The 57671-nt window shown below is 62.8% G+C and carries 48 protein-coding genes (2 of these 48 running past the window's edge); 24 read left to right on the top strand and 24 right to left on the bottom strand.

The genetic code is table 11. The features are described from left to right. Window positions 1-395: the 5' portion of a universal stress protein gene (locus AD664_RS06785; protein WP_053145369.1), read on the bottom strand. 469 nt of this gene lie to the left of the window's left edge; the window shows 395 of its 864 coding nt (coding positions 1-395); it begins with the start codon at window positions 393-395; the stop codon falls past the left edge of the window. 159 nt (window positions 396-554) lie between these two features. On the opposite strand from AD664_RS06785, the gene AD664_RS06780 reads away from it, so the two are divergent. Continuing rightward, window positions 555-1160: a tRNA-(ms[2]io[6]A)-hydroxylase gene (locus AD664_RS06780; RefSeq protein WP_047738826.1), complete on the top strand. Its 606-nt coding sequence runs from the start codon at window positions 555-557 to the stop codon at window positions 1158-1160. 117 nt (window positions 1161-1277) lie between these two features. Here AD664_RS06780 and AD664_RS06775 read toward each other — a convergent pair whose 3' ends face one another. The 3 genes from AD664_RS06775 to AD664_RS06765 form a co-directional block, all read right to left on the bottom strand. Beyond that, on the bottom strand, window positions 1278-1766 hold the full coding sequence (locus tag AD664_RS06775; RefSeq protein WP_047738824.1) for a GFA family protein: 489 nt from the start codon (window positions 1764-1766) through the stop codon (window positions 1278-1280). Between the two features lie 195 nt (window positions 1767-1961). Next, window positions 1962-2576 (bottom strand): DNA-3-methyladenine glycosylase, encoded by a 615-nt coding sequence (locus AD664_RS06770; protein ID WP_053145366.1) that lies wholly within the window; start codon window positions 2574-2576, stop codon window positions 1962-1964. A 163-nt stretch (window positions 2577-2739) separates the two neighbouring features. Further along, window positions 2740-3822 (bottom strand): bifunctional transcriptional activator/DNA repair enzyme AdaA, encoded by a 1083-nt coding sequence (locus tag AD664_RS06765; RefSeq protein WP_053145364.1) that lies wholly within the window; start codon window positions 3820-3822, stop codon window positions 2740-2742. Between the two features lie 149 nt (window positions 3823-3971). Here AD664_RS06765 and AD664_RS06760 point away from each other — a divergent pair, with 149 nt between their 5' ends. After that, window positions 3972-4559 carry a LysE family translocator gene (locus AD664_RS06760; protein ID WP_053145362.1) on the top strand — a complete coding sequence of 196 codons (588 nt, stop codon included), beginning with the start codon at window positions 3972-3974 and terminating at the stop codon, window positions 4557-4559. Between the two features lie 168 nt (window positions 4560-4727). On the opposite strand, the gene AD664_RS06755 is transcribed toward AD664_RS06760, so the two are convergent. After that, on the bottom strand, window positions 4728-5552 hold the full coding sequence (locus tag AD664_RS06755; RefSeq protein WP_053145360.1) for an AraC family transcriptional regulator: 825 nt from the start codon (window positions 5550-5552) through the stop codon (window positions 4728-4730). A 147-nt stretch (window positions 5553-5699) separates the two neighbouring features. Between AD664_RS06755 and AD664_RS06750 the strand changes: the two genes are divergently transcribed. Continuing rightward, a complete protein-coding gene (locus AD664_RS06750; RefSeq protein ID WP_053145557.1) occupies window positions 5700-6662 on the top strand; it encodes a diguanylate cyclase in 963 nt (320 codons plus the stop codon). A 106-nt stretch (window positions 6663-6768) separates the two neighbouring features. Here the strand turns inward: AD664_RS06750 and fabI are convergent, their stop codons facing one another. The 8 genes from fabI to gloB form a co-directional block, all read right to left on the bottom strand. Further along, window positions 6769-7563 (bottom strand): enoyl-ACP reductase FabI, encoded by a 795-nt coding sequence (gene fabI, locus AD664_RS06745; RefSeq protein WP_042729172.1) that lies wholly within the window; start codon window positions 7561-7563, stop codon window positions 6769-6771. A 19-nt stretch (window positions 7564-7582) separates the two neighbouring features. Then, window positions 7583-9193: an ABC transporter ATP-binding protein gene (locus AD664_RS06740; protein WP_053145359.1), complete on the bottom strand. Its 1611-nt coding sequence runs from the start codon at window positions 9191-9193 to the stop codon at window positions 7583-7585. Window position 9194: 1 nt separating this feature from the next. Further along, a complete protein-coding gene (locus AD664_RS06735) occupies window positions 9195-10214 on the bottom strand; it encodes an ABC transporter permease (protein ID WP_053145357.1) in 1020 nt (339 codons plus the stop codon). Window position 10215: 1 nt separating this feature from the next. Then, on the bottom strand, window positions 10216-11289 hold the full coding sequence (locus tag AD664_RS06730) for a microcin C ABC transporter permease YejB (RefSeq protein ID WP_042729169.1): 1074 nt from the start codon (window positions 11287-11289) through the stop codon (window positions 10216-10218). A 4-nt stretch (window positions 11290-11293) separates the two neighbouring features. Then, a complete protein-coding gene (locus AD664_RS06725; protein WP_053145355.1) occupies window positions 11294-13150 on the bottom strand; it encodes an extracellular solute-binding protein in 1857 nt (618 codons plus the stop codon). Further along, on the bottom strand, window positions 13147-14976 hold the full coding sequence (locus tag AD664_RS06720) for an extracellular solute-binding protein (protein ID WP_172679702.1): 1830 nt from the start codon (window positions 14974-14976) through the stop codon (window positions 13147-13149). The genes AD664_RS06725 and AD664_RS06720 overlap by 4 nt, the downstream gene beginning before the upstream one ends. Window positions 14977-15236: 260 nt before the next feature. Then, window positions 15237-16685 (bottom strand): transglycosylase SLT domain-containing protein, encoded by a 1449-nt coding sequence (locus tag AD664_RS06715; protein WP_053145351.1) that lies wholly within the window; start codon window positions 16683-16685, stop codon window positions 15237-15239. A 99-nt stretch (window positions 16686-16784) separates the two neighbouring features. Beyond that, window positions 16785-17552, bottom strand: a complete 768-nt coding sequence (gene gloB, locus AD664_RS06710) for a hydroxyacylglutathione hydrolase (RefSeq protein WP_053145349.1) — start codon at window positions 17550-17552, stop codon at window positions 16785-16787. Between the two features lie 65 nt (window positions 17553-17617). On the opposite strand from gloB, the gene AD664_RS06705 reads away from it, so the two are divergent. Continuing rightward, window positions 17618-18376: a class I SAM-dependent methyltransferase gene (locus AD664_RS06705; protein ID WP_053145347.1), complete on the top strand. Its 759-nt coding sequence runs from the start codon at window positions 17618-17620 to the stop codon at window positions 18374-18376. A 91-nt stretch (window positions 18377-18467) separates the two neighbouring features. Then, window positions 18468-18920 carry a ribonuclease HI gene (gene rnhA / locus AD664_RS06700; RefSeq protein ID WP_042729981.1) on the top strand — a complete coding sequence of 151 codons (453 nt, stop codon included), beginning with the start codon at window positions 18468-18470 and terminating at the stop codon, window positions 18918-18920. Window positions 18921-18974: 54 nt separating this feature from the next. Here the strand turns inward: rnhA and AD664_RS06695 are convergent, their stop codons facing one another. Beyond that, window positions 18975-21020, bottom strand: coding sequence for a patatin-like phospholipase family protein (locus tag AD664_RS06695; RefSeq protein ID WP_053145345.1), 2046 nt, complete (start codon window positions 21018-21020; stop codon window positions 18975-18977). 183 nt (window positions 21021-21203) lie between these two features. On the opposite strand from AD664_RS06695, the gene dnaQ reads away from it, so the two are divergent. Continuing rightward, window positions 21204-21950 carry a DNA polymerase III subunit epsilon gene (dnaQ, locus tag AD664_RS06690; RefSeq protein WP_042729983.1) on the top strand — a complete coding sequence of 249 codons (747 nt, stop codon included), beginning with the start codon at window positions 21204-21206 and terminating at the stop codon, window positions 21948-21950. Between the two features lie 205 nt (window positions 21951-22155). Next, window positions 22156-22770 (top strand): GNAT family N-acetyltransferase, encoded by a 615-nt coding sequence (locus tag AD664_RS06685; protein ID WP_042729984.1) that lies wholly within the window; start codon window positions 22156-22158, stop codon window positions 22768-22770. Here the strand turns inward: AD664_RS06685 and AD664_RS06680 are convergent. Continuing rightward, entirely contained in the window at window positions 22736-23629 is an 894-nt protein-coding gene (locus tag AD664_RS06680; RefSeq protein ID WP_053145343.1) for a LysR substrate-binding domain-containing protein, read from the bottom strand. The genes AD664_RS06685 and AD664_RS06680 overlap by 35 nt on opposite strands. An 85-nt stretch (window positions 23630-23714) precedes the next feature. Further along, window positions 23715-23948, bottom strand: a complete 234-nt coding sequence (locus AD664_RS06675) for a hypothetical protein (RefSeq protein WP_053145339.1) — start codon at window positions 23946-23948, stop codon at window positions 23715-23717. 184 nt (window positions 23949-24132) lie between these two features. On the opposite strand from AD664_RS06675, the gene AD664_RS06670 reads away from it, so the two are divergent. Next, window positions 24133-24693, top strand: a complete 561-nt coding sequence (locus AD664_RS06670; protein ID WP_053145337.1) for an NADPH-dependent FMN reductase — start codon at window positions 24133-24135, stop codon at window positions 24691-24693. A 214-nt stretch (window positions 24694-24907) separates the two neighbouring features. After that, complete coding sequence (locus AD664_RS06665; protein ID WP_053145334.1) at window positions 24908-26191, top strand: arsenic transporter; 1284 nt, start codon at window positions 24908-24910, stop codon at window positions 26189-26191. Between the two features lie 130 nt (window positions 26192-26321). Here the strand turns inward: AD664_RS06665 and AD664_RS06660 are convergent, their stop codons facing one another. After that, complete coding sequence (locus AD664_RS06660) at window positions 26322-27287, bottom strand: DUF1853 family protein (protein ID WP_053145332.1); 966 nt, start codon at window positions 27285-27287, stop codon at window positions 26322-26324. A 105-nt stretch (window positions 27288-27392) separates the two neighbouring features. On the opposite strand from AD664_RS06660, the gene AD664_RS06655 reads away from it, so the two are divergent. The 6 genes from AD664_RS06655 (at window position 27393) to pepN (ending at window position 33968) form a co-directional block, all read left to right on the top strand. After that, complete coding sequence (locus AD664_RS06655) at window positions 27393-28283, top strand: NAD(+) kinase (protein ID WP_003180647.1); 891 nt, start codon at window positions 27393-27395, stop codon at window positions 28281-28283. Further along, the gene (locus AD664_RS06650; protein WP_172679701.1) at window positions 28280-29254 is read left to right on the top strand and encodes a metallophosphoesterase; all 975 of its coding nucleotides are present in this window, start codon (window positions 28280-28282) and stop codon (window positions 29252-29254) included. The genes AD664_RS06655 and AD664_RS06650 overlap by 4 nt, the downstream gene beginning before the upstream one ends. Beyond that, complete coding sequence (locus AD664_RS06645; protein WP_053145327.1) at window positions 29251-30126, top strand: rhomboid family intramembrane serine protease; 876 nt, start codon at window positions 29251-29253, stop codon at window positions 30124-30126. Before AD664_RS06650 ends, AD664_RS06645 begins: the two co-directional genes overlap by 4 nt. 83 nt (window positions 30127-30209) lie before the next feature. After that, window positions 30210-30470 carry a YeaC family protein gene (locus tag AD664_RS06640; RefSeq protein ID WP_042729992.1) on the top strand — a complete coding sequence of 87 codons (261 nt, stop codon included), beginning with the start codon at window positions 30210-30212 and terminating at the stop codon, window positions 30468-30470. Beyond that, the gene (locus AD664_RS06635) at window positions 30467-31297 is read left to right on the top strand and encodes a DUF2797 domain-containing protein (protein WP_053145325.1); all 831 of its coding nucleotides are present in this window, start codon (window positions 30467-30469) and stop codon (window positions 31295-31297) included. The genes AD664_RS06640 and AD664_RS06635 overlap by 4 nt, the downstream gene beginning before the upstream one ends. Before the next feature lie 13 nt (window positions 31298-31310). After that, window positions 31311-33968, top strand: coding sequence for an aminopeptidase N (gene pepN / locus AD664_RS06630; RefSeq protein WP_053145323.1), 2658 nt, complete (start codon window positions 31311-31313; stop codon window positions 33966-33968). 269 nt (window positions 33969-34237) lie between these two features. Here the strand turns inward: pepN and AD664_RS27490 are convergent, their stop codons facing one another. After that, window positions 34238-34669, bottom strand: a complete 432-nt coding sequence (locus AD664_RS27490) for a hypothetical protein (RefSeq protein WP_157061546.1) — start codon at window positions 34667-34669, stop codon at window positions 34238-34240. Between the two features lie 365 nt (window positions 34670-35034). Between AD664_RS27490 and AD664_RS06625 the strand changes: the two genes are divergently transcribed. Further along, window positions 35035-36087: a YCF48-related protein gene (locus AD664_RS06625; RefSeq protein ID WP_053145321.1), complete on the top strand. Its 1053-nt coding sequence runs from the start codon at window positions 35035-35037 to the stop codon at window positions 36085-36087. Window positions 36088-36130: 43 nt separating this feature from the next. Continuing rightward, window positions 36131-38506, top strand: a complete 2376-nt coding sequence (locus AD664_RS06620) for an RND family transporter (protein WP_053145319.1) — start codon at window positions 36131-36133, stop codon at window positions 38504-38506. A gap of 177 nt (window positions 38507-38683) precedes the next feature. Here AD664_RS06620 and AD664_RS06615 read toward each other — a convergent pair whose 3' ends face one another. From AD664_RS06615 to AD664_RS06605, 3 genes are all read right to left on the bottom strand, one after another. Beyond that, entirely contained in the window at window positions 38684-43390 is a 4707-nt protein-coding gene (locus AD664_RS06615; RefSeq protein ID WP_053145317.1) for a dermonecrotic toxin domain-containing protein, read from the bottom strand. Between the two features lie 139 nt (window positions 43391-43529). Then, complete coding sequence (locus AD664_RS06610) at window positions 43530-44249, bottom strand: FadR/GntR family transcriptional regulator (RefSeq protein ID WP_053145315.1); 720 nt, start codon at window positions 44247-44249, stop codon at window positions 43530-43532. 258 nt (window positions 44250-44507) lie between these two features. After that, complete coding sequence (locus AD664_RS06605) at window positions 44508-46244, bottom strand: IlvD/Edd family dehydratase (protein WP_053145313.1); 1737 nt, start codon at window positions 46242-46244, stop codon at window positions 44508-44510. Between the two features lie 192 nt (window positions 46245-46436). On the opposite strand from AD664_RS06605, the gene AD664_RS06600 reads away from it, so the two are divergent. The 7 genes from AD664_RS06600 to AD664_RS27825 all read left to right on the top strand — a co-directional run bounded on the left by AD664_RS06600 (window position 46437) and on the right by AD664_RS27825 (window position 52820). Further along, complete coding sequence (locus AD664_RS06600) at window positions 46437-47759, top strand: MFS transporter (protein ID WP_053145311.1); 1323 nt, start codon at window positions 46437-46439, stop codon at window positions 47757-47759. 148 nt (window positions 47760-47907) lie between these two features. Next, complete coding sequence (gene araD1, locus AD664_RS06595) at window positions 47908-48900, top strand: AraD1 family protein (RefSeq protein ID WP_053145309.1); 993 nt, start codon at window positions 47908-47910, stop codon at window positions 48898-48900. A 12-nt stretch (window positions 48901-48912) separates the two neighbouring features. Further along, the gene (locus tag AD664_RS06590; RefSeq protein WP_042732540.1) at window positions 48913-50493 is read left to right on the top strand and encodes an aldehyde dehydrogenase (NADP(+)); all 1581 of its coding nucleotides are present in this window, start codon (window positions 48913-48915) and stop codon (window positions 50491-50493) included. 236 nt (window positions 50494-50729) lie between these two features. Beyond that, a complete protein-coding gene (locus AD664_RS06585) occupies window positions 50730-51026 on the top strand; it encodes a DUF5629 family protein (RefSeq protein ID WP_042732542.1) in 297 nt (98 codons plus the stop codon). After that, a complete protein-coding gene (locus AD664_RS06580; RefSeq protein ID WP_053145307.1) occupies window positions 51013-52188 on the top strand; it encodes a lactonase family protein in 1176 nt (391 codons plus the stop codon). Before AD664_RS06585 ends, AD664_RS06580 begins: the two co-directional genes overlap by 14 nt. A 156-nt stretch (window positions 52189-52344) precedes the next feature. After that, window positions 52345-52524, top strand: coding sequence for a hypothetical protein (locus AD664_RS06575; RefSeq protein WP_042732538.1), 180 nt, complete (start codon window positions 52345-52347; stop codon window positions 52522-52524). A gap of 170 nt (window positions 52525-52694) precedes the next feature. Next, window positions 52695-52820 (top strand): hypothetical protein, encoded by a 126-nt coding sequence (locus tag AD664_RS27825; RefSeq protein WP_256207078.1) that lies wholly within the window; start codon window positions 52695-52697, stop codon window positions 52818-52820. 134 nt (window positions 52821-52954) lie between these two features. Here AD664_RS27825 and AD664_RS06570 read toward each other — a convergent pair whose 3' ends face one another. The 3 genes in view from AD664_RS06570 to AD664_RS06560 are tightly spaced (each overlapping or abutting the next) and all read right to left on the bottom strand, a layout consistent with a single transcriptional unit that may run on beyond the window. After that, window positions 52955-53557: a glutathione S-transferase gene (locus tag AD664_RS06570; RefSeq protein ID WP_053145305.1), complete on the bottom strand. Its 603-nt coding sequence runs from the start codon at window positions 53555-53557 to the stop codon at window positions 52955-52957. After that, window positions 53554-57195, bottom strand: a complete 3642-nt coding sequence (locus tag AD664_RS06565) for an AAA family ATPase (RefSeq protein WP_053145303.1) — start codon at window positions 57193-57195, stop codon at window positions 53554-53556. Before AD664_RS06565 ends, AD664_RS06570 begins: the two co-directional genes overlap by 4 nt. After that, window positions 57192-57671, bottom strand: the 3' portion of a protein-coding gene (locus tag AD664_RS06560; protein WP_053145301.1) for an exonuclease SbcCD subunit D C-terminal domain-containing protein. It continues 765 nt past the right edge of the window; 480 of the gene's 1245 nt are visible here — the last part of the coding sequence; its start codon lies beyond the right edge, outside the window — the gene reads right to left on this strand; it ends in the stop codon at window positions 57192-57194. The genes AD664_RS06565 and AD664_RS06560 overlap by 4 nt, the downstream gene beginning before the upstream one ends.

The raw sequence follows: 57671 nt of genomic DNA, 5'->3' as shown, positions 1-57671 counted from the left end.
TTGTCCTTCCATGAACCGGCGGTTTTCACCAGCAGCACCGGGGTGGGGCAATGGCGCAACAGCTTCCAGTCGGCGGGGGTGAGCAGGGCTTTTTTCAGCGGGCTGTCGGGGAAGTGCTGCTTGATCACCAGGCCGCAACCTTCGGCCTGTTGCACGTCGATGATGGTTTCATGAAGGCTTTCGTTCCAGGCCTGTTCGGTCGTCACGCTGTAGCCGTCCGCCGCCAACCCGGCTTTGAGCACACTCAGCAGACCGGCATGGTCATGCCGCTTGTCGCAGACCAACAGGTGCAGGTGGGCCTGGGTCACGCCGGCGATCAACTTGGCGCGCTTGAGCGCCAGGCTTTCTGCATGTTCGGGTTCGATGACCACCAGGATGCTGCGAATGGCTTGCATGATCGGCGTCTCCTGCAATGAAAAGGCATGGCGTTGCTCAACTATAGTTGCTGTGGGTCAACCGTCGACTTGATGCATATCAACGGTCGTGGCTGGTGGTCTTGAGGCGGCCCGGTATAATCGGCGCCCTTCGCTCGATTACCTTTGCCCGTGAGCCCCATGATCCTTCCCGAAATCCACGAGTTCCTTGGCTGCCGTACACCCGACGGCTGGGTCCAGGCGGCATTGGCCGACCAGGAAACCTTGCTGATCGACCACAAGAACTGCGAGTTCAAGGCCGCCAGCACCGCCCTGAGCCTGATCGCCAAGTACCATTCCCACGTCGACCTGATCAACCTGATGTCGCGCCTGGCCCGGGAAGAGCTGGTGCATCACGAGCAGGTCATGCGCCTGATGAAAAAACGCAAGATCGGTTTACGCCAGCTTTCGGCCGGGCGCTACGCCTCGGGGTTGCGCAAGGTGGTGCGCAGCCATGAACCGGTCAAGCTGGTGGACACCCTGGTGGTGGGCGCCTTCATCGAAGCGCGCAGTTGCGAGCGTTTCGAGGCGTTGGTGCCGCATCTGGACGAAGAGCTGGGCAAGTTCTATTTCGGCCTGTTGAAAAGCGAGGCCCGGCATTTCCAGGGGTATCTGAAACTGGCCTACCAGTACGGGGACGCCAAGGACATCGCCCAGGTGATCGACAAGGTTCGCGAGGCCGAGCGGGAGCTGATCGAATCGCCGGACGTGGAGTTTCGTTTCCACAGTGGTGTGCCTGCGGCATAGGGCTGTTTGCCTTGACGCCATCGCGAGCAAGCTCGCTCCCACATTGGACTTGGGAAGTTCACAAATCCCTGTGGGAGCGAGCTTGCTCGCGAAGGGGCCTTATGCAGCACTGTATTTCTAAGTGACCAGCCCCAGGCGCTCATGCCACCGAGCAATGGACTCCTCGGGATAAACCTCGAACAGCTGGTCGTCCGGATGCGCCTCGACTTCCACCCACGGCGCCCTGGAACCCAGCATCAGGTGGGTGTGCTCCGGCGGTACCGGCAGCGGTGTGTCGATGGCCGAGGCAAAGGGGTGAATCAGCTCCGGCCATTCGGGGCTGAACAGCCATAGCCCCGAACCGCACAAGGAACAGAAATGTCGTTCGGCACTGCTGCGGTGGGCGCGTTCATCGCCTTCGTCCTTGAGCCGCGCGTGGTAGACCGAGATGTGCTTGCGCCCGCGCACTTTCAAGGTCCGCGCATCGCCACCCAGGTTGATCGCAAAACCACCACCGCCCTGGGTCTTGCGGCAGATTGAGCAGTAACAGCGCTGATAAGGGTAGGGGTGAGCACTGTCGAGGGTGAACGACACCGCGCCGCAGTGGCAGGATCCTTCTAGCTGCATGGGGAGCCTCCAGTGGGATTGGAAATGACTCAGTACAGCCTAGACAATCTGTGTCATGGCAGTTGAGTTGAGGCTGGCCATGAGACCGCCTTCGCGAGCAAGCCCGCTCCCACAGGGGATCTGTGTCGGGTCTTCTGTCCACTCTCGGTCAGTGTGGGAACGGGCTTGCTCGCGAAGACGTCGGTGCAGCCAACATTATTTCGGCACGCGCCACAGGTACCACGCCGCCACCGTCCGATAAGGGCTCCAGGCCAGGCCGATGTCCAGCATCTGCCGGCGACTGGGTTGCCGTTCCAGTCCTTTCAGTCGTCGGTAGCCCTCTCGAACCCCAAAGTCATCGACCGGTAGGATATCGGGGCGCTCCAGGCTGTAGATCAACAGCATCTCCACGGTCCAGCGTCCGACGCCACGCAGGGTGACCAGGCGTTCGATCAGCGCTTCGTTGTCCATGGCCAGCGCGGTGGGGTAATCCGGCACGATTCCGTCCAGCGCCGCCTGGGCGATGCCGTGAATGGTGGCAATCTTGCTGGCGGAAAAGCCGCAACCGCGCATTTGCGCGACGTCGGTGGCCAGCAATTGCTCGGGCGTCGGGAAGGCCTGGCCCGGGAACAACGCCAGCAAGCGGCCGTGAATCGCATCGCCGGCCTTGGCGTGCAGTTGCTGATAGGCAATCGCCCGCACCAGCGCTTCATAGGGGTCGCGGGTTGGCCTGGGCTGCAACAGGCAGGGGCCGGTCGCTTCGACGTGTCGTTGCCAGTCTTCATCGAGCTGGGCCAGGAAGACGCTGGCGTGATGGTAGGGAACGGGCATCGGCTTCTCCAGGCTGTGTCTGAAAAGCCTTGATACTCGTTCATGCTGCGTTGAAAACCGGCTCGGAATGCTCATTTACTCTAGTAAACTCCGCTTCCTCGCCGGTTTTCGCCTTGCCTGACCTTCGTCTCAAGACTTTTCAAACAGAGCCTAGTGGGTTCAATCAAAACGCCAGGGGCAATGAAACCTGCGTTGCGGCGTGTTCCAGCCGCAATAGAAAGGCTTTGCGCGGCTGTCCACCACCATAGCCGGTCAACGCGCCGTCCGCACCGATCACCCGATGGCAAGGGACGACGATGGCCAGGCGGTTCTGCCCGTTGGCCAGGCCCACGGCCCGGCTGGCACCGGGGCTGCCCAACACCGCGGCGATGCTGCCATAGCTGCGGGTTTCGCCATAAGGGATCTTGAGCAGTTCGGCCCATACCCGGGCGGCGAAGGCGCTGCCGGGCATGTGCAACGGGACGGTGAATGTCGTGAGCTTGCCGGCGAAGTAGTCCGCCAGTTCACCTTCGATCTGCTGCAAGTGGGCGTTGTGACCCGGTGCGAGCGTGTAGCCGTAGCGCTGCTGCAGCTCTTCCAGTTCCTTGGTCAGGGCAGGGCGGTCGAGGAACTCCAGCAGCACCAGGCCGCGCCGTTCGGCCATGGCCAGCATCGGTCCCAACGGCGTGGTCAGGCGCGTGAACAGCAAGGGTTCGCTGAGGGCGGCGCGTCCTGGGGTGATGTGGAAGGATTTCACGAAGGCATCGCGAAAGCCGCTCAAGGATTCGTAACCGGAATCGAACGCCGCGTGGTCGATGGACGCCCCGGCCTTGATCCCGCCCAGGGCGATCCCCAGGCGGCGGGTACGCAGGTAGGCGTGGAAGGTCATGCCGAAATGCTGCTTGAACCAGCGCCGCAGTTTCAGCGGCTCGATGCCTTGCTCCAGCAGCAGGGCGTCGGTCCAGCGCAGGTCTGGCTCGGCGTCCACGGCTTTAAGCAGGGCCTGGATCCAGTCCGGCGCGATGGCCGCGGCGTCCAGCGGCTTGCAGCGCAGGCAGGCGCGGTAGCCGGCGGACAGGGCTTCGTCGGCATGGGCGAAGAACTCCACGTTTTCCGGCTTCGGCTTGCGCGCCGTGCAACTGGGGCGACAGAAAATGCCAGTGGTCTTGACCGCCGTGAAGAACACCCCCTCGTAGGCGGTGTCTCGTTCGAGCATGGCGCGGACCATTTCGGCGTGGGGCGGGAGCAGCGAGTCATGTAGGTTCATGGGGTTGAGCATAGAACCGTGCCCGCTACGACTCCACCGCAAAATCGACAGTGAATTCTTTGTGCCGGATCAAGGCAGTTTTCTTCAATACACCCCGCCATGGGCCTTTTACTCTGATCGCCACCTCACAGACATGAAGAAGGTATGCGATGACTCTGATTCTCTCCATGGCGGCGTTTGCCCTGGTGGCCTCCATCACGCCGGGACCGGTGAATATCGTGGCCCTCAGCTCCGGCGCCCGATATGGCTTTCGAGCCACCTTGCGCCATGTGGGCGGCGCGACCCTGGGGTTTGTCCTGCTGCTGGTATTGATGGGGCTGGGGTTGCATGAAGTGCTGCAACGCTGGCCGGCACTGACCCGGGTGGTGCAACTGGGTGGCGTCGGGTTTCTCTTGTTCATGGCCTGGAAACTGGCGATGGACGACGGGCAGCTGGCTGGGGCGGATGAGGGTCGGGCGCCTTCAATGTTCTACGGCGCGCTGATGCAATGGCTCAACCCCAAGGCCTGGCTGGCCTGCGTCGCGGGGATGGGAGCGTTCGTGGCTGACGGCGAGGCGCGGCTGGTGTGGCAGTTCGCGGCGATCTACCTGGTGATCTGCTACGTCTCGGTGGGCTGCTGGGCCTATGCCGGGAGCTTGCTGCGCACCTGGCTGGGCAATCCGGCGACCCTGCGCCTGTTCAACCGGGTGATGGCGGTGTTATTGGTGGCCAGTGCGGTGTATTTATTGTTGCCGTGAGCACAAGTGTTTTCGAGGCGGGGATGCTGTTGTGGCGAGGGAGCTTGCTCCCGCTCGACTGCGCAGCAGTCGCCCAGGATCGAGGGCTACTGCGTAGCCCAGCGGGAGCAAGCTCCCTCGCCACAGAGGTCCACCTGTTTTTGGTCCAAACAAAGTGGTGGGGCAGTATCAACCGCGATACTGGCCCGGCGTGGCCGCCAGGTGTTGCTTGAAGGCCCGTTGGAAATGCGCCTGGTCGGCAAACCCGCTGTCCAGCGCCACATCGGCGATCAGCCGGCCTTCGCGCAACTGGCGACGGGCGAACTGGATTCGTCGATTGACCAGGAACGCGTGGGGCGTCATCCCGTAATGGCGCTTGAACGCCCGGCTCAGGTAGGACGGCGAGAGCTGAGCGGCGGCGCAGATGTCTTCCAGCTTCAGGGCTTCGGTGCAGTGGTCATGGATGAATTGCGCCGCCCGCATCAAGCCCGGATGGCTGCCCCGGTCCGGGCGACCGGCCGGGTTGAGGCGCTGTTGCAGGTCCGTGAAGAACGCTTCGGCGGCGGCGTGCTTGTGATGGGGGGCGAGCCGTTCATCCACCAGTTGCCCATACAGGCGCTGCAACGCCGCAAACAATTCGACGTCGCGACTGTGGGTGGTGGCGAAGCCTTGGAACTCAAGGTCCTGGTCAAAGCCGATACGCCGTTGCAGGTCCCGCAGCCAGTGGCTGTCCACATACAACATGAGGTATGACCAAGGCTGGTCGTCGATCGGGTTGCAGGCATGAACGGCGCCGGGGTTCATCAACACCACCGTGCCGCTTGCCACCTGCAAGTGCGAGTGCTCGTGAATATAAGTGCTGCGCCCGGCAGTGATCGCGCCGATGGAGAAATGGTCATGGGCGTGGCGCGAATAGCAGACCTTGCGCCCGTCGGCGATGGCCCGGGCCTCGATGAAGGGCAGGGCCGCGTCGCGCCAGAAGCGGGGGGCGGCGTCAGGGGTGGCGTGCTTCATCGGTCGATGTGCTCTGGTTGAACCTGGGTCGCAGTGTATAAGCGCTGGCAGGCAAATGCCCACTCGATTCGACCTCGCACGGTTTCAACGGTGGAAGCACCGTGGGTCTGGTCTAGACTTCGAGGAGTTCCGTCAATGGAGTTCCCGATGCTCGCGCCAGGCAAACCTGACAACGAAGCTGTTCGTGTGAAGAATCTACAGTCGCTCAAACTGCTCGATACAGCGCCCGAGGAGCGCTTCGATCGTCTGACCCGGCTCGCCCGGCGGCTGTTCGATGTGCCCATTGCGCTGGTGTCGCTGGTGGATGCCAACCGGCAGTGGTTCAAGTCCAACGCCGGCCTGGACGCCACGGAAACGCCGCGGTCGGTGTCGTTCTGTGCCCATGCGATCCTGCAGGACCACATCATGGAAATCAGTGATGCGGAGCTGGATGAGCGGTTTCGCGACAATCCCCTGGTCACGGGCCTGCCGGGTATCCGTTTCTACGCTGGGCACCCGCTGGGGCTGGAAGATGGCAGCAAGCTGGGGACGTTGTGCCTGATCGACACCCGCCCGCGCACCCTCAACGAAGAAGAGCGTGAACTGCTGCGTGACCTGGCGAGCATGGCCGAGCAGGAAATGATCGCCGTGCAGATGGCGAGCATGGATGAACTGACGCTGCTGTCCAATCGGCGCGGGTTCATGACCCTGGCCCAACATGCCTTGGGCGTGTGTGAGCGCTTGTCCCGACCGGCGACGCTGCTGTTTTTCGACCTCAACGACTTCAAACCCATCAATGATCGATTCGGCCACGCCGAGGGTGACGCCGCGCTGAAGACCTTCGCCGATGTGCTGCGCATCGCGTTTCGTGAAAGTGACGTGATCGGCCGCCTGGGCGGCGATGAGTTCGTGGCCTTGCTCACCGGCTCGTCCCATGTCGAGACTACCGCGATCATGGCGCGCCTCAGGGAAATCCTCGATGAACGCAACGCGATGTTGCGGCGGGGCTATGACATTCGCTTCAGCGTCGGCCAGATCGAATACGACCCGCTGCGCCACCACAGTATCGAGGGCCTGATGGCCGACGCGGACGCTGCCATGTATACCCAGAAACAGGCGAATCGGCGCTAGGCTCTGTCTGAAAAGCCTTGATACTCGTTCATGCTGCATTGGGACTGCAATGAAAAACGCCGCGGGGCCTTTGCAGGCGCCGCGGCGTTTTCTTGGGCGGTGAAGATTACTCTTCGATGTTGCCCATGGCGGTGGTGTTGAAGCCGCCGTCCACGTACATGATTTCACCGCTGATGCCCGACGCCAGGTCGGAGCACAGAAAGGCGCCGGCGTTGCCGACTTCTTCGATGGTGACGTTGCGACGCAGCGGGGTTTGCGCTTCGTTGGCGGCCAGCATCTTGCGGAAGTTCTTGATGCCGGAGGCAGCGAGGGTGCGGATCGGACCGGCCGAGACGCAGTTGACGCGGGTGCCGTCCGGGCCCAGGGAACCGGCCAGGTAACGCACGCCAGCTTCCAGGGAGGCCTTGGCCATGCCCATGACGTTGTAGTTCGGCATGGTGCGCTCGGCGCCCAGGTACGACAGGGTCAGCAGGCTGCCGTTGCGGCCCTTCATCATTTCGCGACCGGCCTTGGCCAGGGCCACGAAGCTGTAGGCGCTGATGTCGTGGGCAATGCGGAAGCCTTCGCGGGTGGTGGCTTCGGTGAAGTCGCCATCCAGTTGGTCGCCCGGGGCGAAGCCGACGGAGTGCACGATGCAGTCCAGGCCGTCCCACTTCTGGCTCAGTTGCTCGAAGACCTTGGCGATTTCTTCATCGCTGGCCACGTCGCACGGGAAGCACAGCTCAGGGCTCGAACCCCAGCCTTGCGCGAACTCTTCGACACGACCCTTGAGTTTGTCGTTCTGATAAGTGAAGGCAAGCTCAGCGCCCTCGCGATGCATGGCGGCAGCGATGCCGGATGCGATGGACAGCTTGCTGGCGACACCGACGATCAGTACGCGCTTACCGGCGAGAAAACCCATGTGTTGCTCCTCTTTCAGGTTATTCGGCAGTTGTTGGGGCCAGGAAGGCGGCCTCCAGCAACTGCTGTGTATAGGGGTGTTGCGGCGCAGCGAAGAGGCTGCGGGCATCACCGTGTTCGACCACTTGGCCATGCTTGACCACCATCAGCTGGTGGCTCAGCGCTTTGACGACAGCCAGGTCATGGCTGATAAACAGGTACGTCAGGTTGTACTTGGTTTGCAACGACCGCAACAGCTCCACCACCTGGCGTTGCACGGTACGGTCCAGGGCCGACGTAGGTTCATCCAGCAGGATCAACGCCGGCTTGAGCACCAGGGCCCGGGCAATGGCGATACGCTGCCGCTGCCCTCCGGAAAATTCATGGGGGTAGCGGTGCCGGGTGTCCGGATCCAGGCCTACCTCCTTCAATGCCGCGATTATCGCTTGTTCCTGCTCGGCTTCGGTGCCGATCCGGTGGATCCGCAGGCCTTCACCGACAATCTGGCTGACACACATCCGCGGGCTCAGGCTGCCGAACGGATCCTGAAACACCACTTGCATCTCCCGGCGCAGCGGTCTTACCTGCTGCTGCGACAGGCTGTCGAGCTGTTTGCCTTCGAACCGGATCCCGCCCTGGCTGGCGATCAACCGCAAGATCGCCAACCCCAGGGTGGACTTGCCCGAACCGCTCTCGCCGACGATGCCCAGGGTCTGGCCCTGGGGCAGGCTGAAGCGGATACCGTCCACGGCCTTGATGTAGTCTACCGTGCGCTTGAACAGGCCTTTCTTGACCGGGAACCAGACTTTCAGGTCCTCGACCTCCAACAGCGGCGGTCCGACAACGTTGTTCGCCGGGGTGCCGCTGGGTTCGGCACCCAGCAGTTCCCGAGTGTACGGATGCTGCGGCGCGCGGAACAATTCTTCGCACGATGCCTGTTCGACGATGCAACCGCGCTGCATGACACATACGCGATGCGCAATTCTTCGCACCAGGTTCAAATCGTGGCTGATCAGCAGCAGCGACATGCCCAATCGTGCCTGCAGATCCTTGAGCAGATCGAGGATTTTCAGCTGGACGGTGACGTCCAGGGCCGTGGTCGGCTCGTCGGCGATCAGCAGTTCCGGCTCGTTGGCCAGGGCCATGGCGATCATCACCCGTTGGCGCTGGCCGCCGGACAATTCATGGGGCAGGGCCTTGAGGCGCTTGTGCGGCTCGGGGATGCCGACCAGCTCCAGCAACTCCAGGGTGCGCCGGGTCGCGACCTTGCCGCTCAGGCCTTTGTGAATGCCGAGCACTTCATTGATCTGTTTTTCAATGCAGTGCAGCGGGTTCAGCGAGGTCATCGGCTCCTGGAAGATCATCGCGATGCGGTTGCCGCGCAGGTGGCGGAGGGTCTTTTCCTTCAGGCCCAGCAGGTCCTGCCCGGCGTAGCGGATCGTCCCGGCAGGGTGGTGAGCCAGCGGGTAGGGCAGCAACCGCAGGATCGAGTGGGCCGTCACCGACTTGCCCGAGCCGCTTTCACCCACCAACGCCAGGGTTTCACCGCGGCGGATGTCGAAGCTGACGCCCTCGACCACGCGCTGGCGGCGTTCGCCGACAATGAACTCCACCGCCAGGTCGCGGACTTCGATCAGGTTGTCAGTGTTCATGTCATTTCCTCGGATCGAAGGCATCGCGCGCGGATTCGCCGATGAACACCAGCAAGCTCAACATCAGGGCCAGCACGGCGAACGCGCTGATCCCAAGCCACGGGGCCTGGAGGTTGGATTTACCCTGGGCCACCAGTTCGCCCAGGGACGGCGAGCCAGCGGGCAAGCCGAAACCGAGGAAGTCCAGGGCGGTGAGGGTGCCAATGGCGCCGGTGAGGATGAACGGCATGAACGTCATGGTCGAGACCATGGCGTTGGGCAGGATGTGGCGGAACATGATCGCGCCGTTCTGCATGCCCAGCGCCCGCGCCGCACGCACGTATTCCAGGTTGCGTCCGCGCAGGAACTCGGCGCGCACCACGTCCACCAGGCTCATCCAGGAAAACAGCAGCATGATCCCCAGCAGCCACCAGAAATTCGGCTGCACGAAGCTGGCCAGGATGATCAACAGGTACAGCACCGGCAGCCCGGACCAGATCTCCAGGAAGCGCTGGCCGGCCAGGTCGACCCAGCCGCCGTAGAAGCCCTGCAGGGCGCCGGCGATCACGCCGATGATCGAACTGAGCACGGTCAGGGTCAGGGCGAACAACACCGAGATACGAAAGCCGTAGATGACCCGGGCCAGCACGTCGCGGCCCTGATCGTCGGTGCCCAGCCAGTTCATGGCCGAGGGCGGTGCCGGTGCCGGGACCTTCAGGTCGTAGTTGATGCTCTGGTAGCTGAACGGAATCGGTGCCCACAGCACCCAGGCGTTCTTGGCGGCCAGCAGTTCGCGGATATACGGGCTCTTGTAGTTGGCTTCCAGCGGAAACTCGCCGCCGAAGGTGGTTTCCGGGTAGCGCTTGAGGGCCGGGAAGTACCAGCCGTCGTCGTAATGCACCACCAGCGGCTTGTCGTTGGCGATCAGCTCGGCGCCCAGGCTGAGCACGAACAGCGCCAGGAACAGCCACAGCGACCACCAGCCACGCTTGTTGGCCTTGAACAGTTCGAAACGGCGGCGATTGAGCGGGGACAGGTTCATCTCAATGCTCCCGACTTTCGAAGTCGATGCGCGGATCGACAAAGGAATAGGTCAGGTCGCCGATCAGTTTCACCACCAGCCCCAGCAGGGTAAAGATGAACAGGGTGCCGAAGACCACCGGGTAATCGCGGTTGATGGCCGCCTCGAAGCTCATCAGCCCGAGGCCGTCGAGGGAGAAGATCACTTCCACCAGCAAGGATCCGGTGAAGAAAATCCCGATGAAGGCCGAGGGAAAGCCGGCGATCACCAGCAGCATGGCATTGCGGAACACGTGGCCGTAGAGCACTCGGCGGCGGGTCAGGCCCTTGGCCTTGGCGGTGACGACGTATTGCTTGTTGATTTCGTCGAGGAAGCTGTTCTTGGTCAGCAGGGTCATGGTGGCGAAGTTGCCGATCACCAGGGCGGTCACCGGCAGGGCAAGATGCCAGAAATAGTCGAGGATCTTGCCGCCCAGGGTCAGTGTCTCGAAATTGTTCGAGGTCAACCCGCGCAACGGGAACCAGTCGAAGTAACTGCCGCCGGCAAACACCACGATCAGCAGGATGGCGAACAGGAACGACGGGATCGCGTAGCCGACGATGATCGCCGAGCTGGTCCAGACGTCGAAATGGCTACCGTGCCGCGTGGCCTTGGCGATCCCCAGCGGGATCGACACCAGGTACATGATCAGCGTGCTCCACAGCCCGAGGGAAATGGACACCGGCATCTTTTCCTTGATCAGGTCGATGACCTTGGCATCGCGGAAGAAACTGTCGCCGAAGTCCAGCTGGGCGTAGTTCTTGATCATGATCCACAGGCGCTCGGGGGCCGACTTGTCGAAGCCGTACATCCGCTCGATTTCCTTGACCAGGCTGGGGTCCAGGCCCTGGGCGCCGCGATAGCTGGACCCGGCCACCGACACCTCGGCGCCGCCGCCGGCGATGCGACTGGTGGCGCCTTCGAACCCTTCGAGCTTGGCGATCATCTGCTCGACCGGCCCGCCAGGCGCGGCCTGGATGATGACGAAGTTGATCAAGAGGATGCCGAACAGCGTCGGGATGATCAGCAGCAGCCGCCTGAATGTATAAGCCAGCATCGGGTTACTCCACGCTCGCAGGAGCGGCGTTGTTCTGTTGTTCCATCACTTGTTTTTCTACTTCCACGGCAGGCTTGGTATCGGGCTTGACCCACCAGGTGGTGGTGCCGATGTCATAGGTCGGTGTCACCTTTGGGTGGCCAATGTGGTTCCAGTAGGCCACGCGCCAGGTCTTGATGTGCCAGTTGGGGATCACGTAGTAACCCCATTGCAGCACCCGGTCCAGCGCCCGGGCATGGGCCACCAGGCTCTTGCGCGAATCGGCGTTGATCAACTGTTCCACCAACTGGTCGACCGCCGGGTCCTTCAGACCCATGGTGTTGCGGCTGCCAGGCCTGTCGGCGGCGGCCGACATCCAGAATTCGCGCTGTTCATTACCCGGCGAGCTCGATTGCGGGAAGCTGCCCACCACCAGGTCGAAATCCCGGGAGCGCACGCGGTTGATGTACTGGGAGACGTCCACCCGGCGGATCACCAGGTCGATACCCAGGTCGCTCAGGTTGCGCTTGAACGGCAGCAGCACCCGTTCGAACTCGGTCTGGGCCAGCAGGAACTCCAGCACCACCGGTTTGCCCTGGGCATCGACCATCTTGTCGTCGACGATACGCCAGCCGGCTTCCTGCAACAGTTGGTAGGCGCTGCGCTGCTGGTCGCGGATCATGCCGCTGCCGTCGCACATCGAAGGCTGGAACGCTTCGGTGAAGACCTGTTCGGGAATCTTGCCGCGCAGGGGTTCGAGGATCTTCAGTTCGTCTTCATCGGGCAGGCCGGTGGCGGCCATTTCCGAGTTCTCGAAGTAACTGCGGGTGCGGGCATAGGCACCGTTGAACAGCTGCTTGTTGGTCCATTCGAAATCCAGCAACAGGCTCAGGGCCTTGCGCACCCGCACATCCTGGAACACCGGCCGGCGCAGGTTGAAGACAAAACCCTGCATGCCCGTGGGATTGCCGTTGGGGATCTGTTCCTTGATCAGGCGCCCCTCGGTGACGGCCGGGATGTTGTAGGCGTTGGCCCAGTTCTTGGCGGTCATCTCCAGCCAGAAGTCGAACTGCCCGGCCTTCAGGGCCTCGACCGCCACGGTGTTGTCACGGTAATAGTCGGTGGTCAGCACGTCGAAGTTATAGAAGCCGCGGTTGACCGCCAGGTCCTTGCCCCAGTAGTCCTTCACCCGCTCATAGCGGATCGAGCGCCCGGCCTTCACTTCGGTGACCTTGTAGGGGCCGCTGCCGAGGGGAATCTCCAGGTTGCCCTTGTTGAAATCGCGATCGGCCCACCAATGTTTCGGCAATACCGGCAGTTGCCCGAGGATCAACGGCAATTCACGGTTATTGGTGTGCTTGAACTTGAACAGGACCTTGAGTGGGTCTTCGGCGATGGCTTCGGCGACGTCGTTGTAGTAGCCGCGAAACATCGGGGCGCCGTCCTTGGTCAGGGTCTGGAAGCTGAACACCACGTCTTCGGCGCGCACCGGGTGGCCGTCGTTGAACCGGGCCTCGGGGCGCAGGTAGAAGCGGACCCAGGCGTTGTCCGGGGCCCGTTCGATTTTTTCGGCGATCAGGCCGTACTCGGTGAAGGGTTCATCCAGGCCCTGCTTGGCCAGGGTGTCATAGATCAGCCCGATGTCGTCGGCCGGCACGCCCTTGCTGATGAACGGGTTGAGGCTGTCGAAGCCACCGAAGCCGCCCTGGCGGAATATCCCGCCCTTGGGGGCGTCGGGGTTGACGTAGTCGAAATGCTTGAAATCGGCCGGGTACTTCGGCGGCTCGTTGTACAAGGTCAGGGCGTGCTGCGGCGCGGCGCAGGCCAGCCCGGCGAACAGCAGGCCGCCTGCATGCAGGAGCAGGGCACGTATAGGCTTCATTGATCTTTCTCCGAAGATTTCAGCCACCAGGCGCTCAGGCCCAGGGTGTAGGGCGGCGTGGTGACGAAGGCGAACCGGTTGCGGTACGCCAGGCGATGATAGTTGAGATACCAGTTGGGAATGCAGTAGTGCTGCCAGAGCAGCACGCGGTCCAGGGCCTTGCCGGCGGCGACCTGTTCGTCCCGGGTCTGGGCGGCCAGCAGCTTTTCCAGCAGGTGGTCGACCACCGGGTCGGCGATCCCGGCGTAGTTCTTGCTGCCCTTGACCCCGACCTGGCTGGAATGGAAGTACTGCCATTGTTCCAGGCCCGGGCTCAGGGTCTGGTTCAGGGTCAGCAGGATCATGTCGAAGTCGAACTGGTCGAGGCGCTGCTTGTACTGGGCGCGGTCCACGGTGCGCAACCGGGCCTGGATGCCGATACTGGCGAGGTTCTCGACGTAAGGTTGCAGGATGCGCTCCAGGTTCGGGTTCACCAGCAGGATCTCGAAGCTCAGCGGGCGGCTGTCGGCGTCCAGCAGTCGCTGGCCGTTGAGCGTCCAGCCGGCTTCTTTCAAGAGCCCCAGCGCCTTGCGCAGGGTTTCCCGGGGAATGCCGCGACCGTCGGTCTGGGGCAGGCTGAAAGGTTCGGTGAACAGGCGCGGCGGCAGTTGTTCGCGGTAGGGCTTGAGCAGTAGCCATTCATGGCCCACCGGGAGGCCGCTGGCGGAAAATTCGCTGTTGGGGTAGTAACTGAGGGTGCGCTTGTAGGCGCTGCTGAACAACGTGCGGTTGGTCCACTCGAAGTCGAACATCAGCCCCAGGGCTTCACGCACCTTGACCTGCGCAAACGTGGCGCGTCGGGTGTTCATGAACAGGCCTTGGGTCTGGGTCGGGATCTGGTGGGCGATTTGCGCCTTGATCACTTCGCCGCGCCTGACTGCCGGGAACTCGTAGCCGTTGGCCCAGTTCTTGGCCTGGTGCTCGATATAAATGTCGAACTCACCCGCCTTGAAGGCTTCGAAGGCGACATCGCTGTCGCGGTAGAACTCCACCTCCATGCGGTCGACGTTGTACTTGCCACGATTGACCGGCAGGTCCTTGCCCCAGTAGTCCTTGACCCGCTCGAACACCAGTTGGCGGCCTGGTTGCACCTTGGTGATGCGATAGGGCCCGCTGCCCAGGGGCGGCTCGAAGGTCGTTGCCTTGAAGTCGCGGCCTTTCCAGTAATGTTGGGGCAGCACGGGCAGTTCGCCCAGACGCAGGATCAACAGGGGGTTGCCGGCGCGCTTGAAGACAAAACGGATCTTGAGTGGGTTGAGGATATCGACCCGTAGCACTTCCTGCAGGTTGGTGCGGTATTGCGGGTGACCGTCCTTGAGCAAGGTGCGGTAGGAGAAGGCCACGTCGTAGGCGGTGATCGGCACGCCGTCATGGAACCGCGCTTCGGGTCGCAGGTTGAACACCACCCAGCTGCGGTCTTCGCTGTACTCCACCGACTGGGCGATCAGGCCGTAGCTGGATGTCGGCTCATCGCCGGACGGCGCGTACTGGCCGGTGCCGACCATCAATGGCTCGTTCAGCTCGTTGATGCCGTATTGCAGGAAATTAGGCGTGGAAACCGGACTGCTGCCCTTGAAGGTATACGGGTTGAGTGTATCGAAAGTGCCGAATGCCATGACCCGCAAGGTACCGCCCTTGGGCGCTTGCGGATTGACCCAGTCGAAGTGGGTAAATCTGGCCGGGTACTTGAGCGTGCCGAACTGCGCATAGCCATGGCTTTCGCTGATGGTGGCGCTGGCGCAGGGACTCAAGGCCAGGCTGATCAGGAGCAAGAGGAGGGGACGTATCAAGTCTGAGATCCGATCCAGGCGGCTTGGGCGTTATGGCAGGTACAGTAACAGCTTGTATCGGCAGGAAAAAGGCGGGGGCTCAAAGCTTCAGGGTTTGCTTGAGCTGTGGCGAGGGAGCTTGCTCCCGCTGGGGTGCGAAGCGACCCCGAACCTGGCACTTCGGTGTGAGGGGTGATTGGGTCGCTGCTTTTGGGGTTGCTGCGCAACCCAGCGGGAGCAAGCTCCCTCGCCACAAAACTGCCCCGGCTAAATCAGTATCAGTGCGGAGAGTAAACCGTCAGCATCTGCCCGGGCTTGAGCGCCTTGCCCATCCGCGGGTTCCAGCGCTTGAGATGTTGCATCTCGACGTTGAAGCGCTTGGCCACCACGTACAGCGAGTCACCTTGCTTGACCTTGTACTGGGTCTGCTTCTTCTGGTCCTTGCTGTTGGCGGCCACCACGGTGTTGATGCGCTTGCCGTTGGCCTTGGGGGCCTTGGTGTCCTGCATCACCAGGGTCTGGCCGACATTGAGTTTGTTGCCGCTCAGCTTGTTCCAGCGTTGCAGGTCCTTGGTCCGGACATTGTTGGCCTTGGCGATCTGGGCCAGGTTGTCGCCGCGCTTGACCCGGTAGCTGCGCCGGGCGCCTTCGACTTCGCTGTCGTCGGCGGTTTCGAAAACCGGTTTGAGCGAGCGCGGGCTGATCAACTCTTCCGGGCGCATGGTCGACAGGCTGGCGGTCAGCAACTGGGCCTTGGAGGTGGGTACGAGCAAGTGCTGCGGGCCGTCGATCGTGGTGCGCTGCTTGAAGGCCGGGTTGAGCTGGAACAGCTCGTCCTCGTCGATATTGGCCACCGCCGCGACCTTGGACAGGTCCATGCGTTGGTTGATCTCGACGACCTGGAAGTAGGGTTCGTTGGCGATCGGGTTGAGGTTCACGCCATAGGCATCGGGGGCGAGCACCACCTGGGACAATGCCAGCAGCTTGGGCACATAGGCCTGGGTCTCGGCGGGCAGTGGCAGGTTCCAGTAGTCGGTGGGCAGGCCGAGCTTCTCGTTGCGCTCGATGGCGCGGCTGACCGTGCCTTCGCCGGCGTTGTAGGCCGCCAGGGCAAGCAGCCAGTCGCCGTTGAACATGTCGTGCAGCCGCGTCAGGTAGTCCATGGCGGCCGTGGTGGACGCGGTGATGTCGCGGCGTCCGTCATAGAAACGGGTCTGGCGCAGGTTGAAATAACGCCCCGTGGACGGGATGAATTGCCATAGCCCCACCGCGTTGGCCCGGGAGTAGGCCATGGGGTTGTAGGCGCTTTCGATCACTGGCAGCAGGGCCAGCTCCAGCGGCATGTTGCGTTCTTCGAGGCGTTCGACGATGTAGTGGATGTAGAGGCTGCCGCGTTCACCGGCCCCTTCGAGGAACGACGGGTTGCTGGCGAACCAGAGCCGCTGCTGCTCGATACGGGGATTGACGCCGGCCGTTTCCTGCAACTGGAAGCCCTGGCGCATGCGCTCCCAGACATCCTGGGGCACCTGGGGGCTGGGTTTTTCGCTGAGCCACAACGGCTTCTGCTTGGCCCGGGCAGCGAGGTTCGGGGTGTGGGCCGCGTCGGTTTGCGGCACCTGGCTCGTGCTCTGGCAGCCCGCCAGCGTGGCGGACACAGCCACCGCGATGGCCTGGGCCAAGCGGGTCAATGTGTCTGACTGGGCGGACCTGCGTATAGATGACGACATTGGCTGGAAGTAAGTTCCGGGCGAAAATGTCGGGCGATTCTAGAAAGCGCACCCCAACAGGTCAACCATTCAGAATTTTTGTATCAATCGGTAGCGCCCTTAGAACGTATCTTTCCAAGCCCTCAAGGCCGCAAAAACCTCACTCGGCGTCTGGTTTCGCTGGCCGCTCCGTTCGTCTGCTTTTTGTTTAACGGATGTTTCAGTGGTGCGTAGGAACGGATTCGTGAGTTTTTCCAGGGCCAGGGTCGAGGGCAGGGTGGTGACGCCGTCGCTGCGTTGCTGGCTGACTTTGGCCAGGCGCGCGGCGATGTCAGGGTTGTCCGGCTCGACGGCCGCGGCGAATTTCAGGTTGCTGAGGGTGTACTCGTGGGTGCAGTAGACCAGGGTGTCTTCAGGCAGCGCGGCGAGGCGGCTGAGGGAGTGATGCATCTGCGCCGGGGTGCCTTCGAACAGGCGGCCGCAGCCGGCGGCGAACAAGGTGTCGCCACAGAACAGCAAACCGTGGTGGTAGTAGGCGATATGCCCCAGGGTGTGGCCGGGCACGGCGAAGACCTCGAAGTCCCAGCCCAGCACGTTGACCGTATCGTGGTCGTTCAGCGCGGTGTCGCGCGCCGGGATGTTCTCGCCAGCCGGGCCGTGGACGGTGGCGCCCGTCGCCTTTTTCAGCGCCTGCACGCCGCCGACGTGATCATGGTGATGATGGGTGATCAGGATGTCGCCCAGTACCCAGCCGGGGTGCGCATCGAGCCAGGCCTGGACCGGTGCGGCATCGCCCGGGTCGACCACCGCGCAACGCTGGGTCGAGTGATCCTGTAACAACCAGATGTAGTTATCGGTGAACGCGGGCAGGGCACTGATCTGTATCATCGCGGAATTCGCCAAGCTGAAAACAAAGGCGCATCTTAGAACTTCCTGACGCGTTGGAGAATGCAATGACTGATGAAGCGTTCGCCCAGGCCGATCCCGACTGGCTGGCGTTGATCAGCGCCGCCCGTGAATGGCTGTCCGGTCCTGTCGGGCAATTTTTGCTGGATGAAGAACGACGCATGCTCGAAGACGAGCTGGGCCGGTTCTTTGGTGGCTACCTGGTGCACTACGGGCCTTCGGCGCAGACGCCGCCGTCGGCGCCGCAGGTCCAGCGCAACGTGCGCCTGGGCGCGCCCTTGCCCGGGGTGGAAATTGTCTGCGAGGAACAGGCCTGGCCGCTCAGCGAACACGCCGCCGATGTGGTGGTCATGCAGCATGGCCTGGACTTCTGCCTGTCGCCCCATGGCTTGTTGCGTGAAGCAGCGAGCAGCGTGCGCCCCGGCGGGCACCTGTTGATCATCGGCATCAACCCCTGGAGCAGCTGGGGCCTGCGCCATGTCTTCGCCCAGGACGCCTTGCGCCAGGCCCGTTGCATCTCGGCCTCGCGGGTGGGCGACTGGCTCAACTTGCTCGGGTTCGCGCTGGAGAAACGCCGCTTCGGGTGCTATCGTCCGCCGCTTGCGTCGCCCAAGTGGCAGGCCCGCCTGGCCGGCTGGGAGCGCAAGGCCGGTGACTGGCAACTGTCCGGCGGCGGTTTCTACCTGCTGGTGGCGCGCAAGATCGCCGTAGGGCTGCGCCCGGTACGCCAGGTGCGCCGCGAACCGATGGGCAAGCTGATTCCCTTGCCCATGGCCAAGGTCAATCGTCGCCACATCGAGCCGTAAACCTTTTTCTGATGTTCGGCCGACATTTTGGCCACGGGCGTCGTGGGCTTCGACCCGCGGGCCTTTGCATTTTTTTCCTGGATAGATTGGCATGAGCGATAGCGTAGAACTCTTTACTGATGGCGCCTGCAAGGGCAACCCTGGCCCGGGCGGCTGGGGCGCGTTGCTGGTGTGCAAGGGCGTGGAGAAGGAGCTCTGGGGCGGCGAAGCCAATACCACCAACAATCGCATGGAGCTGATGGGCGCCATTCGTGGCCTGGAAGAGCTCAAGCGGCCGTGCGACGTGCTGCTGGTGACCGACTCGCAGTACGTGATGAAGGGCATCAACGAGTGGATGGCCAACTGGAAGAAGCGTGGCTGGAAGACGGCCGCGAAGGAACCGGTGAAGAACGCCGACCTGTGGAAACAGCTGGATGAGCAGGTCAACCGCCACAACGTCACCTGGAAATGGGTGCGCGGCCACATCGGTCACGCGGGTAACGAGCGGGCCGACCAGTTGGCCAACCGCGGAGTGGATGAAGTGCGGGGCTACAAGCAGGGCTGACGCCACGCCAGCCTTCACGGGCCGGTGTGGTTCATCTTCTGGCGGTCAACGGCATCAGAACCCCGTGGTGTTGATGGACACGTCGGGTTTTGGATGCCAGGGAGTGAAGGGCTCCCCAGCGGGGCCCTGTTCCGAGAGCGTGATCCGGCGGCCAATGTCATAACCCAGCGCTCGATGACCGTTGACCTGCGTTCTGGGGTAATTGATGTCCTGGGTCGCTACCTGCGGAAAGCGATCACATTCGCCAAGCCATTGGTGTTTGCACGCAGACAATCCCTGCTGGTAGAGCCAGACCGCTTCGCAGGAAAAATCATTGTCGCCATCGCAGTTCGACAACCGGCGACTCCAGTCCGGGTTTGGTGGCATGGCCGCTTCCTGGGTCGACAGTTTTACGTACAGAACCCGGATCCGGTTTTCGGGCGTGCACCCTTGGTCGGGGCAGATATCGAAGCGAAAGAAGGGGTCGGATTTAACGAAGTTGAATCCGATATCCTTGCGGCTAAACGTTTCACAGGCATCGGCGTCGAGAAACTTGTCCGGTACCGTGGCCGAGCCTTCTACCTTGTAAAACTTCAGTCCTTCCTCCTTGCCCAGATGGCACCGCAAGCGCTGCAAGGCGTCGAACACGGCCATCCGCTGGTCGCCCTGGCTGGTCGCTTCGTGTTCTGCGTCGACCGTGATGATGTTCTTGACCCGTCTTTTCACCAGGGCGTAGAGCCCGAGGTTTTCCGAGTGCCCACCGTCACTGAGGTAAACCGAGTCTCGAGTTTCGTCATATCGCCGGTTGGTGGCGAAGTAGAAGGGGAACGGCAGGGCTTTGTGCCAAGCGCGAGTGGCCGGCTCAACCCTGGGGTTTGCCACGTACCGGCCGAGCGACAGATTCAGGGCGTCGGCCAGCGCATCCACGGGGACATAGGCCAAGGGCTGGTCGGTCAATTTAAGGTCGTCGACAGCGGCGCCCGACATCATGACGGCTTCGGAAAGCCTGGGCGCGCGGGCGGGGTAGCAAGGTACTCCGTAGGTTGCCCTCTTTGTGCCGTCCTGATAGTCGCAGTAGCCAAACGCGGTATTGCCGTAGGCCAGCGGTGAAAACTCATAGACGACGCTCGCCAGGTCGGAGTTGAAGCCCGCGAAGTCGGCGGTGCGCAGCCATTCGACGCTGCCTCCGTAGGCGGCGGTGGTGTTGACGATGAAAAACGGTATCTCACCTCGTTTTGCCGCGTCCGCCAATTCGCCGTAACTGGGCGGCGCGTCTTTTAAGGTTGAATGCCAGTCTGTCGGATAGGCCGCGAATGTCCGGTCGATCCCGTGCTGGTAGGCCGACTCCCAAGGGTTCAAGTTGACCTGCCACCTGAAGAGGCCGTTCGCGAGAATATTGAGGGGCACGGAAGGCACCCAGACCGCCCCGCGTCCGACCATTTCGCCGACGTAGCTGCTCTGGTTGATAAACGCCCCGTAGTTCGAGTCCTGCGTCCTGGTGATCAGGTAGCTGTTGTTTTCAAGGTAGGTCTGGAACCGTCTCGTTGTTTGATCGGCATGGTGGGGGCGCGCCATGGGTTCGATGTCCGGGCTATCCCGTACGGCCTTGTACACGTAGTAGCTTTTGAACAACTCGTCAGGCGTGACGGCGTGTGCAGCGTAGTGCCTGGCGCCGAACAGCTGGTGGGTGAGCCATAAGTTGGCATAACTGCCGCCTGACACCGAAGAGACAATGTCGATCTTGTCGAGCAGCCCCTGTTTTTGCAGGCCCGCGAGAACCCCGATGGAAAATGTCGCCGAGCGCATCCCGCCGCCAGACAGGGACAGGCCGAGTTCCGGGCGATAGCCGGCGATTTCCTGCCCGGTACAGGGGGCGTCGATGGCGTTGGGAGGCGTGTGAAGCTGTTGCCGATACGAGCGCAGGTGGCAATTCTCGGCCGCCCTCAGCGCCGCGCTTCTTTCTTCGTAGCGTGCCGGGTCGGGTTGCTCGCCGTCGGTACGGCCGAGGTCGGGTTTATCGTCGATCGACGCGCAACCGGATAACAGGGCGAGGGCGAACGTTGCCCACTTCTTGGCGCCAGCGCCGAGTGTTTTTTCATGGGGTCGAGGGATGTGATACATGTCACGCTCCTTAGGGGACCTGGCGTTGAGCGAAAGCCAGTGGCGTGAGGCTAGCACCTGGGTGGCTTAGTGCTACTGAGCCATCATTCATTTGCACCAGCCGGGCCTCGGGAAATCCCTTGGCGCGGGGAGCGTGCTAACATCCGCGCTTTTGCAAGCCTGCCCGTTGAGAGCTGAACACTGATGGCCAACAGATCTGTTGTACTGGATACCGAAACCACCGGCATGCCGGTGACCGATGGTCACCGGATTATCGAAATCGGTTGTGTCGAGCTGATCGGCCGGCGCCTGACCGGTCGCCATTTCCACGTTTACCTGCAACCGGACCGCGAGAGTGACGAGGGCGCCATCGGCGTCCACGGCATCACCAACGAGTTCCTGGTGGGCAAGCCGCGGTTTGCCGAAGTGGCCGATGAGTTCTTCGAATTCATCAAGGGCGCGCAGTTGATCATCCACAACGCGGCGTTCGACGTTGGGTTCATCAACAACGAATTCGCGCTGATGGGCCAGCACGACCGCGCCGACATCAGCCAGCATTGCACCATCCTCGATACCCTGGTGATGGCCCGGGAGCGGCACCCGGGGCAGCGCAACAGCCTCGACGCCTTGTGCAAGCGCTACGACGTCGACAACTCCGGCCGTGAGCTGCACGGCGCCTTGCTCGACTCGGAGATTCTGGCCGACGTCTACCTGACCATGACCGGCGGGCAGACCAGCCTGTCCCTGGCGGGCAACGCCTCCGATGGCAACGGTTCGGGCGAAGGGTCGGGCAACCAGGCCACGGAAATCCGTCGCCTGCCGGCGGACCGCCGTCCCGCCCGGATCATTCGCGCGAGCGAAAGCGACCTGGCCGAACATGCCGCGCGTCTGGAAGCCATCGCCAAGTCGGCCGGTGCTCCGGCACTGTGGACGCAGTTGGCTGAGGCTTGAGGGCTTTGGCGCATAAACGCCTGTAGGCGCGAGCCCGCTCGCTCCCGTGGACCCACCTTGTTCATTCGCCACAATCGCCATGACCTTCTAACCTGAGGTTACGGGCAGGCTACGGATCCCGCTTGATGAGTGAAGATTTGAAAGACCAGGGCAATGGATGGCTATGCGCCGTTGGTTGTCTCAAGGAATGAGGACGTTTCCCAGTATGCAACCGGTCATGAATCCCAAGCACCCCGGGCTGTCGGTGCGCATTGTCGATGACGGTTTCGCTGCCTATATCTGGGGCAGTGACTTCAGCTTCGAGGTCAGTGACTACGGCACGGCGCAGGTCGGTCGCCCGGTGAGCCAGTGGCCGGTGACGCCGATCGTTCCCTATCGCAAGTGCTATGGCATCGATCCCGAGGAGTTCAGCAGTTTTCGCGATGCCCCGGACAGCGAGATCTTCATGGCGTACCTGGATGACCAGCCGGTGGGGCACCTGGTGGTCAGTACCAACTGGAACGGGTTCGCCCACATCGACGAGCTGGCGGTGCATGCCCCGGCCCGTCGCCATGGGGTGGCCAAGGCCTTGCTTGACGTCGCGCAGTTCTGGAGTCGCAAGAAAAAGCTGCCGGGCATCATGTTGGAAACCCAGAACAACAACCTGGGCGCGTGCCGGCTCTACGAGCGTTGCGGTTACGTACTGGGTGGGATCGATCACCTGCGCTATCGCGGCATCGACCGTCACACCGCCGAAGTGGCGCTGTTCTGGTATCGGCTGTTCGACGATCCGCTGGGCATGGCGATCAGTGGCCCAGCAGCGCCTCGGCTTGTTCCTTGACCCGTTCGAGCAGTGATTCAAGGGCGGGCGAGGGCTCGCGGCCTTTGAGGCTCAATGCATAAAGGTCAATCAGGATGGCGGGCGCCAGCGGACAGGTGTCCAGGCCCGCGTTCTTGGCGCCCGACGCGGTAAAAGGGTCGACGATGGCCAGGCCTTCGCCGGCCTCCACCATGGCCCGCATCATCTGGTGGGTCTGGACGCGGATCTGGATCACCGGCGCCGGGCGCAACGCCGCCAACTTGTGCTCGAACGCCGGGCTCAACGGGTCGTGCCCTTCGAGCCCCACCAACGATTGTCCCGCCAGGTCCTGGAGCGAAATGTACTTCTGCCGCGGTTGCAGCCAGCCATGGGGAGCCAGCAACTGCAGTTTGCCCTGGGCGATCACCTGGCAATCGATGTCGGGATGTTCCGGGTTGTGCAGGCTGAGGCCCAGGTCGCTTTCGCGCAGGAGCAAGCTCTGGACGATGCCGCGGGTTGGCTGGCTGAGCAGGGTGCAAGGGGCATCCGCGAAGCGTCGGCGCAGGGCGGCGATGCTCTGGGGCAACAATTGCTGGGCCAAGGGCGGGGTGCAGATGATGCGCAGTGGCGGCGCCTGGTAGTGTTTCAGGCTGCTGGCCAGCCGCTGCACCGGTTCGAGGGTGTCGTACACCCGCGTGATGCCGTCGCGCAGTTCGAGGGCTTCCCGGGTGGCCTGCAAGCGTCCGCGCACACTGGCAAACAGCATGAACCCCAGTTGGGCCTCGGCATCACGCAGAATCGCCTCGACCTCTGCCACCGGCAGTTGCAGCCATTCGGCCGCCGTGCCGAGATGGCCGGTCTGCAGCAGCGCCTGGATCACTTCGATGTGGCGTAAACGCATGCAAGAAGTCCGTGTTCGGCGGATAAGCCATTGGGTGGCCGAATCCTAACCCAAGTCCGGGCATGACTTCTGCTCATAACAACGATTACGAGGCGATTAGCGTTTCAGGTTCGCGGATGAGCTCGATACCCGACTGCACCAGCAGGAAGCGGTCTTCGTCGAGTTTGTTGACGCGATCACCAATGGCCAGCTTATAAGTGGTGACAGGCTCCTTGCCGTATCCCTCGGGCGACGGGGTCGATTCCTGGAACTCATGCACCGAATAGACGCGGCCTTCGGCGTCTCGCGCATGGAATTGTCCGACAAGTACTGCTGCCATTGCTTAGAACCTCTGGAAATAGATCACTCGATTTGCGGTTCTGTAGACCTTGGTCTATCGCGGTAAGTTTTCCCACAAGAAAAAAATAGTCCAGCCGGCCGGATTTCGTCGCTCCACTGGTCCAAATGTAACGCCGATCATCTATAACTACAGATCCTTTGAGCCGACAGTCGAGAAGCCTCTCATGAGTAATGTCTACACCGTGGCCGTTTTGGTGGGCAGCCTGCGCAAGGCGTCGATCAACCGCAAGATCGCCCTGGCCCTGGCCGACCTGGCACCTGCCAACTTGAAGCTGGAGATCGTCGAGATTGGCGACTTGCCCCTCTACAACGAAGACATCGACGTGACGCCGGCACCGGCCGCCTACGCGACATTCCGCCAGCGGGTGGGCGCGGCCGATGCGCTGTTGTTCGTCACCCCGGAGTACAACCGTTCGGTGCCGGCACCGTTGAAAAATGCCATCGACGTGGGCTCGCGCCCTTACGGGCAGAGTTGCCTGAGCGGCAAGCCGGGCGCGGTGATCAGCGCTTCCCCAGGTGCCATCGGTGGCTTCGGCGCCAATCACCATTTGCGCCAATCCCTGGTGTTCCTCGATGTGCCCTGCATGCAGCAGCCGGAAGGCTACCTGAGCGGCGCCGGTACGGCGTTCGACGAGGCGGGCCAGTTGTCGGAGTCGCTGAAGCCGTTCCTGCAGAAATTCATCGCGGCCTATGGTCAGTGGGTCGAGCAGCATAAAAAGGTCTGAACCCCGGATAGCCCGGATGAGCCGTGGCGAGGGAGCTTGCTCCCGCTCGGTTGCGCAGCGACCGCCCCAGGGGCCTGCTGCGCAGTCCAGCGGGAGCAAGCTCCCTCGCCACGGGGTTATCGGGTTCTGCAATGCCGCTTTACTGAGTATTCGCGTTTACCTATATTCGCCCCTCTTCCCCCCTCAGCTATCCCTCTGCGCAAGGCTGTAACGCATGCTCATCGCGTCATTGATTTTCCTGCTGACCATTACGCTGGTGATCTGGCAACCCAAAGGCCTTGGCGTTGGCTGGAGCGCGACGCTCGGCGCGTTGTTGGCCCTGCTGAGCGGGGTGGTGCACCTGGCCGACATCCCGCTGGTGTGGCAGATCATCTGGAACGCCACTGGCACGTTCGTCGCGTTGATCATCATCAGCCTGTTGCTGGACGAGGCGGGGTTCTTCGCCTGGGCGGCCCTGCACGTGGCTCGATGGGGTCGGGGCAGCGGGCGCAAGCTGTTTGCCTACATGGTGTTGCTCGGGGCGCTGGTGTCGGCGCTGTTTGCCAACGACGGGGCGGCGCTGATCCTGACGCCGATCGTGATCTCGATGCTCCTGGCGCTGCGCTTTTCCCCGGCGGCGACGCTGGCGTTCGTGATGGGCGCCGGCTTCATCGCCGACACCGCGAGCCTGCCGCTGGTAGTGTCGAACCTGGTGAACATCGTGTCGGCAGACTTTTTCGGCATCGGCTTCAACCGCTACGCGGCGGTCATGGTGCCGGTGAACCTGGTGAGCGTGGCGGCCAGCCTGGGGATCCTGCTGTGGTTCTTCCGGCGCGACATTCCCGGCGATTATGACCCGCAACAACTGGACGATCCGGCCACGGCGATCCACGACAAGGCGACGTTCTATGCCGGTTGGGCGGTGCTGGTGATCCTGCTGGTGGGCTGCTTTGCCCTGGAGCCGCTGGGCATTCCCATCAGTGCGATCTCGGCGGTGTGCGCCGCGTTGCTGCTGGGCGTGGCGGCCCGCGGCCACAAAATTTCCACGCGCAAGGCGATGAAGGAAGCGCCGTGGCAGATCGTGATCTTCTCCCTCGGCATGTACCTGGTGGTCTATGGCCTGCGCAACGCCGGGCTGACCGGCTATCTGGCCCATTGGCTCGACAGCTTTGCCGCTTACGGCGTATGGGGCGCGGCCATGGGCACCGGCGTGCTGACGGCGCTGCTGTCATCGGTGATGAACAATCTGCCGACGGTGCTGGTCGGTGCCTTGTCCATCGACGCCAGCCAGGCCACCGGGGCGGTGAAGGAGGCGATGATCTACGCCAACGTGATCGGCAGCGACCTGGGCCCGAAAATCACCCCGATCGGCAGCCTGGCTACCTTGCTCTGGCTGCATGTACTGGCACGCAAGGACATTCGCATCGGCTGGGGCTATTACTTCAAGGTCGGGATCGTGCTGACGGCGCCGGTGTTGCTGGTGACGTTGGCGGCGCTGGCGGTGCGGTTGTCCTTCTGAAGCGAGGTGGCCGCCTTCGCGGGCAAGCCCGTTCCCACAGGGTTTTGTGGTTGCCCGCAAGATTGCAGATGCTGCGGTCATTGTGGGAGCGGGCTTGCCCGCGAAGGCGGCCGTCCAGGCACAACAACGTTCAGCTATTGCCCGGCACAGCCGGCCAGAGATCCGCCACCAGGAACACCCGCTCGGCTTCTTCCCACTCGCCCAAGCTGTTTTCCCCCAGGCGCACCAGCAATTGCGCTGGCGCCATCGGGTCCAGGGCCTGTCGCCAGGCTTGCAGTTGTGCGCTGCTCCAGGTTTGTTCGGCCGGATAATGCGCCGGGGCCAGCCAGGCGGCGCGGGGCAGGGGTTGCCAGCGCCCTGGCGGACGTTGGGCGACGAATGCCGGCCAATCGCGCTGGTGCAGCCAACTGCCGCGCAAATGCCGGGGGTGGGCGCCCAAGGGTGGTTCGGCGTGGTTCGGCCAGGGGTAGAGCAAGTACCCGCCCAGCCAGAGTTCGGAGCGCAGCCGCTCGTTGCCCGAGGGTTCGATGCCCAGCGCCGCCAGGGCCTCACGGCTTTCCGGGCGCGCCGAGATCGGCAACTGGTGTTCGCGCAGGTGCGCCAGTTTACGGTCGAGCCGGTCATGGCTGCCCGGGCCCAGCCATTGCGCGGCGTCTTGCCCATCGCCCTGTTGAGGGCCCAGGTACAGCTTGATCGCCAGTTCCAGGTGATGAATGCCGTCGTCGTCGCGCAACAACAGGTCCAGTTCCCCCAGCGTATGGCCCTCGCGCCGGATCGGCAGGTTCGCGGCGATCAGTTCGATGCCCGGTGCGTGCTGTACGGCGAACTGCCACAACCTTTCGTAATACAGCCCCAGGCGTCGCGTCCGTCCATGTGACAACCACTGCAGCAACGAATAGCTGTCGCGGTCCAGCTGCCTGAGCCAGTGTTCCAGTCGGTCGGGGTTTCGCACCCAATCGCTGCGGGTCAGCGGATGGCGCTGGGGCCAGGGCGTGTCGATGAGCATCGGTGGGGCCAGCAGCGCCCACGCCAGGTCGCGCACCTCGGGGTGGCGCAGGCGACGGGGCAGGTCCAGCAATTCAGGGAACAGGATCATTTTGCGAGCATAGCTGCTGCGGCGAAGGCTTAAAGAATTTTGTCTATGGAGCGCTTTCGCCCATAATCGTGATTTTCGCCCGCCGCAGATCCTCGCAGGAGCCTCATGGAGCAATTTCGCAATATCGGCATCATCGGTCGCCTGGGCAGTTCACAGGTGTTGGACACCGTTCGCCGTCTCAAACGTTTCCTCCTGGAGCGACACCTGCATGTGATCCTCGAAGACACCATCGCCGAAGTGTTGCCCGGCCATGGCTTGCAAACGTCGTCGCGCAAGATGCTCGGCGAGGTTTGTGACATGGTGATCGTGGTTGGCGGTGATGGCAGCCTGCTGGGGGCTGCGCGGGCCCTGGCGCGGCACAATATCCCGGTGCTGGGGATCAACCGCGGCAGCCTGGGCTTCCTGACCGATATCCGGCCGGACGAGCTGGAGATCAAGGTCGCCGAGGTGCTGGACGGCCACTACCTGGTGGAAAACCGTTTCCTGCTGCAAGCCGAGGTGCGCCGGCACGCCGAAGCCATCGGCCAGGGTGACGCCCTCAACGACGTGGTGCTGCACCCGGGCAAGTCCACGCGGATGATCGAATTCGAGCTGTACATCGATGGCCAGTTCGTCTGCAGCCAGAAGGCCGATGGCCTGATCGTCGCTACGCCCACCGGCTCCACGGCCTACGCGCTGTCCGCCGGCGGCCCGATCATGCACCCCAAGCTCGACGCTATTGTGATTGTGCCCATGTACCCCCATACCTTGTCTGGGCGACCCATCGTGGTCGATGGCAACAGTGAGCTGAAAATCGTCGTGTCCAAGGATATGCAGATCTACCCGCAAGTGTCCTGTGACGGCCAGAACCATTTCACCTGCGCGCCGGGTGACACCATCACCGTCAGCAAGAAAGCGCAGAAGCTGCGCCTGATCCACCCGCTGGATCACAATTACTATGAAGTCTGCCGGACCAAGCTCGGCTGGGGCAGTCGACTCGGAGGTGGAGGCGACTGATGCTCGATCCTGCGCGCAGTTACGATCTGATCGGTGACGTGCACGGATGCGCCCTGACCCTGGAACACCTGCTGGACCGACTCGGTTACCACAAGCAGGGCGGGGTCTGGCGACATCCGTCGCGCATGGCCGTGTTCCTGGGCGATATCATCGACCGTGGCCCGCGGATCCGCGAAGCGCTGCACATCGTCCACGACATGGTCGAGGCCGGCCAGGCGCTGTGCATCATGGGCAATCACGAATTCAACGCCCTGGGCTGGAGCACCCCGGCATTGCCCGGCAGCGGCCAGCGCTACGTGCGCGAGCACACCCCGCGCCACGCTCGCCTGCTGCACGAAACCCTGACGCAATTCGAGCAGCACCCCGGCGACTGGCATGACTTCCTCAAGTGGTTCTATGAGTTGCCGCTGTTTGTCGACGCGGGCCGGTTCCGGGTGGTCCACGCCTGTTGGGACGCCGGCCTGATCGAACCGTTGCGCGGCCTGTTCCCCGACGGCTGCGTCGACGAGCACTTCCTCCAGGCGTCGGCGCAACCGGGCAGCTTTGCCTGCACGGTGTTCGATCGCCTGCTGCGCGGCACCGACATGCGCCTGCCCCACGGCATGACCCTCACCGGTGGCGATGGCCTGACCCGGTCGTTCTTTCGTACCAAGTTCTGGGAAGACGATCCCAAGACCTACGGCGACATTGTGTTCCAGCCCGATGCGTTGCCCGAGCCGGTGGCACGCAGGCCTCTGTCAGCCGACGAAAAGAACAACCTGTTGCGCTACGGCATCGATGAGCCCTTGTTGTTCGTCGGTCACTATTGGCGCAGCGGCAAGCCTGCGCCGATCCGCTCCAACCTGGCGTGCCTGGACTACAGCGCGGTGCTCTACGGCAAGTTGGCGGCCTACCGGCTCGACCAGGAAACCCGCCTGGACCCGCACAAATTCGTCTGGGTCGATGTCGAGCGCCCCGAGGTGATGCCGTGAACCTGGTCGCGGTGGTGCGTTTGCCGTTGACAGCGGACCTGAGCGGTTTCGTCACGTTGCTGCAACGGCTGCAGGTGCCACACCGGGTCAGCGAGGAGGCGGGCGAGCAAGTGCTCTGGGTGCCGGACGAGATGGGCGAAGACGTGCGCACCCTGTATGGCCGTTTTCCGCAGGGCGATCTCCAGCAGACCCTGGAGCTGCCGGCCATTGGCCCCGCGCCGAAAAGGCCAGGCGTCGTCGAGCAACTGACGCGAAGCCCGATGACCGCCCTGGTGTTGCTGTTGAGCCTGCTGGTCGGCGTCGTGACCCTGTTGGGCGAGAATCTCCAGGCATTGCGTTGGCTGACCTTCCTCGAGTTTCGCGTTGCCGGTGACTACATCCAGTTCATCCCTCTGGCCGACAGCTTGGCGGCGGGGCAGTGGTGGCGCCTGGTGACACCGATGCTGATCCACTTCGGTTTCCTGCACATTGCCATGAATGGCCTGTGGTATTGGGATTTGGGGCGACGGATCGAGGCGCGCCAGGGCGGCATCAATCTGTTGGGGCTGACGCTGCTGTTCAGCCTGGTGTCCAATTTCGTCCAGTACCTGGTCAGCGGCGCATCACTGTTCGGCGGTTTGTCCGGCGTGTTGTACGGCCTGCTGGGGCATTGCTGGATTTATCAATGGCTGGCGCCGAATCCGGCCTACCGCTTGCCCCGTGGCGTCATGGCGATGATGCTGGGGTGGCTGGTGCTGTGCATGTCCGGGCTGGTCTCGCTGATCGGTTTCGGAGAAATCGCCAACGGCGCCCACGTGGGCGGTTTGCTCATCGGTTGCTTCACGGGCTTGTTGGGCGGGCTGTTCGCTCGCCGTAAACTGGCCCGACCATGATCGGGTGGCGAGGGAGCTCGCTCGCCACGAATGACCAATAGCCCACTTATCTTTATTGTCACTAACGAACGCGCGGAGAACCCATGTCCTCGTTCAACGAAATGATCCAGAACATTACCCCCGACATCTATCGCAGCCTGAAGTTGGCGGTGGAGATCGGCAAATGGGCCGATGGCAACAAACTCACCGCCGAACAGCGCGAGTTGTCGTTGCAGGCGATGATCGCCTGGGAAATCCAGAACCTGCCCGAAGAAGAGCGCACCGGTTACATGGGGCCGCAGGAATGCCAGTCCAAGGCGCACGAAGTGCCGAACATTCTGTTCAAGTCGGACGCCATCCATTGATCGAGATTGGCCGCGGTGCAATCAGCAAGATGTCGGCGCGCCTTGACGGGCCGAACGTTCACTATGCCTTGCGTCTGGGCGATCTCGAGGTGCCGGTCAATCCGTTGATCGGCAGCAGGGTGCGCCTGGAGTTCCTCGGTGCGATCCATTGCAGCCATTGCGGGCGCCGGACCAAGACCAGCTTCAGCCAGGGGTATTGCTACCCGTGCATGACCAAGCTGGCGCAGTGCGATGTGTGCATCATGAGCCCCGAGCGCTGCCATTTCGAGGCGGGCACCTGCCGCGAGCCGGCATGGGGCGAGCAGTTCTGCATGACCGATCACGTGGTGTACCTGGCGAACTCGTCCGGCGTGAAGGTCGGCATCACCCGTGCCACCCAACTGCCGACCCGCTGGCTGGACCAGGGCGCCAGCCAGGCGTTGCCGATCCTGCGGGTCGCCACCCGTCAGCAGTCGGGGTTTGTCGAAGACCTGTTCCGCAGCCAGGTGGCGGACAAGACCAATTGGCGCGCGTTGCTCAAGGGCGATGCCGTGGCGGTGGACCTGCCGCGGATCCGCGATGCGCTGTTCGAAAGCTGCGCCCCGGGATTGCAGGGGTTGCAGGAACGATTCGGCTTGCAGGCGATCCAGACCATAGCGGACGTCGAACCCCTCGAGATCCGTTATCCGGTGGAGCAATACCCGACCAAGATCGTCAGCTTCAACCTGGACAAGGACCCGATCGCCGAAGGCACGCTGCTGGGGATCAAGGGCCAGTACCTGATTTTCGACACTGGCGTGATCAACATTCGTAAATACACGGCCTACCAGCTGGCCGTGCATCAGTAGAAGGATTCGACCCATGCGCACCGAACAACCGAAGATGATTTACCTGAAGGACTATCAGGCGCCCGAGTACCTGATCGACGAAACGCACCTGACCTTCGAGTTGTTCGAGGACCACAGCCTGGTCCATGCGCAACTGGTGATGCGCCGCAACCCCGAGCGCGGTGCCGGCCTGCCGCCGCTGGTGCTCGATGGCCAGCACCTGGAGCTGATTTCGATCAAGCTCGACGACACTGACCTGGCTTCGAGTGACTATCAGTTGGACGACAGCCACCTGACCGTGCAGCCCAAGGCCCAGGCCTTTACCGTCGACACCACCGTCAGGATCCACCCGGAAACCAACACCGCCCTGGAAGGCCTGTACAAGTCCGGCGGCATGTTCTGCACCCAGTGCGAGGCCGAGGGTTTCCGCAAGATCACCTATTACCTCGACCGCCCGGACGTGATGAGCAAGTTCACCACCACCGTGGTGGCCGAGCAGCACAGCTACCCGGTGTTGCTGTCCAACGGCAACCCGATCGCCAGCGGTCCCGGCGAAGACGGTCGGCACTGGGCGACCTGGGAAGACCCGTTCAAGAAACCGGCCTATCTGTTTGCCCTGGTGGCCGGTGACCTGTGGTGCGTCGAAGACACCTTCACCACGTCGAGCGAGCGCACTGTGGCGCTGCGCATTTATGTCGAGCCGGAAAACATCGACAAATGCCAGCACGCCATGACCAGCCTGAAGAAGTCGATGCGCTGGGACGAGCAGGTGTATGGCCGCGAGTACGACCTGGACATCTTCATGATTGTCGCGGTCAACGACTTCAACATGGGGGCCATGGAAAACAAGGGCCTGAACATCTTCAACTCCAGCGCGGTGCTGGCCCGCGCCGAAACCGCCACCGACGCCGCGCACCAGCGGGTCGAGGCGATCGTCGCTCACGAATACTTCCACAACTGGTCGGGCAACCGCGTGACCTGCCGCGACTGGTTTCAACTGTCGCTCAAGGAAGGCTTCACGGTGTTCCGCGACGCCGGTTTCTCCGCCGACATGAACTCCGCCACCGTCAAGCGCATCCAGGACGTGGCCTACCTGCGCACCCACCAGTTCGCCGAAGACGCCGGCCCCATGGCCCACCCGGTGCGCCCGGACAGCTTTATCGAGATCTCCAACTTCTACACCTTGACCGTGTACGAAAAGGGCTCGGAAGTGGTCGGCATGATCCACACGCTGCTGGGGGCGCAAGGGTTCCGCAAGGGCAGCGACCTTTACTTCGAGCGCCACGACGGCCAGGCCGTGACCTGCGATGACTTCATCAAGGCCATGGAAGATGCCAACGGCGTCGACCTGACCCAGTTCAAGCGCTGGTACAGCCAGGCCGGTACGCCACGACTGGCCGTGACCGAGTCCTACGACGCGGCGGCTCGTACCTACAGCCTGACCTTCAGCCAAAGCTGCCCGCCAACCCCGGACAAGCAGGAAAAACTGCCGTTCGTGATTCCCGTCGAGCTGGGCCTGCTGGACCGCCAGGGCGCTGAGATACCCTTGCGCCTGGCCGGTGAAGCAGCCGCGAACGGCACGTCGCGGGTCATCTCGGTGACCGAGGCCGAGCAGACCTTCACCTTCGTCGACATCGCCGAACAACCGCTGCCATCGCTGCTGCGCGGCTTCTCGGCCCCGGTCAAGCTGAGCTTCCCGTACAACCGCGACCAGTTGATGTTCCTGATGCAGCACGACAGCGATGGTTTCAATCGCTGGGATGCCGGCCAGCAATTGTCGGTGCAGGTGTTGCAGGAATTGATCGCCCAGCACCAGAAGGGCGTCAGCCTGTCGCTGGACCCGCGCCTGGTTACCGCGTTGCGCACGGTGCTGTCGGACGAATCCCTGGACCAGGCCATGGTCGCGGAAATGCTCTCGCTGCCAAGCGAAGCCTACCTGACGGAAATCAGCGAAGTGGCCGACGTCGAGGCGATCCATGCCGCTCGCGAGTTCGCCCGCCAGCAACTGGCCGAGAATCTGTTCGAAGCCCTGTGGCTGCGCTATGAAGCCAACCGCGACCTGTCCAAGCGCACGCCGTATGTGGCCGAGGCAGAACACTTTGCCCGTCGCGCCTTGCAGAACATTGCGCTGTCGTACCTGATGCTCACCGATAAACCAGAAGTGCTCAGTGCGACCCTGGAGCAATTCGACACCGCGGATAACATGACCGAACGCCTGACGGCCCTGGCGGTGTTGGTCAACTCGCCTTTTGAAACCGAGAAGGCCCGTGCCCTGGAAGTGTTCGCGGAAAACTTCAAGGGCAATCCGCTGGTCATGGACCAATGGTTCAGCGTCCAGGCCGGCAGCCCGCTGCCCGGTGGCCTGGCGCGGGTCAAGGCGTTGATGGAGCACCCGGCGTTCAATATCAAGAACCCGAACAAGGTGCGGGCGCTGATCGGCGCGTTTGCCGGGCAGAACCTGATCAACTTCCACGCCGCCGACGGTTCGGGTTATCGCTTCCTGGCCGACCTGGTCATCCAGCTCAACGGCTTCAACCCGCAGATCGCCTCGCGCCAATTGGCGCCGCTGACCCGCTGGCGCAAATACGACAGCGCACGCCAGGCGCTGATGAAGGGTGAACTGGAGCGCATCCTGGCGTCGGGTGGGCTATCGGCCGATGTGTTTGAAGTCGTGAGCAAGAGCTTGGCGTAAGCTCGATGCCGCGGTCTGCCTGGCGGACCGCGGCGCCTTTATTCGCGAGCAAGCCCGCTCCCACAGGTCTTGCGGGCGCATGCAAAGGCTGCGTACGCCCCAAATCCCTTGTGGGAGCGGGCTTGCCCGCGAAAGCGGCATATCTGTCATGAAGATGTTGAATGTGCCGCCGTCTTCGCGGGCAAGCCCGCTCCCACAGTAGATTGCAGCGAACACCTGTCTTGTGAGGCTTTATCGACTTGATCGACGAGGCTCATCAGCAATCCGGGCTAAAAGCTTCTTTTTGAAAAGTTAAGTTCTTTTCCAGAGCCATGAATGGCCAGTGCCCCTAGGCCGACACCCGCCGTATAGCGCCTGGCAAGTAGAATGTTCAGGCTGAGAGCATTGACTAAGGCTTCTTCATTTCCTGGCGCGGGCTCCTCTGTTTCTTTAATGAATTCAGTGCTTGAGAATCTAAGGTCATCATGGAACGTGACACTGGCAGAATATTTATTGCTATGGCCAATGCTCCCCATTACTTTGTAATTTATAAAAGTTGCGCCCCTGTATTTATTGGTGAAATTGAATGCTGGTAGATTCATGTCCCAGGAATATCCTGTTCCTTCCAGTAGATTGATTACAGTAGGGACGTCCATGGCATAGCTATTGTAGGGCTCTACATCAAATCCTTTTTCATCATTAACATTTTCAGGGGGGATCATGACACTCGCTCCTCTTGCGATTGCTAGTGCAATATTTTGTCAGTCACTGTTCGATGTGGTGAATGTCGATTAGAAAAGGGAAGCGGGCTACTGTCAGAAATAGCAGGGTTTTATATTGATTTTGAATAGAAAACCTAGGCTGTCGTTGTAATGGCGGTGCCATCACCCCATCGAATACCCCATCATTCACTCCCCGCGCCATCCCTCTTGGTTAACAAAAGATAACGTGGCGTCGATTGTCAGACCTTTCGAAAGCCCGATAGGATAGGCCAGCTTCCGAAGTGGCTCTAGATTGCAGGTTTCAGGGCTATGCTCCAGAAATGGCAACGTACGAGGCCTAACAATAATAAAGGGGGGAAAGGTCTATGAATGAGCCTGTCATGGCGGTGGGCCGCTGTCGCCCGCCGGTGCTGCGCAGAGTGGCGTTGCTGGCTTCGGCACTCTCGCTGCTGGGCTCTGCCGTGTTGTCGGCGCCGGTGATGGCCGTTGCGGCGTCGACCACCGATGTCATCTATTCCGTCGAATCGGCCAAGGCCAGCAAGACCCTGATGCTCGACGTGGTGCACGCCGGCCAGCGGCTGGTGGCGGTTGGCGACCGGGGCCACATTGTCTACTCGGACGACCAGGGCACTACCTGGACCCAGGCCAAGGTGCCGACCCGCCAGATGCTCACCGCCGTGTTCTTCGTTGACGACAAGCACGGCTGGGCCGTGGGCCACGACGCGCAGATCCTGGCCAGTGACGACGGTGGCAGCACCTGGACCAAGCAATTCGAAGAACTCAAGCGCGAAGCGCCGCTGCTGGACGTCTGGTTCAAGGACCCCAGTAATGGCTTCGCCGTCGGCGCCTATGGCGCGCTGTTCGAAACCACCGACGGCGGCAAGCACTGGGAAGACGCCAGCGACCGCATCGACAACGAAGACCAGTTCCACCTCAACGCCATTACGGCCGTGAAAGACGCCGGCTTGTTCATCGTGGGCGAGGCCGGCAGCATGTTCCGCTCCAGCGATTGGGGCCAGACCTGGGAAAAGCTCGAAGGCCCCTATGAAGGCTCGCTGTTCGGCGTCATCGGCACCGCCCAGCCTTCCACGCTGCTGGCCTACGGCTTGCGCGGCAACCTCTATCGCTCCACCGACTTCGGCGGCACCTGGGAGCAGGTCGAACTCAAGGCCGCCCGCGGCGCCCTGGAGTTCGGCTTGTCGGGGGGCACGCTGCTGGCGGACGGCTCCATCGTGATTGTCGGCAACGGCGGCAGCGTGGTGCGCAGCACCGACGATGGCGTGAGCTTCAGCGTGTACAACCGTCCGGACCGGATTTCCGTGGCCGCGGTCACGGCGGCGGGTAACGGCAACCTGATCCTGGCGGGGCAAGGCGGCGTACGCGCCACCACGGCCACCGGTGCTGAACTGAGCAAATGAGTCGAGCCTGCACGACGGGCACAAAAACAAGAAGGCGGACCCCATGAGCAGTCATCACCAAGACAAGGCGACGTTCCTCGAGCGCCTGATTTTCAATAACCGCCCGGCAGTGATCGTCATTTGCCTGCTGGTCAGCCTTTTCCTGTTCTGGCAGGCCACGCTGATCCGGCCGTCCACCAGCTTCGAAAAAATGATCCCGCTCAAGCATCCTTTCATCGAGAAGATGCTCGAACACCGCAACGACCTGGCGAACCTGGGCAATACCGTGCGGATCTCGGTGGAAGCCACCGACGGCGACATTTTCTCCAAGGAATACATGGAGACCCTGCGCCAGATCCACGACGAGGTGTTCTACATTTCCGGCGTCGACCGTTCCGGCCTCAAGTCGCTGTGGAGCCCGAGCGTGCGCTGGACCGAGGTGACGGAGGAGGGCTTCGCCGGTGGCGAGGTGATTCCCCAGAGCTACAACGGCTCGGCCGACAGCCTCGACCTGCTGCGCAACAACGTGCTCAAGTCCGGCCAGGTCGGGCGCCTGGTGGCCAACGATTTCAAGTCGAGCATCATCGACATCCCGTTGCTGGAGTCCTACCCGGACCCGCAGGACCAGGGCAAACTGCTCGCCCTCGATTACCGCAAGTTTTCCCACGAGCTTGAAGACAAGATCCGCAATAAGTTCGAAGCCCAGAACCCGAACGTGCAGATTCACATCGTCGGCTTCGCCAAGAAGGTCGGCGACCTGATCGATGGCCTGGTCATGGTGGTGATGTTCTTCGGCGTGGCCTTCGTCATCACCCTGGTGCTGTTGTACTGGTTCACTCACTGCATGCGCAGCACCATCGCGGTATTGAGCACCACCCTGGTGGCGGTGATCTGGCAATTGGGGTTGATGCATGCCGCCGGTTTCGGCCTCGACCCCTACTCGATGCTGGTGCCGTTCCTGATCTTCGCCATCGGCATTTCCCACGGCGTGCAGAAGATCAACGGCATCGCCTTGCAGTCCAGCGAGGCGGACAACGCCCTGACGGCGGCGCGGCGTACGTTCCGCCAATTGTTCCTGCCGGGGATGATCGCGATCCTGGCGGACGCCGTCGGCTTCATTACCCTGCTGATTATCGACATTGGCGTGATCCGCGAACTGGCCATCGGGGCGTCCATCGGCGTGGCGGTGATCGTGTTCACCAACCTGATCCTGTTGCCGGTGGCGATTTCCTACGTCGGCATCAGCAAGCGTGCCATCGAGCGCAGCAAGAAGGACGCGACCCGCGAGCATCCGTTTTGGCGTGTGCTGTCGAACTTCGCCAGCGCCAAGGTCGCGCCGGTGTCCATTGCCCTGGCCCTGATCGCCTTCGGCGGCGGCCTGTGGTACAGCCAGAACCTGAAGATCGGCGACCTCGACCAGGGCGCGCCGGAACTGCGGCCGGACTCGCGCTACAACCAGGACAACAATTTCATCATCAGCAATTACTCCACCAGTTCCGATGTGCTGGTGGTGATGGTCAAGACCAAGGCCGAAGGTTGCTCGCGCTACGAAGCCATGGCGCCCATCGATGAACTGATGTGGAAGATGCAGAACACCGAGGGCGTGCAGTCGGCGATCTCCCTGGTGACCGTGTCCAAGCAAATGATCAAGGGCATGAACGAGGGCAACTTGAAATGGGAAACCCTGTCGCGCAACCCCGACGTGCTGAACAACTCCATCGCCCGGGCCGATGGCCTGTACAACAACAGCTGCTCCCTGGCACCGGTGCTGGTGTTCCTCAACGACCACAAGGCCGAGACCCTGGACCGTGCCGTCACGGCGGTGCAGGAATTCGCCAAGGAAAACAACCGCGATGGCCTGGAGTTCATCCTCGCCGCCGGTAACGCCGGTATCGAAGCGGCTACCAACGAGGTGATCAAGGAGTCGGAGCTGACGATCCTGATCCTGGTGTACATCTGCGTGGCAACCATGTGCATGATCACCTTCCGCTCCTGGGCGGCGACCTTGTGCATCGTGCTACCGCTGGTGCTGACCTCGGTGCTGGGCAACGCGCTGATGGCGTTCATGGGCATCGGCGTGAAGGTCGCGACCCTGCCGGTGGTGGCGCTGGGCGTGGGGATTGGCGTGGACTACGGCATCTACATCTACAGTCGGCTGGAAAGCTTCCTGCGGGCCGGGTTGCCGTTGCAGGAAGCGTACTACCAGACGCTCAAGTCCACCGGTAAAGCCGTCCTGTTCACCGGCCTGTGCCTGGCCATCGGCGTGTGCACCTGGATCTTCTCGGCCATCAAGTTCCAGGCCGACATGGGCCTGATGCTGACGTTCATGCTGCTGTGGAACATGTTCGGTGCGCTGTGGCTGTTGCCGGCGCTGGCGCGGTTCCTGATCAAGCCGGAGAAACTGGCGGGGCAGAAGGGCAATTCGTTGTTTGCCCATTGATGGATCAAGGCTGGCGCAGCCCCCTGTGGCGAGGGAGCTTGCTCCCGCTGGGCTGCGCAGCAGCCCCTGAACCTGCCCCCTCGATGTATCAGATTGATGGAGGCGGCTCTTTTGGGGCTGCTGCGCAGCCCAGGGGGAGCAAGCTCCCTCGCCACGGTTGTTTGCAGTGTTCGTCGATCAAGGCGCCAACGGCAGAAACCGGCTCTGGGCCAGCGACTTGCTGATCTGCCCTCGATGCACATTCACCACCGCATAGGAACTGTTGGCCTTGGCCAGCAGCGAGTGGTAGTGCTCCTTGCGTTGCTCCTTGGTCTTGAGGTGCGCGACGCTGAAGTTGTCCTTCGGTGTGTCGGCCGCTTCATAATGAAAATGCGCGTACCAGATCGGGAAGCCGTCACGGTCGTTGATGGCGTATTCCTGAAGGAAGTCCTTGCGGGCGCCTTGCAGGGCCGTGCGGTCGCCGAGGCGGGCCACCTGTACCAGGTTTTTTTCGAACAGAAACCGCAGGTTGCCGTCGGTGGGCGGCAGTTTCAGGCTCAGTTCGGTGCGCAGGTCGCTGCCCTTGGTGGTCAGTTGGTGGGCGGCGTCTGACAATTGTCGGCCCAGTTCCTCGTTGGCCGGGGTGCGTGAGCCGGGCGATGCACTGAACGCCCGGTCGAGTTCTTCGCCGAGCGTGCGGAAGTGACTCGCTTCATTGTTCAGGATTTCCTCGATTTCCTGAGGATGCCGACAGTGTGTCTTGTAGCTTTCGGCGCGGCTCATGCGCTTGTCCAGTTCGTCGAGCAGTTCTCGTGCCTGGGCCCGGATCGCTTTGATCGACCGCGTCTGGGGCGCCGGGGCCGGACGGCGTACGTCGACCACATCCCAGACATCTTCGTGGCGAGAATAGGTGGCGAGTACTTGGTCGTTGCCTTTGGAGCGCATTTCGACGACTTCGATTGGCAGGCTCGTGCCGGCGGGTTTCAGGTCGCCGATCAAGACGCCATTGTGGCGGGTCCTGATGAGTTTTTTCTGCGGCAACCCGGCGCCGGTCCTGGGGCGTTTCGGTACACGCTTGCGCGGTTTTGGTTCGGGTTTGATTTCGGCGGCGAGTTTGCCAGAGACCTCCTGATACAGACCCTCGACCAGCTTGATCACCCTGTCGAAATAGGATTCGTTGATGTCCTCCAGGTAAAGGGCCTTTGTCCCCTTCAACGTATCCAGGGCCTTGCCGTAATGCTCGGTCAGGCTTTCCAGCACTTCGATTCTGTCCGAAGGGGAGACGTCGTAGGTTTGCAGGTCATCGTTTGAACGGATGTGCTCCATCAAGGGTATGAGAATGCGCAGCAGCCGAACAGGCAGGGCCGATTGGCGGTTTTTCACCGAGAGCATGGGGAGCGTGGTGAGTTGCCGGATTTTAATGCCGAAGGCGTTACTCTCATTGGCGGGACGGTTGCGGGTCAACCGTTCGAACGCCCGTGCGCCCGACGCATCGAGGTTCAATAGCCGCTCGAGGTAATCGTCCTTGAGTTCCAGCCAGTGAAGCGCCTGGTCATTGATGTCGCTCTTGGTGTCGAGGTATTTCATATAGGACTCGACGTCACGGATGGCAACTTCCCTGATGTTGGCAGACTCTCCAAACTGAGGATGTGCTTGCTGGAGGGACTCGAGTTCCTTTTCCGTGATCACAAACGCCTTGCGGGCATTGTTGATCACGTTTTCCATGAGCACATGCATGTAGCCAGATGGAAAACCGATGCCCAGGCTGGCGCGTTCGGCCGCACTGTTCGCCAGCGTCAGGTACATCTCGGTCTGTTCGTTGAGCAGATCATAGAAAATCTTGCGTTTGGCCGCCCGCTGGGCTTCGGTGTAGTTGCCACCTTCATCGGTCCGGATCATGACCTGCTGGGCCACGTCCAGAGCTTTTTGTCGGTCTGCGTCTTGCGCCTCCAGCCGTTTGGATTCATCCATCAACTGCTTGGCCCGCTCCAGGTTGACACGCCGCTGTGCCTCCACCCGCTTGGGCGGCGAACCGCCGAGCAGGCGCAGGCGCAAATCCAGGTGCCAATGGCCCTGGGCATCGACGCGCAACGGCGGGCCATTCTTGTCGGTGTCGAGCGGAGCGAATGGGTCGACGATGGTTGCACTGCCCTCGTATTCAGGCGTGATTCGATAGAAGGCCCCTTCGACCTGGGCATGCCATTTGTTGTCGATCACGTACAGGCCTTTGAACGGGCCATTTTCAATGGGGTCGGGCAGGGTCTTGGGGGAGGGCACCTGCAATTGTTGCAGTCGCGCCTGTTGTTGCGGCGTCGGTTGACCACCGGCCCTGGCGAAATTGAGATCCAGGCGCCGGCTGTTGGCCTCGGCGGGGGCGTCAGGCTCGGCCACGGTGCCCTCCAAGAGGGTGGGCGCCGCCGGTTCGGGCCATTGCTCGGCGACGGCACGCGGCGCGGGCGGGCGCATGGCCTCCTGCTGCACCGATTCGGGCAGCGCGGCACGCGCCGCGGGCCCATGGCCGGCAGGCAACTGGCTTACCAGCAGGGCCAGGTTGACGAGCAGGTCGACCGCGGCGAACTCGCGGGCCACCGGGTCGGCGCTGATCAGCGCCGGAATGTCTTGCTGGGCGCTGGCCATCAGGTTCCAGAGCCAGACGGTGGTCATGGCCGGGCCGCGCAGCAAAGGGAACAGCAAGGTGTTGAACAACAGGCCGCCGCCTTCGAGCAACACGGCCCAGCGACTCTCGCGGTTGGACACCGAATCCCGGTCGGCCTGGGTAACCAGGGCCTGGGCGTTGCAGCCGTAGAGGTACTGCATCAGCTCACCCTTGCGCAGCGATTGCAGCAGTTCGTCGCGGGGATCGTCGAGGGCGAGGGTGGCGGGAGCAGGCTTGTCCGGGACACTGAATTCGTCACCGGTGAAGAACCGCATGATGTGAGGCTCCAAGAACCCACCGTTGGCGTAGATCGGGCGTGCAGCGTCGGGAAGCCAGGTCAGGATGCTGTCCTGCAGGTCTCCGGAGGTGGCAATGGCCTGCATCAGTGTCTCGCGGGTCGGGAATTGCTGCAGCGAGGGCGCGTAGAGCGGCCGATACAACAGGTGCGGACCGTTGGCGATGTCCTGAGCCTCGATGATGAACATGTTGGCCACGGTGTCGGGCCGCGCCTTGGGTTGGCGCAACACCCGCAGCTGGCGAATGACCACCGGGCGACCGTCGACCCGTTGGCTCGCCGCGTCGGGTTGGAGCACGGCTTCCAGCAGGCGCAGGCCCTGGACGGTCATGCCGTTCTCGCCGGCCAGTTTCTGTTTCAAGGCTTCAAGCATCAGTTGCGCCGGAAGCTGTTCGGCGAAGATCCGTTGCCGCGCCTGCGCCCGGGGAGCGTCGTCGAGCAAATGCTCGCGCAGATAGCGAGGATAGGTCGCGCCAATGTCGACCTGTTCGATCAGAGGGTTGATAAAGGCCGGTGTCAGCCAGGTCGGCAACGCCTGGCCCAGGCGATGGCTGAGGGTGAAGGTGCCGCTGGGACGACCGACCAGGTTGTGGATGGCCAGTTCGGTCAGGCTCATCTGCCGCTTTTCGCTGAGGCCGATGGTGCCGGGATAGCCCGCCGAAACGCTGAATGTCAGCACCACGTCGTCGGGTTGGAGTGAGCTCGCCGGCAGCGGATTCGGACTGCGATCGTTGGCCTTTCCCAGGTGTTCGAGCAACGCGTTGGCGGTAAAGGCCTTGATGTCGTCGATGCCGCTGAGAAAGGTCTGGCCCTGGTGGCGTCGCTTGGCGCTGGCCAGCGCCAGGCTGTAGTGCTGGAGTGTCGTCTGGTCGACGATGGCGGCGTCTTTCAGCCAGGTGGGCAACCGGGGCTCGAGGCGAGCCTTCATGTCGGGTGAAAGCCGTGGGGCGTCCAGCAGCGAGCGGGCCGGGTCGCTCAAGTCGCTGTAGAGATGCGTGAGCGTCTGCGTGTCGAGCCCGGCGGGCAACTGCACCGCTTGCAGGTCGGCCAGTTGCTGCTCCAGCAGCATGGCCGCCTGGTGCTCGAAGACGTTGCCACTGATCTCGTGGCGTTGGCAGGTGATGGTGTCGACGGTGTATTGGCTGGCAATGCGTTTGCCCCAGTGGTGCTCGAAGGCCTCCAGGGAGGCAAAGGACTGCACCGCGCTGCCGGGGCTGCACAAGAGCCATTCACGCATGCCCTGATGGACGCGGCTCAGGAGCATCTCGCTGGCGACCAGTGTCGTCGGGTTGCCACCCTGGACGAGCCGGGTTTCCAGGCGGTAGGCGTACACCGGCGCCAGGCGGTTGAGGCACAAACGTTGCTCGTGGTCCGGCCACCGGACGATCTGGTCGAGGGTCTCGCGCGCGGCGTCCGTGAGCCCGGGTTGTTGCAGGCCCCGAAGGCTCAGGGTGTTGCGCAACACATCGCTGAGCCAGCACCAGCGGCTGGTGTGGCGGCTCGCGTCGGCTTGGCCGTCGCCGCTGATGTCAGCGCTCCAGTAACGGACCAAGGCATCTTCCAGGTCGATGGGTACGCTCCAGGGCAGTTCAAGGATCGCTCGCCGGACGACCTGCATGTCCAGGTGTCGATCCCCTGACCGGAGGCGCCGTGGCGGGTCGTCGGAAAGAAAGCAGTCAAGCGTTCCCTTCGAGGTGAAGTCCGGGGGTGTGCCGCTGGCCAGGTAATCAAGGACCACGCCCATCAAGGGCTGGAAGTGCCAGCCGCGCGCGGTGACGTCCGGCATCGCCAGTTGGGTCTTTAAGAGGTCGATGTCCAGCCACGGATCGGCTTTCTTGAGGGCTTGTTCGAGCAGGCGCCGGGCGACCTGTTCGAGGGTCGGGCGACTGGCGAATTGCAGGCTGACACATTGGGCCAGCGCAGGGATCGAATCAGCGGTGGGAGGGGTGCTCATGAGAAGTCCTTTTCACGAAACATGGCCGTCGGGATGACGGCGAGAAAAGTATCGACTTCCATGGCGTGGGCAGGCGGTACATAAATACCGCCTGTTGAGAACAATGTCGGTTAGCCAAGCGTTGCGCTTTCTGACCTGATCAGGCGGGATCGGCCCCCAGCACAACGTTCAATGCGCTGCGGGCGTCGTCCAGTTGCACCAGCGTGGCGTGGCGGGCGCCGAGGGCGTCGCGGTTCTCGATGGCAGTGAGGATCGCCCTGTGCCGCGGCATGGCCAGCTCGTGGAGGTTGGGCCGTTGGTTGGAATGCTTGAGCGCTTCGGCGATGGCCACCGACAACATGTTGCACAGGTTGGCGAGTAGGTCGTTGTGGGTGGCGTCGGCGATGCGGCTGTGGAAATCCAGGTCCGGTTGCAGCAGGGCTTCGGGCGTCGGGGCGGCGTCCATGCGTTCATAGGCTTCGCGGATGGCGGCGATGTCGGCGTCGGTGGCGAACTGTGCAGCCAGGGCGGCGGCAGCGGGTTCGATGATGCTGCGCACGCTGGTCAGCAGGCCGAAGAACTCGTTCTGCGGGCTGCTTTGCATCAACCAGTGCAACACGTCCGGGTCGAGCATGTGCCATTCGCGCCGGGCCTTGACCACCGTGCCCACCCGCGGGCGTGAATACACCAGGCCCTTGGCGACCAGCACCCGGGTGGCCTCGCGCAGCACCGGACGGCTCACGGCGTATTCCTCGCACAGCAAGGCTTCGGCTGGCAGTTTGTCGTCTGGCTTGAAGCGCCCGGAAACGATCTGCATGCCCAGTTCCTGGACGATGCGCGCGTGCATGCTTTTGCGGTCGGAAGGTTTGCGGTAATCCATGGAATGCGGCGCGATCCCTGTGGGAGAGGAGGTGCTGCGCATGATAGCAGGCGCGGCGTGGGCGGGTCGCTAGTGCGAACTTGAATCCACTGAGGATTAGAACTGTGGGAGCGGGCTTGCTCGCGAAGGCGGTGTGTCAGTCGATATTGATGTTGACTGTGCCGCGGTCTTCGCGAGCAAGCCCGCTCCCACAAGGATTTCTGGCGGACGGGATTTGCGGACCGCCTCGAAAGCACTGTGGGAGCTTGCTCCCAGAGGTCAATGAGAGTGCCGTGGTACCTCCGCACCGCGGCAGCCGACCAGGAAGTCGAAGTCGCAGCCTTGGTCCGCTTGCAGCACATGGTCGATGTACAACTGGCGATAGCCACCCACCAGCAATTGTTGGGGCGGGGCGAGATCGGCCAGGCGGGCGGCGAGTTCGGCGTCGGGAATGTCCAGGTGCAGGCGACCGCTGGCGCAATCCAGTTCGATGAAATCACCTTCCTTCACCGCCGCCAACGGGCCACCGGCGGCGGCTTCCGGCGCCACGTGCAACACCACGGTGCCGTAGGCGGTGCCGCTCATGCGGGCATCGGAAATGCGCACCATGTCGGTGACGCCCTGGGCCAGCAGCTTGGCCGGCAAGCCCATGTTGCCCACCTCGGCCATGCCCGGATAACCCTTGGGCCCGCAATTTTTCATCACCAGGATCGAGGTGGCGTCCACATCCAGTTCCGGGTCGTTGATCCGCGCTTTGTACTCGTCGAAGTTTTCGAACACCACCGCCCGGCCGCGGTGTTGCATCAGCTCAGGCGTGGCGGCGGAAGGCTTGAGCACCGCCCCCAGTGGCGCCAGGTTGCCGCGTAGCACGCAGATGCCGCCGTCGGCGCGGATCGGGTTGTCCAGGGTGCGGATGACTTCGTCCTGGCCATAGATCGGCGCGTCCTTGGTGTTTTCGCCAAGGCTCTTGCCGTTGACCGTCAGGGCATCGGGATGGGGGATCAGGTTGGCTTCGCCGAGGCGACGCAACACGGCGGGCAGGCCGCCGGCGTAGTAGAACTCTTCCATCAAGAAGCGACCGGATGGCTGCAGGTCGACGATGGTCGGCATGCCGCGACCGATGCGAGTCCAGTCGTCCAGCTCCAGTTGCACGCCAATGCGCCCGGCGATGGCCTTGAGGTGGATCACTGCGTTGGTGGAACCGCCGATGGCCGCGTTGACGCGGATGGCGTTTTCAAAGGCTTCCTTGGTCAGGATCTTCGACAGCCGCAGATCTTCGCGGACCATCTCCACCGCGCGCATGCCGGACATGTGGGCCAGCACGTAGCGGCGTGCGTCCACGGCCGGAATCGCGGCGTTGTGCGGCAGCGAGGTGCCGAGGGCTTCGGCCATGCAGGCCATGGTCGAAGCCGTGCCCATGGTGTTGCAAGTGCCGGCCGAGCGAGACATGCCGCCCTCGGCCGCGAGGAAGTCATCGAGGGTGATGGTGCCGGCCTTGACCTGTTCGCTCAACTGCCAGACCACGGTGCCCGAACCGATGTCCTGGCCTTTGTGCTTGCCGTTGAGCATCGGCCCGCCGGTGACGACGATGGCGGGTACGTCGCAACTGGCGGCGCCCATCAGCAGGGCAGGAGTGGTCTTGTCGCAACCGGTGAGCAGCACCACGCCGTCAATCGGGTTGCCGCGGATCGCCTCTTCCACGTCCATGCTCGCCAGGTTGCGGGTCAGCATGGCGGTGGGACGCAGGTTCGATTCGCCGTTGGAGAACACCGGGAATTCCACCGGGAAGCCCCCGGCCTCGATCACGCCGCGTTTGACATGCTCGGCAATCTGCCGGAAGTGCGCGTTGCACGGTGTCAGCTCCGACCAGGTGTTGCAGATGCCGATGATCGGCTTGCCATGGAACTGATGGTCGGCGATGCCCTGATTTTTCATCCAGCTGCGGTACATGAAGCCGTTTTTGTCGGCGGTGCCAAACCATTGGGCCGAGCGCAGGGAGGGTTTCTTATCAGACATGATCGATTCTCTTATTGTATGACTATATTGTTCGAGCTGAAGCGTAACATAAGCGTAATTTGCGCCGTTTGGAAGTGTTGTTGGGTAAATAGTATTACTATATAGTCCGGTTCAACGGAGAGATTGTCCTGGCGGTCGTGCGCGAGAGAAATCCCCCGAGTTCTATAACAACAACAATTGGAGAACGGTCCCATGAGCCAGGAACTGCGGCTTATTCGTCGCATCACGCTGAAACTGATTCCCTTCCTGATCCTGCTGTACCTGATCGCCTACGTGGACCGCTCCGCCGTAGGTTTTGCCAAGCTGCACATGGGCGCCGACCTGGGCATCGGCGACGCCGCCTACGGCCTGGGCGCGGGGCTGTTTTTCATCGGCTACTTCCTGCTGGAAATCCCGAGCAACCTGATGCTCGAACGCTTCGGCGCGCGCCGCTGGTTCGCCCGGATCATGATCACCTGGGGCGCCATCACCATTGGCATGGCGTTCGTGCAGGGGCCCAACAGCTTCTATGTGATGCGCTTCCTGCTCGGGGCCGCCGAGGCCGGGTTCTTCCCCGGCGTGCTGTACTACATCACCCAGTGGTTCCCGGTGCGCCATCGCGGCAAGATCCTGGGCCTGTTCATCCTTTCCCAACCCATTGCCATGATGATCACCGGCCCCGTGTCCGGCGGCCTGCTGGGCATGGACGGGGTCCTGGGCCTGCACGGCTGGCAGTGGCTGTTCATCGTCATCGGTCTGCCGGCGGTGCTGTTGACCTGGCCGGTGTTGCGCTACCTGCCCGATGGCCCGCAACAGGTCAGGTGGATGGACCAGGCCGAGAAGGACTGGCTGACTGGCGAGTTGAAGAAGGATTTGCAGGAATACGGCCAGACCCGTCACGGCAATCCGCTGCACGCCCTGAAGGACAAGCGGGTCTTGCTGCTGGCGCTGTTCTACCTGCCGGTGACCCTGAGCATCTACGGCTTGGGCCTGTGGCTGCCAACGCTGATCAAGCAGTTCGGTGGCAGCGACCTGGTGACCGGTTTCGTGTCGTCGGTGCCGTACATCTTCGGCATCCTCGGCTTGCTGATCATCCCGCGCAGTTCCGACCGCCTGAATGATCGCTACGGTCACCTGGCGGTGCTCTATGTCCTGGGTGCCATGGGCCTGTTCTTCAGTGCCTGGCTGTCGGTGCCGGTGTTGCAACTGGCGGCGTTGTGCCTGGTGGCGTTCGCGCTGTTTTCCTGCACGGCGGTGTTCTGGACCTTGCCGGGGCGCTTCTTCGCCGGCGCCAGTGCGGCGGCGGGCATTGCGTTGATCAACTCGGTGGGCAACCTGGGCGGCTACATCGGGCCGTTCGTGATCGGTGCGCTGAAGGAGTACACCGGCAGCCTGGCGTCGGGGTTGTATTTCCTGTCGTGCGTGATGGTGTTCGGCCTGGTGCTGACCGGCGTGGTCTATCGCCTGCTCGAACGCAAGCACGTGCTACCGGCCGACCAGTTCGCGGCCAGTGCCCGGGGGGCAACGCGTAGCTGAGGCCACCGCACTTAACTGTGGGAGCGAGCTTGCTCGCGATGGCGGTCTGACAGTCGACGTCATCGGTGAATGTGAGACTGCTATCGCGAGCAAGCTCGCTCCCACAGGGGACTGCACCGAATTCAAATTTGTTTACAAGGAGAGATCCATGCGTTTAGTTCAGTTCGAATTGCCCAACGGCGAGCGCCGCGTCGGTGTGGTCGACGGCGACCAGGTGCGCGAAGTGCACAGCGCGACGAGCGTGCGCGAGCTGGCGCTGGCGGCCATCAAGGCTGGCGTGAAGCTTGAGCAACAGGTCAATGGCCTGGGCCTGGGGGCCGGTCATGACTATGCGCGGTTGCTCGCCGAGTTGCGCATCCTGCCGCCGCTGGATCACCCGGACCCGGCGCACCTGCTGGTCAGCGGCACTGGGCTGACCCACCTGGGCAGCGCGTCGGCGCGGGACAAGATGCATCAGCAGGCCGGTGACGAAGCGGCCATGACCGACACCATGCGCATCTTCAAGTGGGGCGTGGAGGGCGGTAAGCCCGCGTCGGGACAGGCGGGCGTGCAACCGGAATGGTTCTACAAGGGCGACGGTAGCATCGTGGTCCGCCCGGGCCAGCCGTTCCCCTTGCCACCGTTCGCCGAGGATGCCGGCGAGGAGCCGGAAATCAGCGGCCTGTATGTCATCGGCTTCGACGGCAAGCCTTACCGGGTGGGCTTCGCGGTGGGCAACGAATTCTCCGACCACGTGATGGAGCGCAAGAATTACCTGTACCTGGCCCATTCGAAATTGCGCAGTTGCAGTTTTGGTCCGGAACTTCGCCTCGGTGAATTGCCTCAACATCTGTCCGGGAGCAGTCGTATCCTGCGCAATGGCCAAGTGCTGTGGCAGAACGAGTTCCTCAGCGGCGAGGCGAACATGTGCCACAGCCTCGAAAACCTGGAGTTCCACCATTTCAAGTACAGTCAGTTCCTGCGTCCGGGGGACGTCCACGTTCATTTCTTCGGCACCGCGACCCTGTCGTTCGCCGATGGCATCCGCACCCAGCCGGGGGACGTGTTCGAGATCAGCCAGGCCGAATTCGGCGCGCCGCTGGTCAATGGCATCGCCCCGGTGGACGCGGTGTTCACCCCAGGCACTATCGGCACACTCTAAAAGGAGACTTGCATGAACCAGATCCTTGGCCACAACTACATCGGTGGCGCGCGCAGCGCAGCCGGCCAGACGCGTTTGCAGAGTTTCGATGCCAGCAGCGGCGAAGCCTTGCCGGGTGAGTTCGTCCAGGCCACGGCCGAAGAAGTCGATGCCGCCGCCAAGGCCGCGGCCGCTGCGTATCCGGCATACCGCAGCCTGAGCGCCGCGCGCCGCGCGGAATTTCTCGACGCCATCGCCGATGAGCTGGACGCCCTGGGCGATGAGTTCGTGGCCGTGGTCTGCCGTGAAACCGCCTTGCCCGCGGCCCGCATCCAGGGCGAACGCGGTCGCACCAGCGGCCAGATGCGCCTGTTCGCCAAGGTCCTGCGCCGGGGCGATTTCTATGGTGCGCGGATCGACCGCGCGTTGCCGGAGCGCACGCCGCTGCCGCGTCCGGACCTGCGTCAGTACCGCATCGGCCTCGGCCCGGTGGCGGTGTTCGGCGCGAGCAATTTCCCCCTGGCGTTTTCCACTGCCGGTGGCGACACCGCCGCTGCCCTGGCCGCCGGTTGCCCGGTGGTGTTCAAGGCCCACAGCGGGCACATGGCAACGGCCGAATGGGTGGCTGACGCGATCATCCGCGCGGCGGAAAAAACCGCCATGCCGGCCGGTGTGTTCAACATGATCTACGGCGGTGGCGTCGGCGAGTGGCTGGTCAAGCACCCGGCCATCCAGGCGGTGGGCTTCACCGGTTCTCTCAAGGGTGGACGCGCGCTGTGCGACATGGCGGCGGCGCGGCCCCAGCCGATCCCGGTGTTTGCCGAAATGTCGAGCATCAACCCGGTGATCGTCCTGCCCCAGGCCTTGGCGACCCGCGCCGACAGCGTGGCCCGCGACCTCACGGCCTCGGTGGTGATGGGCTGCGGTCAGTTCTGTACCAACCCGGGCCTGGTGATCGGCATCCGTTCAGCGCAATTCACTGCGTTCACCCAGCAAGTGGCGGCGCTGATCGGTGACCAGGCGCCGCAAACCATGCTCAACGCCGGGACCCTGCAAAGCTATGGCAAAGGCTTGCAGAAGTTGCTCGCCCACCCAGGCATCGAGCACCTGGCCGGGCGCGCGCAGCAGGGCAACCAGGCCCAGCCGCAGTTGTTCAAGGCCGACGCCAGCCTGCTGATCAACGGTGACGAGGCGTTGCAGGAAGAAGTGTTCGGCCCGACGACCGTGTTCGTTGAAGTGGCCGATCAGGCACAACTCACCGCAGCGCTCAATGGCCTGCACGGCCAACTGACCGCCACGATCATCGGCGAGCCGACGGACTTCGAACAGTTCGGCGAATTGACCCCATTGCTGGAGCAGAAGGTCGGGCGCATCTTGCTCAACGGTTATCCGACCGGGGTGGAAGTGTGCGATTCGATGGTCCACGGCGGACCGTATCCGGCGACGTCCGATGCACGCGGCACTTCGGTGGGCACGCTGGCGATCGATCGCTTCCTGCGGCCGGTGTGCTTCCAGAATTACCCCGACAGCCTGCTGCCGGAACCGCTGAAGAACGCCAACCCGCTGGGCATCCTGCGGTTGGTGGACGGGGTGCCAGGGCGCGAGGCGCTCTGAGGATCGCGGTGGGGCCGTGGCATTGATGTTGAATGCGCCGGCCTCTTCGCGGGCAAGCCCGCTCCCACAGGAGATCTTTTTGAATACAGAGTTTGTGTTCGCTGGAAATCCAACTGTGGGAGCGGGCTTGCCCGCGAAGAGGCCAGTACAGCCAACAACACTTGCGAAGTGATAGCCCAAGGCCCACTCGCCCATTGGGCTATCATGTCCACTTCCCCAATGAATGACTGATGCCCATGACTGCCGTAACTGACACGCTGCTCGATGCCCTTCACAAATGCGACATGCTGATCATCGACGGGCTGCACGCATTCGATTTCTCCCTCGACGAGCAGGACCAGTTGCACGTCGAGTGCATGAATGGCCGTACCCTCGAACATTGGCGTTTTACCCCGGCGCAGATGCAGGCCGCGACCTTCGACCCGGCCCGCAAGCACTGGATCATCACCAGCGATTCGGGCGATCACCACTTGGAATGCGTGGAAGCGACCAGCGGCCACGACGATGAGGATGACGAACATGAAGATGCGTAGTCTCTGGCCACTGTTGATGGCCGGTAGCGTGGGAGCCATGGGTGTGCAGGCCGCGACCGATGAGCATCACCCGCTGTTGGTGGGCTCCTACACCGCCGGCCAGAGCCAAGGCATCTATCGCCTGCAATTCGACAGCCGCACCGGTCAGCTCGATCCCAAGCCCTTGCAAGTGGTCAAGACCGACAACCCTTCCTGGCTGACCCTGTCGCCGGACATGACCCGGCTGTTCGCGGTCAACGAAAACGGGCCGGGACAGAAAGACCCGGTGGGCAAGGTCAGCAGCTATGCGATCGACCCCAAGAGCCATGAATTGAGCCTGATCAACCAGGTGCAATCTTTGGGCAACGAGCCAACCCATTCCAGCCTCAGCGGCGATGGCCGGCATCTGCTGGTGAGCAACTATTCGGTCGTGGAGGATCCGGGCGGCACCCTGGCGGTGCTGCCAGTCGGCGCCGATGGCAAGCTGGCGCCGGTGGTGCAGTTAAGCAGCCATCAGCCGAGCCGGGTCAACCCCGAGCGCCAGATGTCGGCCCATGTCCATTCGGCGGTGTCGTCGCCTGACGGCAAGTATGTGTTCGCCAACGACCTGGGGGCGGACAAGGTGTTCATCTACCGCTACGACCCCAAGGCCAATCCCGAGTTGCCACTGACGCCGGCGGATCCGGCGTTTGTGCAGTTGCCACCCGGCAGCGGTCCACGGCACCTGTTGTTCAGCGGTGATGGCAAGCACGCCTGGCTGACCATGGAGATGACCGCGCAAGTGGCGGTGTTCGACTATCAGGACGGGCGCCTGGCCCAGCGACAACTGGTAGACCTGGCGGCCGGCAAGCCCCAGGCAGGTAAAGCGGCGGCGGGGCTGCATGCGTCCAGGGACGGCAAGTTTCTCTACGTCAGCAATCGCGGCACCACCAACGAGGTGCTGGTGTTCGCCATCGACCCGGCGGCGGGGACGCTCAAGGAGCTGCAACGCCGTTCCGTGGAAGGCGATCACCCTCGCGAGTTCAGCCTCGACCCGAGCGAGAAGTTCTTGCTGGTGGCCAACCAGAAGAGCAACCAGATTGTCGTGATCGAGCGTGATCCCAAGACCGGCCTGCTGGGTAAAACCGTGCAGAAACTGGCGATGGATGCCCCCAGCGACCTGAAGTTCATCCTGCGGCAATAGACCGCAGGCCCCGATTTTCGGGGCCTGCGTGGTTGTATCAACGGGACTGATATTCGCTAGTAGCGCAAAGCATTTCAAAGCGGGACGCCTCGGCGCGTAAGTTTGCTTCACGGCCCAACCGGGCAGACAAGCCAACTGAATCCGAGGACTACCGCCATGAACTTCAATCTCTTCTCCGTCATCGCCGCTTCCGCCATCTCGGCCACTGTCGCGCTGCCTGCCAGTGCCAGTGTCGAAATCAGCGAGAAAAGAAACCACACCCAGAGCTACACCCAGAAGTACTTGCAACAAAGCGCCAATTTCTACGCCGCGCTGGACCACAAGGCCCAACACTGAGCGACCCTGCTGCAACTGAAGCCTGCGATCTTTTCGTCTTTCAAAAAGAGAAAAGATCGCAGGCTTCGTCGTTTTCGGGGTTCGCCGGAAATCTTGCTGTAATATCACTTGGCCATGTGTTTAAATTTGACGCTGACAAATTGACTTCTTTGCCGATAAGGATCGACACCATGGCGATGCGTCTGGCAGTGATGCTGCTGTTTCTCTATTCCACCCCGATCGTCTCCGCAGCCCAGCCGGTTCCCGGCGAACTGGAAGTGGCGCGGGAGCGATTACTCAGTTTGTTGAGCGATTGACCTAGAATCGAACGCGACCGCTGTTGTGGCGAGGGAGCTTGCTCCCGCTGGGCTGCGCAGCAGACCTTTCTTTGCGATTGCTGCGCAATCGAGCGGGAGCAAGCTCCCTCGCCACAAAAGAATGCAGCGGGCAGTCACTTCGCCATGATCGCCACGAACAGCTCCGACTCCAGAAACCGTTGCAGCCATCGTTGCAGATGAGGGTAGGGCGCCTGGGCGAACCATTCACGGTCGACGTGGGCGAACTGGCGTATGAAGGGCATCAAGGCCACGTCGGCCAGGCTCTGGTGAGGCGCGACCAGAAACGGCCGGGTTTCAAGCAACGCTTCTAACGTGCGTAGAAACCCCTCACCCTCGGCTCGATAGTGTTCCACCGGATACTGCGGATGACGTTCGGGGTACTTGTAGCGGTTCAAGTGCTGCTTGAACCCCTGGTCGTTTTCCTCGATCAACGCCGCCGTCGCCGCTTGACCAACGGGATCGCCCAGCAACCGCCAGTCCTGCGGATCATGCTGGGCCAGGGCCCAGTTCATGATCTCCAGGCTCTCATCGATTACCCGGCCATCGGCCCACAGCACCGGCACCGTGCCTTTGCTGGAAAGCGCGAGCATCTCGGCCGGCTTGGCCTTCAGGCTGACTTCGACGATCTCCAGTTCCACCGCGGCGTAGCGCAGGGCCATGCGCGCCCGCATGGCGTAAGGGCAGCGCCGGAAGGAATAAAGCGTGGCGTGGCTCATTTCACCTCCACCGTGCTCAAGCCGTTGCCCTGGCGACGCACCTGGATCTGCACCGGGATCCGCTCGTGCATTTCCTGCACGTGGGAAATCACCGCCACCTTGCGGCCCTGGGCCTGCAAGCCGTCGAGGGCGTCCATCGCCAGTTGCAGGGACTCGGGGTCGAGGCTGCCGAAACCTTCGTCGATGAACAACGACTCGATCCGCAACGTGCTGGACGCCATCGAGGCCAGGCCCAGCGCGAGGGCCAGGGACACCAGGAACGTCTCGCCACCCGACAGCGAATGCACCGAGCGCAGTTCGTCGCCCATTTCCGTGTCCATCACCAGCAACCCGAGCATGCTGCCGCCGCGCTTGAGCCGGTAGCGACGGACCAGTTGCCGGAGCTGGGCGTTGGCGTGGTGCACCAAAAGGTCAAGGTTGTAGGCCTGGGCGAGCTTGCGGAAACGGTCGCCGGTGGCCGAGCCGATCAGCGCATCCAGGCGCGCCCAGCGCTGATACTCGGCATAGGCCTGCTCAATCTGTTGCGCCAGGACCTGGTTGGCGTTCTGTCGGCGCTGGTCTTCGGCCTGTTCGGCGCGCAGTTCGGCGCAGCGTTGTTCGCTGGTGGCGAATTGGCCCTGCACCTCGGCAAGCGCGTTGGCCAACTGCTCGGGCAACAGGTTGCCATTGTGCTGGGCCTGATGATTGTGCAAACGCTGCTCGCGTTCGGTGAGCAGCACGCGGGCCTGTTCGATGGCCTTTTCGCTGTTGAGCAAGCGCTGGCGTAGCTGGCTGACGCCAGCCTCGTCCAACGCCAGCAAGGCCTCCAGCGCCGCGTCGTCCAGCTCGGGATGGGAGGCGCGCCATTGGGCGATGCCGGCGACCAATGCCTGCTGCTCGGCTTCCAAGGCTTGCACCTGTTCCTGCCGGGCCTTGAGCTCAGCTGCCCGTTGCACCAAGGCGTTGCGCAGTGCCTGTAGCTGTTGACCGGCGGAGGCCTCGGCGGTGCGCGCCTGCTCCAGGGCCTGGTCAAGTTGCTGCTGCCAGTGTTCGGCGCTGGCGTGTTCGCCCAGCAGTTGCGCGAGCCTCTGCTGGCAGGCCTGCTGCTGTTCGGCCAGGGCCTGGAACTGCTGTTGCGCCGACTCCAACTGCTGCACGCGGGTCTGTTGGCGGTCCTGTTCCTTTTCCAGGGTCTGCTGGCGATTGAGCTGTTCGGCGAGTTCGTCGCGCTGCTGCTCCAATTGCGCCAGGCGCTGGGCAATCTGCTGGTCGAGTTGCAGGAACGTCGCGGCGGGCTCGGTGCGCAAGGCCTGCAAGGTATCAGCCGGCAACAATGCGCTGAAATGGCCCAGCTCGTCGTCCAGGCGCTGGCGATCACGGGCCAGCTCCTGTTGCTGGTTGCTCAGGTGCTGGGCCGCCTGCTGGTTCGCCGTTTCGGCTTGGCGCAGCTGCTGCGCCAGGCGCGCGGCGTCTTGTTGCAAGGTCAGCAGGGCGGTTTGCCGTTGCTCGTCCTGTTGGATGAGTTGGTTCAACTGGCTGTCTTGTTGGGTCAGCCAGGCGTCGCGCCGGTCGGGGGCCTGGGCCAGCAGTTGCGCCGACAGGGGATGGGCCTCCAGGCTCGGGGCCAGGCTTTGCTGCTGGCTGGCCAGGTGTTCGTGCTGTTGTTTGAGTTCCTTGAGCTGGGCGATGACGCCGCTGTACTGCGCGCGCAAGTCGATGACTTTTTCATTGAGCGCTTCGACGGCTTTGCGGGCATTGGCTTGCTCGCTTTCATCGTGACGCCCGAGGCTTTCCAGCAGGGCCTCGGGTTGATGGTAGGGATGCTCGACGCTGCCGCAGACCGGGCACGGTTGATCGTCCTGCAACTGCGCGCGCAGTTGTTCGGCGCTCTCGCTGCGCGCCAGGCGCTGACGCTCCAACAGTTCGCGGGTCACGGTCAGGGCCTGCTCGGCCAGCGCCAGTTCGGCCTTGGCTTCGCCGCCTTCACGCACCAGGCGGTCACGGGTCTGCAACGCCTGTTGCTGGCGCTGTTCGAGGTCGGCGCCGCGCTTGTCCAGGTCTTGTTGGCTGGCCCACAGTCGCGTCAGCGCTTCGAATGCGCGCAGTTGCTTGCGGTTGTCCTGCAGCAGGTTGCCAAGCAACTGGATCTGTTCGGCGACCGCTTCCGGTTCAGCGCCGGCTTCCTTGTAGAGCACGTCGAGGGCCTGGCGCAGGGACGTCAGCGCCTGGGCCGCGTCGCTGGCGTTTTGTTCCAGCGTGGCGAGTTCGGCCTGACCCTGGTTCAGGCGATTGCCGATCAGCATCAGTTGTTGGAGGCGATCGCGGTAGGCATTCCAGGCCTCGCTGAGGGGCGCCAGGTGACTGCTCTGTTCGAGCTCGTCGCTGATGCGCTGCAGGCGTTCGGCCAACTGCTTTTGCTGGTCGAGCAGCGTATCGATGGTTTTCTGGCCTTCGGTGCAGGCCTGTTGCGCCTGCTCCTGGCGCTCGGCGGCTTGGCTTGCCTCTTTTGCGAGGCGGGCCAGGGTGTTTTGTTCTTCAAAGGCCTGGCGCAGCAGCGGTGCCGTGTCGCTGCTTTGTTGCCGGGCCAGGACCAGGGCCTGCTGTGCATCCTCCAGGCCTTTGTCCAGCACCACCTGTTGGGCCTGCAAGTCGATTTGCTGCTGGCCGAGCTGCTGGACCTGCGCCGTCAGGGGCTCCAGTTGCCGAGCCAATTCCGCCTGGCGGATGAACTGATGGCGCTGGGGAGCCAGTTGCTCCAGGCGCGTCAGCTTCAGGCGTTCCTCTGCCAGGGCATTCCCATCGGCCTGGGCCTGTTGCAATTGCTCGGCGGCGTGGGCGTGTTCATCCTGCAGTTGGCGCAGGTCCTTGAGCCAGGTGTGCTGCAACTCCAGTTGCTTGAGTTGGGCCTGCTGGGCCTTGAGCTGTTGCTGGGCGTCGTTGAAGCGCTGGTCCAGCTCGGCCCGGGCCTCGGGTGCCAGCGGGGTGACGCCGGTGGCTTGGTCTTGCAACTGCCGGTGGGTTTCCTTGGCCTGCTTGGCCTTGTCGAAGGCGCGACGTCCCAGGCGGGTGTACAGGGCGGTGTCGGTGAGTTTTTCCAACAGCTCGCTGCGGTCGTTGTCATCGGCCTTGAGAAACGCGCTGAACTCGCTCTGGGCCAGCAACACGGCGCGGGTGAACTGTTCGAAGTTCAGGCCCAGCACGGCTTCGAGCCGCGTCTTGTACTCGCCTTTCTGGCTGGCCAGCAATTGATCGTTGTCCAGATCCCGCAGGCTCTGGCGGCTGGCCTGCAACTTGCCGCCGGCTTTTTCCCGGGCGCGATTGGCTTCCCAGCGGGCGCGATAGCGGCGACCGTCGATGCCGCGAAAGTCCACCTCGGCATAGCCCTCGCCGGTGCCACGGCGCAACAGCGTGCGCGGGTCGCCCGTGGCAATCTCGCCGTCGGCGTCCGGCACCTTGGCATCGCGTGCGGTGTTGTTGAGGCGCGGCACCGCGCCGAACAGCGCCAGGCACAAAGCGTCGAGCAAGGTGCTCTTGCCGGCGCCCGTGGGGCCGGTGATGGCGAACAGGCCAGCGCTGGCCAGCGGTTCGGCGGTGAAATCGATTTCGAAAGGCCCGGCCAGGGAGGCCAGGTTCTTGAGGCGGATCGCGAGGATCTTCATGGCTGCTCGTCCTCCAACTGCACGTCTTGCAAGAGCACGGCGAAATCCTTGAGGGTTTGTTCGTCCACTTCGTTGCCATAGGTGTCCTGCCAGGCGCGGCTGAACAGTTCCTCGGGGCTCAGTTGATCCAGTTCGATCAACGCGGCGTCCTGATCGGTGCGCCCGCTGTCGCCTTGGCCGGCGTATTCGGCGGCGATGCGCACCAGACGCACGGCCTTGCCTTGCAGCGCGGTTTCCACCTGATGGCGCAGGTCCGGTTGCGGCTCGTCAAGGCGCACCCGCACCTCCAGCCAGGGTTGACGCTGGACGTCGGCCAGCAGGTCGACGTCGGGCAGTTCCTTGAGTTGCACCAGGAGGTCGGCCAGCGGCGCCGGGCCCAGCCGTTGCAGATTGACGGCCCGGGGGATCAGCCGGGGCTCGACCTTGGCCAGGGTATCGCCGTCCAGGGTGATGTCGAGTATCTGGTGCTGATAGCC

This window comes from Pseudomonas sp. P97.38 (assembly GCF_001269745.1).
GTDB classification, from domain to species: Bacteria; Pseudomonadota; Gammaproteobacteria; order Pseudomonadales; family Pseudomonadaceae; genus Aquipseudomonas; species Aquipseudomonas chlororaphis_E.
This window is presented reverse-complemented; position numbering and strand designations above follow the sequence as displayed.

Coding starts and splice junctions, on each gene's coding strand:
- AD664_RS06780 (WP_047738826.1), top strand. CDS start 555: ATGATCCTTCCCGAAATCCACGAGTTCCTTGGCTGCCGTACACCCGAC.
- AD664_RS06775 (WP_047738824.1), bottom strand. CDS start 1,766: ATGCAGCTAGAAGGATCCTGCCACTGCGGCGCGGTGTCGTTCACCCTC.
- AD664_RS06770 (WP_053145366.1), bottom strand. CDS start 2,576: ATGCCCGTTCCCTACCATCACGCCAGCGTCTTCCTGGCCCAGCTCGAT.
- AD664_RS06765 (WP_053145364.1), bottom strand. CDS start 3,822: ATGAACCTACATGACTCGCTGCTCCCGCCCCACGCCGAAATGGTCCGC.
- AD664_RS06760 (WP_053145362.1), top strand. CDS start 3,972: ATGACTCTGATTCTCTCCATGGCGGCGTTTGCCCTGGTGGCCTCCATC.
- AD664_RS06755 (WP_053145360.1), bottom strand. CDS start 5,552: ATGAAGCACGCCACCCCTGACGCCGCCCCCCGCTTCTGGCGCGACGCG.
- AD664_RS06750 (WP_053145557.1), top strand. CDS start 5,700: ATGCTCGCGCCAGGCAAACCTGACAACGAAGCTGTTCGTGTGAAGAAT.
- fabI (WP_042729172.1), bottom strand. CDS start 7,563: ATGGGTTTTCTCGCCGGTAAGCGCGTACTGATCGTCGGTGTCGCCAGC.
- AD664_RS06740 (WP_053145359.1), bottom strand. CDS start 9,193: ATGAACACTGACAACCTGATCGAAGTCCGCGACCTGGCGGTGGAGTTC.
- AD664_RS06735 (WP_053145357.1), bottom strand. CDS start 10,214: ATGAACCTGTCCCCGCTCAATCGCCGCCGTTTCGAACTGTTCAAGGCC.
- AD664_RS06730 (WP_042729169.1), bottom strand. CDS start 11,289: ATGCTGGCTTATACATTCAGGCGGCTGCTGCTGATCATCCCGACGCTG.
- AD664_RS06725 (WP_053145355.1), bottom strand. CDS start 13,150: ATGAAGCCTATACGTGCCCTGCTCCTGCATGCAGGCGGCCTGCTGTTC.
- AD664_RS06715 (WP_053145351.1), bottom strand. CDS start 16,685: ATGTCGTCATCTATACGCAGGTCCGCCCAGTCAGACACATTGACCCGC.
- gloB (WP_053145349.1), bottom strand. CDS start 17,552: ATGATACAGATCAGTGCCCTGCCCGCGTTCACCGATAACTACATCTGG.
- AD664_RS06705 (WP_053145347.1), top strand. CDS start 17,618: ATGACTGATGAAGCGTTCGCCCAGGCCGATCCCGACTGGCTGGCGTTG.
- rnhA (WP_042729981.1), top strand. CDS start 18,468: ATGAGCGATAGCGTAGAACTCTTTACTGATGGCGCCTGCAAGGGCAAC.
- AD664_RS06695 (WP_053145345.1), bottom strand. CDS start 21,020: ATGTATCACATCCCTCGACCCCATGAAAAAACACTCGGCGCTGGCGCC.
- dnaQ (WP_042729983.1), top strand. CDS start 21,204: ATGGCCAACAGATCTGTTGTACTGGATACCGAAACCACCGGCATGCCG.
- AD664_RS06685 (WP_042729984.1), top strand. CDS start 22,156: ATGCAACCGGTCATGAATCCCAAGCACCCCGGGCTGTCGGTGCGCATT.
- AD664_RS06680 (WP_053145343.1), bottom strand. CDS start 23,629: ATGCGTTTACGCCACATCGAAGTGATCCAGGCGCTGCTGCAGACCGGC.
- AD664_RS06675 (WP_053145339.1), bottom strand. CDS start 23,948: ATGGCAGCAGTACTTGTCGGACAATTCCATGCGCGAGACGCCGAAGGC.
- AD664_RS06670 (WP_053145337.1), top strand. CDS start 24,133: ATGAGTAATGTCTACACCGTGGCCGTTTTGGTGGGCAGCCTGCGCAAG.
- AD664_RS06665 (WP_053145334.1), top strand. CDS start 24,908: ATGCTCATCGCGTCATTGATTTTCCTGCTGACCATTACGCTGGTGATC.
- AD664_RS06660 (WP_053145332.1), bottom strand. CDS start 27,287: ATGATCCTGTTCCCTGAATTGCTGGACCTGCCCCGTCGCCTGCGCCAC.
- AD664_RS06655 (WP_003180647.1), top strand. CDS start 27,393: ATGGAGCAATTTCGCAATATCGGCATCATCGGTCGCCTGGGCAGTTCA.
- AD664_RS06640 (WP_042729992.1), top strand. CDS start 30,210: ATGTCCTCGTTCAACGAAATGATCCAGAACATTACCCCCGACATCTAT.
- pepN (WP_053145323.1), top strand. CDS start 31,311: ATGCGCACCGAACAACCGAAGATGATTTACCTGAAGGACTATCAGGCG.
- AD664_RS27490 (WP_157061546.1), bottom strand. CDS start 34,669: ATGATCCCCCCTGAAAATGTTAATGATGAAAAAGGATTTGATGTAGAG.
- AD664_RS06625 (WP_053145321.1), top strand. CDS start 35,035: ATGAATGAGCCTGTCATGGCGGTGGGCCGCTGTCGCCCGCCGGTGCTG.
- AD664_RS06620 (WP_053145319.1), top strand. CDS start 36,131: ATGAGCAGTCATCACCAAGACAAGGCGACGTTCCTCGAGCGCCTGATT.
- AD664_RS06615 (WP_053145317.1), bottom strand. CDS start 43,390: ATGAGCACCCCTCCCACCGCTGATTCGATCCCTGCGCTGGCCCAATGT.
- AD664_RS06610 (WP_053145315.1), bottom strand. CDS start 44,249: ATGGATTACCGCAAACCTTCCGACCGCAAAAGCATGCACGCGCGCATC.
- AD664_RS06605 (WP_053145313.1), bottom strand. CDS start 46,244: ATGTCTGATAAGAAACCCTCCCTGCGCTCGGCCCAATGGTTTGGCACC.
- AD664_RS06600 (WP_053145311.1), top strand. CDS start 46,437: ATGAGCCAGGAACTGCGGCTTATTCGTCGCATCACGCTGAAACTGATT.
- araD1 (WP_053145309.1), top strand. CDS start 47,908: ATGCGTTTAGTTCAGTTCGAATTGCCCAACGGCGAGCGCCGCGTCGGT.
- AD664_RS06590 (WP_042732540.1), top strand. CDS start 48,913: ATGAACCAGATCCTTGGCCACAACTACATCGGTGGCGCGCGCAGCGCA.
- AD664_RS06585 (WP_042732542.1), top strand. CDS start 50,730: ATGACTGCCGTAACTGACACGCTGCTCGATGCCCTTCACAAATGCGAC.
- AD664_RS06580 (WP_053145307.1), top strand. CDS start 51,013: ATGAAGATGCGTAGTCTCTGGCCACTGTTGATGGCCGGTAGCGTGGGA.
- AD664_RS06575 (WP_042732538.1), top strand. CDS start 52,345: ATGAACTTCAATCTCTTCTCCGTCATCGCCGCTTCCGCCATCTCGGCC.
- AD664_RS27825 (WP_256207078.1), top strand. CDS start 52,695: ATGGCGATGCGTCTGGCAGTGATGCTGCTGTTTCTCTATTCCACCCCG.
- AD664_RS06570 (WP_053145305.1), bottom strand. CDS start 53,557: ATGAGCCACGCCACGCTTTATTCCTTCCGGCGCTGCCCTTACGCCATG.
- AD664_RS06565 (WP_053145303.1), bottom strand. CDS start 57,195: ATGAAGATCCTCGCGATCCGCCTCAAGAACCTGGCCTCCCTGGCCGGG.